The organism is Mesorhizobium caraganae (assembly GCF_016836705.1).
Taxonomy (GTDB): domain Bacteria; phylum Pseudomonadota; class Alphaproteobacteria; order Rhizobiales; family Rhizobiaceae; genus Mesorhizobium; species Mesorhizobium caraganae.
Genome location: NZ_JAFCGY010000018.1, coordinates 1 through 57,054 on the forward strand (window position 1 = coordinate 1; position 57,054 = coordinate 57,054).

General features: G+C 63.0%; 52 protein-coding genes and 1 pseudogene (1 of these 53 only partly in view). 35 read left to right on the forward strand and 18 right to left on the reverse strand.

The genetic code is table 11. The features are described 5' to 3' along the window. Positions 1-176 precede the first annotated feature (176 nt). Positions 177-1,220: a LacI family transcriptional regulator gene (locus JQK88_RS24255; RefSeq protein WP_203279667.1), complete on the reverse strand. Its 1,044-nt coding sequence runs from the start codon at positions 1,218-1,220 to the stop codon at positions 177-179. A gap of 394 nt (positions 1,221-1,614) precedes the next feature. Between JQK88_RS24255 and JQK88_RS24260 the strand changes: the two genes are divergently transcribed. The 7 genes from JQK88_RS24260 (at position 1,615) to mgrA (ending at position 8,939) form a co-directional block, all read left to right on the forward strand. Beyond that, complete coding sequence (locus JQK88_RS24260; RefSeq protein ID WP_203279668.1) at positions 1,615-2,853, forward strand: ABC transporter substrate-binding protein; 1,239 nt, start codon at positions 1,615-1,617, stop codon at positions 2,851-2,853. Between the two features lie 82 nt (positions 2,854-2,935). Continuing rightward, positions 2,936-3,829, forward strand: a complete 894-nt coding sequence (locus JQK88_RS24265) for a carbohydrate ABC transporter permease (protein WP_203279669.1) — start codon at positions 2,936-2,938, stop codon at positions 3,827-3,829. Next, positions 3,822-4,757 (forward strand): carbohydrate ABC transporter permease, encoded by a 936-nt coding sequence (locus JQK88_RS24270; protein WP_192259201.1) that lies wholly within the window; start codon positions 3,822-3,824, stop codon positions 4,755-4,757. Before JQK88_RS24265 ends, JQK88_RS24270 begins: the two co-directional genes overlap by 8 nt. 5 nt (positions 4,758-4,762) lie before the next feature. Next, positions 4,763-5,857 carry an ABC transporter ATP-binding protein gene (locus JQK88_RS24275; protein ID WP_203279670.1) on the forward strand — a complete coding sequence of 365 codons (1,095 nt, stop codon included), beginning with the start codon at positions 4,763-4,765 and terminating at the stop codon, positions 5,855-5,857. A 77-nt stretch (positions 5,858-5,934) separates the two neighbouring features. After that, entirely contained in the window at positions 5,935-6,681 is a 747-nt protein-coding gene (locus JQK88_RS24280) for a sugar phosphate isomerase/epimerase family protein (protein WP_192259199.1), read from the forward strand. 11 nt (positions 6,682-6,692) lie between these two features. Next, positions 6,693-7,835, forward strand: a complete 1,143-nt coding sequence (locus JQK88_RS24285; protein ID WP_203279671.1) for a Gfo/Idh/MocA family protein — start codon at positions 6,693-6,695, stop codon at positions 7,833-7,835. Positions 7,836-7,892: 57 nt separating this feature from the next. Beyond that, positions 7,893-8,939, forward strand: a complete 1,047-nt coding sequence (gene mgrA / locus JQK88_RS24290; protein ID WP_203279672.1) for an L-glyceraldehyde 3-phosphate reductase — start codon at positions 7,893-7,895, stop codon at positions 8,937-8,939. An 83-nt stretch (positions 8,940-9,022) separates the two neighbouring features. On the opposite strand, the gene JQK88_RS24295 is transcribed toward mgrA, so the two are convergent. After that, the gene (locus tag JQK88_RS24295) at positions 9,023-10,114 is read right to left on the reverse strand and encodes a S1 family serine peptidase (protein ID WP_203279673.1); all 1,092 of its coding nucleotides are present in this window, start codon (positions 10,112-10,114) and stop codon (positions 9,023-9,025) included. A gap of 401 nt (positions 10,115-10,515) precedes the next feature. On the opposite strand from JQK88_RS24295, the gene JQK88_RS24300 reads away from it, so the two are divergent. Beyond that, positions 10,516-11,595, forward strand: coding sequence for a trypsin-like serine peptidase (locus JQK88_RS24300; RefSeq protein ID WP_203279674.1), 1,080 nt, complete (start codon positions 10,516-10,518; stop codon positions 11,593-11,595). A gap of 475 nt (positions 11,596-12,070) precedes the next feature. On the opposite strand, the gene JQK88_RS24305 is transcribed toward JQK88_RS24300, so the two are convergent. From JQK88_RS24305 to JQK88_RS24315, 3 genes are all read right to left on the reverse strand, one after another. Continuing rightward, complete coding sequence (locus JQK88_RS24305; RefSeq protein WP_203279675.1) at positions 12,071-12,781, reverse strand: DUF4760 domain-containing protein; 711 nt, start codon at positions 12,779-12,781, stop codon at positions 12,071-12,073. After that, positions 12,778-13,170: a hypothetical protein gene (locus tag JQK88_RS24310; protein ID WP_192259193.1), complete on the reverse strand. Its 393-nt coding sequence runs from the start codon at positions 13,168-13,170 to the stop codon at positions 12,778-12,780. Before JQK88_RS24310 ends, JQK88_RS24305 begins: the two co-directional genes overlap by 4 nt. Positions 13,171-13,274: 104 nt before the next feature. Then, positions 13,275-15,494: a caspase family protein gene (locus JQK88_RS24315; protein ID WP_203279676.1), complete on the reverse strand. Its 2,220-nt coding sequence runs from the start codon at positions 15,492-15,494 to the stop codon at positions 13,275-13,277. A gap of 230 nt (positions 15,495-15,724) precedes the next feature. On the opposite strand from JQK88_RS24315, the gene JQK88_RS24320 reads away from it, so the two are divergent. Next, positions 15,725-16,129 (forward strand): Fur family transcriptional regulator, encoded by a 405-nt coding sequence (locus JQK88_RS24320; RefSeq protein WP_203279677.1) that lies wholly within the window; start codon positions 15,725-15,727, stop codon positions 16,127-16,129. 205 nt (positions 16,130-16,334) lie between these two features. Here the strand turns inward: JQK88_RS24320 and polA are convergent, their stop codons facing one another. Then, positions 16,335-19,283, reverse strand: coding sequence for a DNA polymerase I (gene polA, locus JQK88_RS24325; RefSeq protein WP_203279678.1), 2,949 nt, complete (start codon positions 19,281-19,283; stop codon positions 16,335-16,337). A 441-nt stretch (positions 19,284-19,724) separates the two neighbouring features. Here polA and JQK88_RS24330 point away from each other — a divergent pair, with 441 nt between their 5' ends. From JQK88_RS24330 to JQK88_RS24385, 12 genes are all read left to right on the forward strand, one after another. Beyond that, positions 19,725-21,110 (forward strand): M20/M25/M40 family metallo-hydrolase, encoded by a 1,386-nt coding sequence (locus JQK88_RS24330; protein ID WP_203279679.1) that lies wholly within the window; start codon positions 19,725-19,727, stop codon positions 21,108-21,110. Between the two features lie 80 nt (positions 21,111-21,190). Beyond that, positions 21,191-21,811 (forward strand): ribonuclease D, encoded by a 621-nt coding sequence (locus JQK88_RS24335; RefSeq protein WP_192259189.1) that lies wholly within the window; start codon positions 21,191-21,193, stop codon positions 21,809-21,811. Between the two features lie 90 nt (positions 21,812-21,901). Beyond that, positions 21,902-22,108 (forward strand): hypothetical protein, encoded by a 207-nt coding sequence (locus JQK88_RS24340; RefSeq protein WP_192259188.1) that lies wholly within the window; start codon positions 21,902-21,904, stop codon positions 22,106-22,108. A gap of 107 nt (positions 22,109-22,215) precedes the next feature. Then, positions 22,216-22,470, forward strand: coding sequence for a GlsB/YeaQ/YmgE family stress response membrane protein (locus tag JQK88_RS24345; RefSeq protein ID WP_112562748.1), 255 nt, complete (start codon positions 22,216-22,218; stop codon positions 22,468-22,470). Positions 22,471-22,549: 79 nt separating this feature from the next. Then, the gene (locus JQK88_RS24350) at positions 22,550-22,696 is read left to right on the forward strand and encodes a hypothetical protein (protein ID WP_023686592.1); all 147 of its coding nucleotides are present in this window, start codon (positions 22,550-22,552) and stop codon (positions 22,694-22,696) included. Positions 22,697-22,864: 168 nt separating this feature from the next. Beyond that, positions 22,865-23,245, forward strand: a complete 381-nt coding sequence (locus JQK88_RS24355) for a hypothetical protein (RefSeq protein WP_112562746.1) — start codon at positions 22,865-22,867, stop codon at positions 23,243-23,245. Between the two features lie 732 nt (positions 23,246-23,977). Next, on the forward strand, positions 23,978-24,943 hold the full coding sequence (locus tag JQK88_RS24360) for a porin PorA family protein (protein ID WP_192259187.1): 966 nt from the start codon (positions 23,978-23,980) through the stop codon (positions 24,941-24,943). Next, entirely contained in the window at positions 24,940-26,916 is a 1,977-nt protein-coding gene (locus tag JQK88_RS24365) for an ATP-binding protein (RefSeq protein ID WP_203279680.1), read from the forward strand. The genes JQK88_RS24360 and JQK88_RS24365 overlap by 4 nt, the downstream gene beginning before the upstream one ends. After that, positions 26,913-27,359 carry a response regulator gene (locus tag JQK88_RS24370; protein ID WP_192259185.1) on the forward strand — a complete coding sequence of 149 codons (447 nt, stop codon included), beginning with the start codon at positions 26,913-26,915 and terminating at the stop codon, positions 27,357-27,359. The genes JQK88_RS24365 and JQK88_RS24370 overlap by 4 nt, the downstream gene beginning before the upstream one ends. A 6-nt stretch (positions 27,360-27,365) precedes the next feature. Beyond that, on the forward strand, positions 27,366-28,271 hold the full coding sequence (locus JQK88_RS24375) for a GGDEF domain-containing response regulator (protein WP_203279681.1): 906 nt from the start codon (positions 27,366-27,368) through the stop codon (positions 28,269-28,271). Between the two features lie 408 nt (positions 28,272-28,679). Continuing rightward, positions 28,680-30,947, forward strand: a complete 2,268-nt coding sequence (locus tag JQK88_RS24380) for a transglycosylase domain-containing protein (RefSeq protein ID WP_192259183.1) — start codon at positions 28,680-28,682, stop codon at positions 30,945-30,947. 63 nt (positions 30,948-31,010) lie between these two features. Beyond that, the gene (locus tag JQK88_RS24385; RefSeq protein ID WP_192259182.1) at positions 31,011-31,763 is read left to right on the forward strand and encodes an SDR family NAD(P)-dependent oxidoreductase; all 753 of its coding nucleotides are present in this window, start codon (positions 31,011-31,013) and stop codon (positions 31,761-31,763) included. Between the two features lie 7 nt (positions 31,764-31,770). Here the strand turns inward: JQK88_RS24385 and JQK88_RS24390 are convergent, their stop codons facing one another. Then, a complete protein-coding gene (locus tag JQK88_RS24390; protein ID WP_203279682.1) occupies positions 31,771-32,691 on the reverse strand; it encodes a zinc-binding dehydrogenase in 921 nt (306 codons plus the stop codon). Positions 32,692-32,800: 109 nt separating this feature from the next. On the opposite strand from JQK88_RS24390, the gene JQK88_RS24395 reads away from it, so the two are divergent. Continuing rightward, complete coding sequence (locus tag JQK88_RS24395; RefSeq protein WP_192259180.1) at positions 32,801-33,610, forward strand: AraC family transcriptional regulator; 810 nt, start codon at positions 32,801-32,803, stop codon at positions 33,608-33,610. Positions 33,611-33,632: 22 nt separating this feature from the next. Here JQK88_RS24395 and JQK88_RS24400 read toward each other — a convergent pair whose 3' ends face one another. Both JQK88_RS24400 and JQK88_RS24405 read right to left on the reverse strand, forming a co-directional pair. After that, positions 33,633-35,423, reverse strand: a complete 1,791-nt coding sequence (locus JQK88_RS24400) for a cation:proton antiporter domain-containing protein (RefSeq protein WP_192259179.1) — start codon at positions 35,421-35,423, stop codon at positions 33,633-33,635. A gap of 205 nt (positions 35,424-35,628) precedes the next feature. After that, positions 35,629-36,078, reverse strand: coding sequence for a baeRF12 domain-containing protein (locus JQK88_RS24405; protein WP_203279683.1), 450 nt, complete (start codon positions 36,076-36,078; stop codon positions 35,629-35,631). Between the two features lie 420 nt (positions 36,079-36,498). Here JQK88_RS24405 and cysG point away from each other — a divergent pair, with 420 nt between their 5' ends. From cysG to JQK88_RS24440, 7 genes and pseudogenes are all read left to right on the forward strand, one after another. Continuing rightward, positions 36,499-37,950: a siroheme synthase CysG gene (cysG, locus tag JQK88_RS24410; protein ID WP_203279684.1), complete on the forward strand. Its 1,452-nt coding sequence runs from the start codon at positions 36,499-36,501 to the stop codon at positions 37,948-37,950. Beyond that, complete coding sequence (locus JQK88_RS24415) at positions 37,947-38,252, forward strand: DUF2849 domain-containing protein (protein ID WP_192259176.1); 306 nt, start codon at positions 37,947-37,949, stop codon at positions 38,250-38,252. The genes cysG and JQK88_RS24415 overlap by 4 nt, the downstream gene beginning before the upstream one ends. A gap of 43 nt (positions 38,253-38,295) precedes the next feature. Continuing rightward, positions 38,296-39,966 (forward strand): nitrite/sulfite reductase, encoded by a 1,671-nt coding sequence (locus JQK88_RS24420; protein WP_203279685.1) that lies wholly within the window; start codon positions 38,296-38,298, stop codon positions 39,964-39,966. Further along, entirely contained in the window at positions 39,941-40,705 is a 765-nt protein-coding gene (locus JQK88_RS24425; RefSeq protein ID WP_192259174.1) for a phosphoadenylyl-sulfate reductase, read from the forward strand. Before JQK88_RS24420 ends, JQK88_RS24425 begins: the two co-directional genes overlap by 26 nt. Before the next feature lie 119 nt (positions 40,706-40,824). Continuing rightward, positions 40,825-41,358 carry a DUF934 domain-containing protein gene (locus JQK88_RS24430; RefSeq protein WP_203279686.1) on the forward strand — a complete coding sequence of 178 codons (534 nt, stop codon included), beginning with the start codon at positions 40,825-40,827 and terminating at the stop codon, positions 41,356-41,358. 96 nt (positions 41,359-41,454) lie between these two features. Next, positions 41,455-43,062: a GMC family oxidoreductase gene (locus JQK88_RS24435; RefSeq protein WP_203279687.1), complete on the forward strand. Its 1,608-nt coding sequence runs from the start codon at positions 41,455-41,457 to the stop codon at positions 43,060-43,062. Positions 43,063-43,256: 194 nt separating this feature from the next. Beyond that, positions 43,257-43,876, forward strand: a pseudogene (locus JQK88_RS24440) (DJ-1/PfpI family protein). A 48-nt stretch (positions 43,877-43,924) separates the two neighbouring features. Here the strand turns inward: JQK88_RS24440 and JQK88_RS24445 are convergent. Next, a complete protein-coding gene (locus JQK88_RS24445) occupies positions 43,925-44,947 on the reverse strand; it encodes a fatty acid desaturase (RefSeq protein ID WP_192259171.1) in 1,023 nt (340 codons plus the stop codon). A gap of 83 nt (positions 44,948-45,030) precedes the next feature. Beyond that, entirely contained in the window at positions 45,031-45,231 is a 201-nt protein-coding gene (locus JQK88_RS24450) for a hypothetical protein (RefSeq protein ID WP_192259170.1), read from the reverse strand. A 238-nt stretch (positions 45,232-45,469) separates the two neighbouring features. Between JQK88_RS24450 and grpE the strand changes: the two genes are divergently transcribed. Next, entirely contained in the window at positions 45,470-46,099 is a 630-nt protein-coding gene (gene grpE, locus JQK88_RS24455) for a nucleotide exchange factor GrpE (RefSeq protein WP_192259169.1), read from the forward strand. A 133-nt stretch (positions 46,100-46,232) separates the two neighbouring features. Then, entirely contained in the window at positions 46,233-46,865 is a 633-nt protein-coding gene (locus tag JQK88_RS24460; protein ID WP_203279688.1) for a trimeric intracellular cation channel family protein, read from the forward strand. Between the two features lie 101 nt (positions 46,866-46,966). On the opposite strand, the gene olsB is transcribed toward JQK88_RS24460, so the two are convergent. The 6 genes from olsB to JQK88_RS24490 all read right to left on the reverse strand — a co-directional run bounded on the left by olsB (position 46,967) and on the right by JQK88_RS24490 (position 53,980). Next, positions 46,967-47,842, reverse strand: a complete 876-nt coding sequence (gene olsB / locus JQK88_RS24465) for a l-ornithine N(alpha)-acyltransferase (protein WP_210285015.1) — start codon at positions 47,840-47,842, stop codon at positions 46,967-46,969. A 176-nt stretch (positions 47,843-48,018) separates the two neighbouring features. Beyond that, positions 48,019-50,310 carry a response regulator gene (locus tag JQK88_RS24470; RefSeq protein ID WP_192259167.1) on the reverse strand — a complete coding sequence of 764 codons (2,292 nt, stop codon included), beginning with the start codon at positions 50,308-50,310 and terminating at the stop codon, positions 48,019-48,021. 144 nt (positions 50,311-50,454) lie between these two features. After that, positions 50,455-51,444: an acrylyl-CoA reductase (NADPH) gene (acuI, locus tag JQK88_RS24475; protein ID WP_203279689.1), complete on the reverse strand. Its 990-nt coding sequence runs from the start codon at positions 51,442-51,444 to the stop codon at positions 50,455-50,457. An 82-nt stretch (positions 51,445-51,526) separates the two neighbouring features. Further along, positions 51,527-52,015, reverse strand: coding sequence for a signal peptidase II (gene lspA, locus JQK88_RS24480; RefSeq protein WP_192259165.1), 489 nt, complete (start codon positions 52,013-52,015; stop codon positions 51,527-51,529). Next, positions 52,012-52,869 carry a TrmH family RNA methyltransferase gene (locus JQK88_RS24485; protein ID WP_203279690.1) on the reverse strand — a complete coding sequence of 286 codons (858 nt, stop codon included), beginning with the start codon at positions 52,867-52,869 and terminating at the stop codon, positions 52,012-52,014. The genes lspA and JQK88_RS24485 overlap by 4 nt, the downstream gene beginning before the upstream one ends. A gap of 34 nt (positions 52,870-52,903) precedes the next feature. Further along, positions 52,904-53,980, reverse strand: a complete 1,077-nt coding sequence (locus JQK88_RS24490; protein ID WP_203279691.1) for an RsmD family RNA methyltransferase — start codon at positions 53,978-53,980, stop codon at positions 52,904-52,906. A 127-nt stretch (positions 53,981-54,107) separates the two neighbouring features. On the opposite strand from JQK88_RS24490, the gene JQK88_RS24495 reads away from it, so the two are divergent. The 4 genes from JQK88_RS24495 to JQK88_RS24510 all read left to right on the forward strand — a co-directional run bounded on the left by JQK88_RS24495 (position 54,108) and on the right by JQK88_RS24510 (position 56,265). Next, a complete protein-coding gene (locus JQK88_RS24495; RefSeq protein WP_203279692.1) occupies positions 54,108-54,806 on the forward strand; it encodes a helix-turn-helix transcriptional regulator in 699 nt (232 codons plus the stop codon). Positions 54,807-54,897: 91 nt separating this feature from the next. After that, positions 54,898-55,278, forward strand: coding sequence for a VOC family protein (locus tag JQK88_RS24500; RefSeq protein WP_203279693.1), 381 nt, complete (start codon positions 54,898-54,900; stop codon positions 55,276-55,278). Further along, entirely contained in the window at positions 55,275-55,709 is a 435-nt protein-coding gene (locus tag JQK88_RS24505) for an EVE domain-containing protein (RefSeq protein ID WP_203279694.1), read from the forward strand. The genes JQK88_RS24500 and JQK88_RS24505 overlap by 4 nt, the downstream gene beginning before the upstream one ends. Positions 55,710-55,830: 121 nt before the next feature. After that, entirely contained in the window at positions 55,831-56,265 is a 435-nt protein-coding gene (locus tag JQK88_RS24510) for a VOC family protein (RefSeq protein ID WP_203279695.1), read from the forward strand. On the opposite strand, the gene lhpI is transcribed toward JQK88_RS24510, so the two are convergent. Further along, positions 56,255-57,054, reverse strand: partial view of a bifunctional Delta(1)-pyrroline-2-carboxylate/Delta(1)-piperideine-2-carboxylate reductase gene (lhpI, locus tag JQK88_RS24515; protein WP_192259158.1) — the 3' portion only. Its footprint extends 166 nt past the window's final position; the window shows 800 of its 966 coding nt (coding positions 167-966); its start codon lies off the right edge, out of view; it ends in the stop codon at positions 56,255-56,257. The genes JQK88_RS24510 and lhpI overlap by 11 nt on opposite strands.

The following is a 57,054-nucleotide window of genomic DNA, read 5'->3' on the forward strand; positions in this document are numbered from 1 at the left end:
GAATAAGTTTATCCACGGACGGTCTCCCTTGATGAGATCTGCAACGACCTCATTCTGGCACATCACGATGCCGTCGGGGGCCGTCCACCCCAACACGTACAAAAAGTACGCTCCGCTCCGGTTCTCGGTATCAGTCATTTTCGACTCGGCCTGACCTGCCTCTCAGGTAGCGCCAGTCAGCCTCGATAAGCGACCACGTCGCCCGGCTTGACCACGGTCTGCAAAGACCCGGGTGCCGCGCCGCCTATCCAGCCCAGCACGGCGCGGGCAAGCTCGGTGCCCGCCAGGCGGAAGTCTTCGTTGACGATCAGCAACTCCCGGCGGAACAAATGCAGCAGTTCCGAGGACTGTTTCGAAACCACATCGACGTCGCGGCCGAGTTTCAGGCCGGCATCCTCGATACCGGCGACGATGGCTAGCGTTGCCGCGGCGGCGCTGCTGACGAACCCATCTGGCCTGACCTCGCGGCGCATCAGCTGCGCGGTCCGCGTCCTGATCTGATCGATCGACTGGTCGATTGAAACGGTGTTGAACGGCACTTCGCTGGCGTCGACCTCGCCCAGCGCATCGACAAAGCCGTTCACCGTGTGGCCGTAATAGGTGAGCCCCACAGGCGGTGTCACCAGCGCCAGCCGGCGCCGGCCGATGCCGGCTAGATGGCGCACCGCCTCGGCGGCGAAGGCGTAGTTGTCGAAGTCATGATAGGGGTGGACGAGCCCCATATCGGTGCGGCCATGCGTGGCAAAGGGAATGCCGCGCTCCAGCATGTAGCGGGCGCGTGGGTCATTGGGCTGCGTGCGCGAAATGATGACGCCGTCGGCCGATCCCGTCTCGACCAGATACTTCACCGGATCCAGCGGATCCTGCGAGCGCGAATAGGGCGTGACGATCAGGTGATAGGGCGTGTCGGCAATGACCTCCGAGACACCGTAGATGATGTCCGAGACAAAGCTCATGATCTCGCGCTCGGTGTTGAGCACGAGGCTGATGACATTGGTCTTGCCGGTCCGCAGGCGCACGCCGGCACGGTTTGGCCGGTAGCCGATCTGCCTGGCGACGAGCTGGACGCGCCGCCTGGTCTCGGCGCCGATCTCGGGCGCATCCTTCAACGCACGCGAGACGGTGGTGACGCCGAGCCCGGTCATGAAGGCAAGCGTCTTCAACGTCGGGCGCTCATGCGCCGACGCGTCGTCGTCCTTGTCCGTCTGGTCCCTGTCCATTCGTCCCGCCCCGTCAGGCGCATAGCAGCCGCCGGCTCTGCCGACAATCGCCTCCATGACGATGTGGCACGGCAGTTCACCCGCTGAGCGTCAGTATACTGAAACGTTACAGATTGCCAATCTTGCCACCGCACGCCGCTTAATTCATGGTTCTGGCCGGGATTTCAGGCCCGGACCAAGTCGCGCGAGAAACGAGGCTCGAAGTGGATTTCTTGCACTGCAGCATGAATTCGCGGCGCAACAACCGCTTTTGCACGGAGTTTGCCGGCTTGCACGCAAGGAATTTGTTCGCGCCTCGAAAAATATTGAACCGCTTTTCTCCGAGGGGGTTGCGCGCACCGCACAATTGCCGTATCGAAAATCTGTAACGTTTCAGATTCTGGGAGGAACCGAAATGCGCTATAAACTTTTGACCGCTGCTTTTGCCGCGACGGCCGCTCTGCAGTTTGCCGGCCCGGCAGCCGCGACCGACCTGGAAGTCACCCATTGGTGGACGTCGGGCGGCGAAGCGGCAGCGGTTGCGGAATTCGCCAAGGCCTTCGATGCTACCGGCAATCACTGGGTCGACGGCGCCATCGCCGGGTCCGGTGGCACGGCCCGACCGATCATGATCAGTCGCATCACCGGCGGCGATCCGATGGGCGCCACCCAGTTCAATCACGGCCGGCAGGCGGAAGAGCTGGTGCAGGCCGGCCTGATGCGCGACCTCACCGATATCGCCACCAAGGGCAAGTGGACGGAAGTCGTGCGGCCGAAGAGCCTACTCGACAGCTGTACCATCGATGGAAAGATCTATTGCGTGCCGGTCAACATCCATTCCTGGCAGTGGCTATGGCTGTCGAACGAGGCCTTCGAGAAGGCCGGCGTGCCGCTGCCGAAGGACTGGAATGAATTCGTCGCCGCCGCACCGGCGCTGGAAAAAGCCGGCATCATCCCGCTCGCCGTCGGCGGACAGTCCTGGCAATCCTCCGGCGCGTTCGACGTGCTGCTGGCGGCCGTGGGCGGCACCGACGCATTCCTCAAGGTCTACAAGGACAAGGACGCCAAATTCGCCGCCGGCCCCGAGATCGCCAAGGTCTTCAAGGCCGCCGACGATGCCCGCAAGATGGCCAAGAACACCAATGTGCAGGACTGGAACCAGGCAACCAATCTGGTCATCACCGGCAAGGCCGGCGGCCAGATCATGGGCGACTGGGCGCAAGGCGAATTCCAGGTTGCCGGCAAGGTCGCCGGCAAGGACTACACCTGCCTGCCGGGCCTCGGCCTGAACGAAGTCATCGCCACCGGCGGCGACGCTTTCTACTTCCCGCTGCTCAAGGATGCCGACAAGTCCAAGGCGCAGGAAGTGCTGGCCGAAACACTGCTCGACCCCAAGACGCAGGTCGCCTTCAACCTTAAGAAGGGCTCGCTGCCGGTACGCGGCGATGTCGACTTGAACGCCGCCAACGACTGCATGAAGAAGGGCCTCGCCATCCTCGCCAAGGGCAACGTTATCCCGTGGACGGACCAGTTGATGTCGCAGGACACCCAGAGGCAGAAGGAGGACCTCTTCGCCGAATTCTTCGCTAAGCCGGACCTGACCGTCGAAGACGCGCAGAAGCGCTTCGCCGACCTCATCGCGGCGGCAGACTGACGTTGGAGACAATCCCCCTCGCTCCCGGCCTTGCCACAAGCAGGGCCGGGACCGCACCGCCCTTACCCAGCCGGCTGACGAGATGAGCAAGAGCGAACGCCCCAACCCGCTGTTCCGCAACCTCAATGCGAAGGTCGCCTCGATCCCGATGATCCTCACAGCGTCGGTGGTCTTCGTTGGCGGCACGTTGTGGACCGTGCTCTATTCCTTCACCAATTCGAAGCTGTTGCCGCGGCTGAATTTCGTTGGGCTCGATCAGTATTACCGGCTGTGGGCGACGCCGCGCTGGCTGATCTCGATCGAGAACCTTCTGATCTACGGCGCGATCTCGCTGGTGTTCTCGCTGGTCATCGGCTTCCTGCTTGCGGCACTGCTCGACCAGAAGATCCGCTTCGAGGACACGTTCCGCACCATCTTCCTCTATCCGTTCGCGCTTTCCTTCATCGTCACCGGCCTGGTCTGGCAGTGGCTGCTCAATCCGGATTTCGGCATCCAGCATGTGGTGCGGGATCTCGGCTGGACGAGCTTCAGCTTCGACCCGCTCTATAACTCCAGCATCGTCATCTACGGCATTTCGATCGCCGCGCTGTGGCAAGGCACTGGGCTCATCATGTGCCTGATGCTGGCCGGCCTGCGCGGCATTGACGAGGACATCTGGAAGGCGGCGCGAGTCGACGGGATCCCGATGTGGAAGACCTATCTGTTCATCGTCATTCCGATGATGCGGCCGGTCTTCATCACCACGCTGGTCATCATCGCTTCCGGCATCGTCAAGGTCTACGACCTCGTTGTCGCCCAGACCAGCGGCGGTCCGGGCATCGCCTCCGAAGTGCCGGCCAAATATGTCTATGACTACATGTTCTTCGCCCAGAATCTCGGTCAGGGCTTTGCCGCCTCGACCATGATGCTGCTCTCGGTGGTGATCGTCGTCGTGCCGTGGGCCTATCTCGAATTTGGAGGCCGGAAGCGTGGCTGACCAGGCCGTCTCCTTGCCCGCCGGCGCGGGTGCCGTCGGGCGCGAAGCCTTGGGGCCGAGCGGACCAAAGCCGAGGCATGTCTTCTCGCGCCGCAACATCTTCCTCTATGGCACGCTGATCGTGATGGCGGTCTACTATCTGCTGCCGCTCTACGTGATGGTTGTCACTTCGCTCAAGGGCATGCCCGAGATCCGGCTCGGCAACATCTTTGCGCCGCCGCTCGAAATCACCTTCGAGCCGTGGGTCAAGGCGTGGGCGACAGCCTGCACCGGCCTCAATTGCGACGGGCTTTCGCGCGGCTTCTGGAATTCGGTGCGCATCACCGTCCCGTCGGTGCTGCTGTCGATCGCGATTGCCTCGGTCAACGGCTACGCGCTCGCCAACTGGCGCTTCAAGGGCGCCGACACGTTCTTCGTCATCCTGATCGTCGGCGCCTTCATCCCCTATCAGGTGATGATCTATCCGATCGTCATCATCCTGCGCGAGATCGGCCTCTATGGCAGCCTGAGCGGGCTGGTGATCGTGCACTCGATCTTCGGCATGCCGATCCTGACGCTGTTGTTCCGCAATTATTTCGCCTCGATGCCGGAAGAGCTGTTCCGCGCGGCGCGCGTCGACGGCGCCGGCTTCTGGGGCATCTTCCTGCGCATCATGGCGCCGATGTCGCTGCCGATCTTCGTCGTCGCCATCATCCTGCAGGTCACCGGCATCTGGAACGACTTCCTGTTCGGCGTCGTCTACACCCGCCCCGACACCTATCCGATGACGGTGCAGCTCAACAACATCGTCAATTCGGTGCAAGGCGTGAAGGAGTACAACGTCAACATGGCCGCAACCATCCTGACCGGCCTTGTGCCACTCATCGTCTACTTCATTTCCGGCAAGCTTTTCGTGCGCGGCATCGCCGCCGGCGCGGTGAAAGGGTGATGGCGATGACGGCAGCCAACGGCACCAGCGTTTCGATCCAGGACCTGTCGCTGAATTTCGGCTCTGTGTCGGTGCTGCAGACGCTCAACCTCGATGTCGCCGAGGGCGAGTTCATCGTACTGCTCGGTCCCTCGGGCTGCGGCAAGTCGACATTGCTCAACTGCATCGCCGGCCTGCTCGACATCTCCGAAGGCCGCATCTTCATCAAGGGCAAAAACGTCACCTGGGAAGAGCCCAAGGACCGCGGCATCGGCATGGTGTTCCAGTCCTACGCGCTCTACCCGCAAATGACGGTGGAGAAGAACCTGTCCTTCGGCCTGCGCGTTGCCGGCGTGCCCAAAGACGAGATCGCCAAGCGCATCGCCCGCGCCGCAGAAATCCTGCAGATCGAGCCGCTGCTGCAGCGCAAGCCGGCGGCATTGTCCGGCGGCCAGCGCCAGCGCGTGGCGATCGGGCGGGCGCTGGTGCGCGACGTCGACGTCTTCCTGTTCGACGAGCCGCTGTCCAATCTAGACGCCAAGCTGCGCGCCGAGCTGCGGGTCGAGATCAAGCTTCTGCACCGCAATCTGCAGAACACCATGATCTACGTCACCCACGACCAGATCGAGGCAATGACGCTGGCCGACCGCATTGCGGTGATGAAAGGCGGCGTCATCCAGCAGCTCGACGCGCCGCAGACGATCTACAACCGGCCGGTCAACCGCTTTGTCGCCGGCTTTCTCGGCTCGCCGGCGATGAATTTCCTCGAAGGGGAACTGGAGGCCGGTCCGACGTTCAAGACGGACGGTGTTTCGGTGCCGCTTGAGCGCTATGCCTTTGACGGTACGGAGCGCCCCACCGGCGCTTGCGTGCTCGGCATCCGGCCCGAACACATCGCCTTCGGTGACGCGGCGAAGTCGATGCCGTTTTCCGCCAGCGGTTCCGTCGAGATCGTCGAGCCGATGGGTTCCGACACTCTGGTGTGGACCAAGCTCGGCGGCCGCAACCTTTCGTTCCGCGTCGAGGCGGAACGGACGCTGCGCAGCGGCGATCCGGTCCAATTCGGTTTCGATCCGGCGCGCGCCTCGCTGTTCGACGCGGCGACCGGCAATCGGCTGTAATTTCTAAAAATCATTCCAATCACATCCCCTCAAGAACGATCCCCCAAGACCCACCACCCAAGAAACGGATAAAGACGATGAACTGGTCATTCCAACTCTACAGCGCCCGCAATTTCCTGCCCTGGGACGGCATCCTCAAAATGCTGGGCAAGGTCGGTTACAAGGAAGTCGAAGGCTTTGGCGGGGTCTATGACGACCCCAAGGCGTTCCGCGCCGAACTCGACAAGAACGGGCTTGCGATGCCGACCGGGCATTTCTCGATCGATGCGCTGGAGAACGACTTCGACGGCGTGCGCAAAACGGCCGACGCGCTCGGCATCACGCTGGTCATCTGTCCTTATCTCGTGGCCGAACAGCGGCCGGCCGATGCTGCCGGCTGGCGCGGCTTTGGCGAGCGTCTGGCCAAGGTCGGCGAAACGGCAAAAAAGGCCGGCTACGGCTTTGCCTGGCACAACCACGATTTCGAGTTCAAGAAGCTCGCCGACGGCTCGGTGCCGCAGGACCATATCCTGTCGGCCGCGCCTGACATCGGCTGGGAGATGGACGTCGCCTGGGTGATCCGTGGTGGCGTCGATCCGTTGCCGTGGATCGAAAAGCACGGCAAGCGCATCAGCGCCGTTCATGTCAAGGACATGGCCAAAGCAGGCGAAGGGCTTGATGAGGATGGTTGGGCCGATGTCGGCCACGGCACCATTGACTGGGCCGGCCTGATCAAGACACTGCGCGCCAAGAGCGCGGCCAAATATTACGTCATGGAACAGGACAACCCCAACGATATCGAGCGCTTCGCCAGCCGCTCGCTCGCTTCCGTCAAGGCTTACTAGGAACAATCATTATGGCAAAGAAACTGGGTATCGGCGTCATCGGCTGCGGCAACATCTCGAAGGCGTATTTCTCGCTGGCGCCGCTGTTTCGCGGCATCGAGATGCGCGCTTGCGCCGACATCAACATGGACGCGGCGAAGGCACGGGCGAAAGAGTTCAAGCTGCGCGCCGAGACTGTCGACGAACTGCTCAAGGACGACGAGATCGACATCATCGTCAACCTGACCATCCCCGCCGTGCACTACGACGTGTCCAAGCAGATCCTCGACGCCGGCAAGCATGTCTATTCGGAAAAGCCGTTCGTGCTGTCGATCAAGGAAGGGCTCGATCTGAAGAGCCGCGCCGAGAAGAAGGGTCTGCGCATCGGCTCGGCCCCGGACACTTTCCTCGGCGGCGCGCACCAGCTGGTGCGCAACCTCATCGACAATGGCACGCTGGGCAGGATCACCAGCGGCACCTGCCACGTCATGGGTCACGGCATGGAGCACTGGCACCCCAATCCGGATTTCTTCTTCCAGCCGGGTGCGGGTCCGGTGCTCGACATCGGACCGTATTACATCACCAACCTGATCCAGTTGATCGGGCCGGTGAAGCAGGTGGCGGCCGTTGCGACGACCCCTGCCAAGGAACGCACCATCAGCTCAAAGCCGCGTGCGGGAGAAAGAATCCCGGTCAACACGCCGACGACCATCCATGGTCTGCTCGAGTTCGAGAATGGCGCGGTGATCACGCTCAACACCAGTTGGGACGTTTGGGCCCACGGTCATGCGCCGATGGAACTCTATGGCGAGGCCGGTACGGTGTATGTGCCGGATCCGAATTTCTTCGGCGGCGACGTGCGCATCACCGAGGCTGCCAAGCCGATGAAGAAACTGCCGAAATGGAAGCATCCGTTCGGCGTGCCGAACGAAATGCACGGGCAGGGCATGATGGCCAATTACCGCACCGCAGGCCTTGCCGACATGGCGCTGGCAATCGCCGAGGGCCGGCCGCACCGCTGCTCGATGGAACTGGCACTGCATGCGGTCGACGTCATGACCGGGCTGTTGCGGTCGGGCGAGACCGGCAAGTTCGTCGCCATGCAGACGACCTGCGAGCGGCCGGCTGCACTCGGCGTCAAGGACGCAAAAGGGCTGTTGGCGAAGAAGAAATGAGGTAGAAGGGTGTCGGCGCGCTCGCGCCGACACCCATTCAATCCAGGATATGTACCCATGCGCTGGCAGCCGGCTGAAAACCGCTATGAGAAAATGGTCTATAACAGGTGCGGGCGATCCGGCCTGAAGCTGCCGGCGATCTCGCTCGGCCTGTGGCACAATTTCGGCAACGACACGCCGCACAAGACCAAGCAGGCGATTGCGCGCAAGGCCTTCGATCTCGGCATCACCCATTTCGATCTCGCCAACAATTACGGCCCGCCGCCCGGCTCGGCCGAGATCGCCTTCGGCGACATATTGCGCACCGATTTCGCCGGCTATCGCGACGAGCTGATCATCTCGACCAAGGCCGGCTACGAGATGTGGGCCGGTCCTTACGGTGAATGGGGCAGCCGCAAATATGTGCTGGCCAGCCTCGACCAGAGCCTGAAGCGGATGGGGCTCGACTATGTCGACATCTTCTACTCGCACCGCTTCGATCCGGATACGCCGCTGGAAGAAACGATGGGCGCGCTCGACCATGCGGTGCGTTCGGGCAAGGCGCTCTATGCCGGCATCTCGTCCTACAATTCGCAGCGCACGCGCGAGGCGGCCGACATCTTGAAGCAGCTCGGCACGCCCTGCATCATCCATCAGCCGAGCTACTCAATGCTCAACCGATGGGTCGAAGAGGACGGGCTGCTCGATACGCTGGAAGGGCTCGGCGTCGGCTCGATCGTGTTCTCGCCGCTGGCGCAAGGCATGCTGACCGACAAATATCTCGGCGGCATCCCCGAGGGCAGCCGCGCTGCCCAAGGCAAGTCGCTGCGTCCCGCCTTCATCAACGACAAGACCATCGCCAACATCAAGGCGCTGAACGCGATCGCCGGCAAGCGTGGCCAGACGCTGGCGCAGATGGCGCTGGCCTGGGTGCTGCGCAAGGGCCGGGTGACCTCGGCTCTGATCGGCGCCAGCCGGCCGGAACAGGTCGAGGACTGCGTCGGTGCGCTCAAGGTGCTCGAGTTCAGCGACGGCGAGCTCGCCGAGATCGACACTTACGCGCGCGAGTCCGACATCAATCTGTGGGCGGCTTCGGCAGAGCGCAAAGGCCCGCCGAGGAAGTAAGCACAGCCGGCAAACGATACGAATGAAAACGGCGGGAGGATCCCGCCGTTTGCGTTTTCATGAAACGATGAACCGTTCTTGCCTCAGGGCTTCTTGGCGGTGCCGAGACCAGCCTTGGGCGCTGCCCCGGCGGCCGGAGCGGGGGTCTTCATCTTGGCTTCGATCCAGCCGGTGTAGTTGGCCAGCCGCGTGTAGATGCCGTAGGCGTTCTTGTGGCCGCAGGCGGCGGTTCCGTCGGACGGACCTTCGCCCCAGCTGACGACGCCGACCTGGACCGGACCGTCGGCGCCGGTCATGAACAGCGGCCCACCGCTGTCGCCGTTGCAGGCGTCGCGTTCGCCGCTGTCGGTGCCGGCGCAGATCATGTTGTTGGTCAGCGGATCCGACATGTCGGCGGCAATCGCATTGGCAGCGGCATCGATGCCCTTTTCCGAATAACGCATGCGGTGCGAGAGGTCGCTGAGCGCCGCCTTGAGGTCGCGTGCATAGATCGACTTGATGCCGCTGTTGCAGGCAGCGCTCGGCTCGAGATCGAGATCGGCGACCATCAGCGCGGTCGGGAAGGTGCCGTCCTGCATCTTGCCCCAGCCGATCACAGTGGTCTTGCCGCTGTCAGGCGTCGGCTCATTGGTGATCTTGATGACCGGTGCGTCAGCCGGCTCGGCCAGCCGGAGCAGGCCGAGATCATTGTCCAGTGTCTGTTCGCTGTAGTTCTCGTTGACGATGACCTCGACCACCTTGTAGCGCTTGCCTTCGGTGAGATAGGTGGCGCCGGTTAGCACGGTCACCGTCTCGGGCGAAATCGGCCGGCCCTTGTCGTTGAGGCAGTGCGCCGCCGTCAGCACCCATTGCGGCGCGATCAGGCTGCCGCCGCAGAATTGCGCATTCGGCTGTGAGGCCGGGCTGGGATCCAGCCGGGCGGTGGTCAGCAGCGCGACCTGGAATGGATAGGCGCCCTTGTCGGCTTCCTTGCCGCCATAGACGCGGTCGGCGCCGTCGGGGTTCTCGGCCTTGGCTTTGTCCCGGGCTTCGGCGACGCGTCGCATCGGCGAGACCGCCGCTTCCGGCCTGACGGCGGCGTCTGCCGCATGCAGCGCGTTGACGGCGGGAAAAGCAGCCGCGATGCCCAACAGCGATGCAGCGGCGAGCGGCCTGAACCGATGGAAAATGTTCACCTTGAAACCTCCTGAGATGAAAATTGGCGGGCGATGCCAAGCTAGCGCAAAATCAGCCTGGGCGAACCGGTACGCCGCTCCACCTTGCGCCATATCGAACGGCGCGCGAGCGGTCATAAAACCGAAACACCACTTTTGCTAATCGTGCCCCGCCGGGCAGAGCCCACCCAAACCCTATAGCCCCCCACGGGCTACGTGGAAGCGATTTGTCATTGCCAATGTTGGATTATTTTAGGCAGTATATCGACGCGGATGCGTTTGGCGGAGGACTTTAACGAGGCCGTTCGGAATGATGATCCGACACGGGCGGGTAACCAAACTGATTTTTTAATGCCACCACGATCTCGACAATATTTCTGTATTTTGATCCACTCCTTGCTGACTTTTGGGAGAGTCTCACCATGACAAAACTGACAAGCACTATCATTGCGTCCGCATTGCTATCCACCGCACTGTGGGCGATGCCCGCCTTCGCCGCCGATCCCGGCTCCGCGAATACCGGCAACGGCGAAAGCATGCGCGATGTCGGGACGGGCGACTACCAGCCTGGCCGGGCAAAACCGATCGCGCCGCCGAAGCTGACCGAAGACGAAGCCAGCCGGGCAGCGCCGCTGACCGACGAGGCAACGGCGGTCAAATCCTATGGCATCGTCGGCCGTTCCGCGGATGGCAAGGACATCAAGATCGATGCCGGCGAGGCGCTGAAGGACCTTGTCATCAAGGAACTGAATGCGCCGGCCAACGCACCGAATGCCGACAAGACGGGGCTGACGGGCGGCGACGAAGCCGGCCGCCAGGTGTTCGGGGCAGACGACCGCGAGCAGATCAAGAACACCAAGACCTACCCGTTCACCGCGATCGGCTATATCGAAGGCAAAGCCAAGAGCGGTTATGGCAGCTGCTCCGGGACCTTGATCGGTCCGCGCACGGTGCTCACTGCCGCGCATTGCCTCTACAGCAATGAAGACAAGGCCTGGCTCGACGACGTCATCTTCGTGCCGTCGCTCAACGGCAACACTGCAGACGATGCGCCGTTCGGCGCTTTCAGCTATGAGAGCGTCTATATCCTGCAGGGCTTCATCGACAATTATCAGGGCTACTACGGCTCGGTCATTCCGTGGGACCTCGGCATCATCACGCTGAAGCAGGATATCGGCACCAATCTCGGCTGGCTGGGTTATGCCAACTATGAGGATCTCGGCGATTTCACCGCCAACATCATCGGCTATCCCGGTGACAAGCCGATGGGCACGATGTGGAAGGCGACCTGCGAGGTGCACGCCGAAAACATCGGCGTGGAGTATTTCCAGTACGACTGCGACACCTATCCGGGGTCGAGCGGCAGCTCGGTCTACGCCTATGACAATGGCGCCAAGCAGCGCGTCGTCACCGGCGTAAACGTGGCTGAAAGCCCGAATGCCAACACCGCCGTGCGCCTGAACGCCGCCAACGTGCAGTGGATCAACAGCCTGTACAAATAAGGCCCGATCTTTCGCCGGCAAACAGCGGCGAGAACCGGCAATACCAAACCGGCGACGGGACCTTCCGTCGCCGGTTTTTTGTATCGAAATCGCTCCCTTGCACAGTTTTGCGGCGGCGCTTACGCCAGGCGATCCAAGGGGTTGGGAACGATGGCGCGGGCAGGAATGATCTTCGGGGTCAGGGCGATGGCGGCTGCATCCATGCTGGCCGCACTGACATGCTTTTCCGCTATGGCCGATCAAGGTGGGGCATTGCCGTTGCCGAGATAGCCGCGAATGGTGCGCAGCGTCACCCGCCTCTGCCAGTCCCAGATGCGGATGGTCTTGTCGTCCGACGACGAGACCAGCCGTCCGGCGTGAAGGCAAGGTCGGTCACCCTCGCACTGTGACCGCCGGTGTTGAGATCGAGATGGAAATCGAGGTCTTCGGCACGCGCGGTCGACGATAAGAGCTGCCCGGCACCTTCGTTGCGCCGCTATTTGGAGTCAGCGGGAGGCGAGCCGTGGCGCACATAGTTCTCGATCGCCTGGGCATAGTTCGCGGAACCGGTCTTGCGTTCCTTTTCTATGTAGCCGGCAAAGTAGCTCCAGAACGACACCGCATAGTCGCGGAAATAGGCGTCGGCAACATCGCGCGAGCAGAGCTTTCCCTCGACACAGATGGAGAGACGGTTGAGGAAATAGACGATGCGGTCGAAATTGTCGTTGAAATCGGCGATCGGCATGGTGCCGCCCCCGGCCGTCATTGCCTCGATGCCGATGCGTTGCCGGAACACCTGTTCCTCGGTCGGCGACGGCGTGGCGCTGATCAGATTGTCATATTTGGCGTTGAGCGCCGCCAGCCGCTCCTTGAGCGCGCGTTGTGCCTGCTGAAAATCCTTGCTTTCCCAGAGCTCGACCAGCGACATCGTCTGTTCGACACGCTTCTGTTCCTGGTTTGCCAGAAACTGGAAGACCGAGAAGGCGAGGGTGAAGATGATAGCCAGCCGCACGGCGAGGCCCGACCAGGCATAGGCCAGCATGCGCCAGTCGCGGTCGGTGAACGGGTTGGATTCCTTCTTGATCTCGTGGCTGCTCGGCCACGGAAAACCTTCGGTGGTTTCCGGCAAGGTCTCCGGCTTCTTGTTCGATGCCGGCACCGGCAGGGCCGGCCGTTTTTGTGTTGCAGTGCCCCCCGGCTTTTTCATCCGCAGCTGTCCAGTTGGATGGTGGCGGAGGGATCGAGCACGATGCCGGGCGCCTCCAGTTTCTTTTTCAGGCAATCGAGCTGCGTGCGCGAAATCATGAACTGCACGTCCGGTTCGACAGCCGCCTTGTTGGGTGACGGCAAGGGCTCGACCACGCCGCGCGAGGCGCAGCTGGAGAGATCGACGACGACGGCCGTGCCGCCGGTCTTGGCGATCTGGTCATACTGGTCGAGAAAGCAGGTGGCGAGCTCGGAATTGGTGACGACCTGCTTGACGCACAAGCCGCAGGTTTCGTCCGCCGAGGCACTGGCAACCAGCAACAAGCCGGCGGCAAGGCCGGTGATCGCTGCACGCCAGGAAAGCACGGGGATAGTCACTGATGTCCTCATCTGTTGCGTTCCGCTTCGGCACATCGAGGCGCTTCGAACCGGGAAATGTTCATATATCACGGCCTTGGCGCAAGAGCCGACAAAGGATGTCGGTCCGTTGCAGCTCAGGCGCGCGGCACCGTCTCCATCGGGAAGATCATCACCGCGCCCTTTGGTCCGCTCTTGTCGGCAAGCCGCATCACCGAGCGCGTCGCCGGCGCCATGCCGATGTCTGCGAGCATGTCTGAGAAGCCCGGCGTCCCCGAGGCAGCCCGCGTCACGGCACGGACGCCTTCCTGGGCAAGGAAACTCAGATCCTCTTTTTCGCTCTGCGGCGGCGCCTCGGTCAGCACGGCAATCATCCGCTCCATGCCGAAGCTGGTGTCGGTGAAGGCGAGCAGCCCTTCCTTGAGGCCCTGGTCTGCCTGCTGGTTGATCGGCGCCAGCCGCTCGGAGACGATGTGAGTGATCGAATAGTCGCTGCCGATATAGAGCACGTTGATGTCGACGAACTCGTCGGACTCGTTCCTGGCCGCAATGTGCACCTGGTCGCCCGGCGAAACGCGCGGCACGGTCGACGATTCGATCGGCTCCATCGCGCCGCTGTCCTGGCGCTTGATCAGGAACTGGACGCTGACTTCGTCCGGCCGGTAGTCGGAAGCAGCGGCGAGCCGCGACAGGCCGGTGGCGCGGAAGATCGTGGTCAGGTTCTTGGCGGTGTTTTCCGCGAGTTTGTCGCGCCCATCCTGATGGATGACGATGCGCGGCGGCTTGCTGCCGTCCTTCAGGCTGATGTCGCCGGACGCCGGCAGGAACCATAGCGCCGGCTCGTCGGTCGCATCTGCGGCGGCGCCGGCGATGGACTTTTCGCGCAGCACCGCCAGTCGCAGATCGGCACTCTTGCCGGGTTCGACCAGCGCGATGTGGAAGCCGGAATTCGGCTTCGCCGCCAGTTCATCGAGAACCGAATTGACCAGCTCGGTTTCCTTTTCGAGCCCTGCGGTCGGCGCCGGCTTTGCCACCAGCAGCTTGTAGTCGACGGCAAGTTCGGCAACGCGTGCATAGGCGCCGGCGGGTACCGCTGTTGCCGCGAGCGCCGGCTTGCCGTCGAACTCGACCGGCTTGAGGTTGCTTTCCAGGTTCCTCGCCGATTGCACTTCGAGGTAGCCGACCGCGTCGGAAAGCTTCGACAGCGCCGAAGGCAGGATGGCGAGCTTGCTGCCGGGGGTGAGACCCTGCAGCAGCCCTGCGCCGATCGCAACATCGCCGTCCTTGACGGCAATCGGCCATTGCATGACGGCGTCGGTCTTGTCGGTGCCGAACACGCGGGCGTCGAGTTCGCCCTCGAACAAGGGCGTCGGCCTTGTGCGGCCGTCGGCCGAATATTGCTGCAGCACGGCCTGGCCGAGCTGGCGATAGGTGACGTTGGGGTTCTCGGCCAGCTTCGACAGGATGGTGAAGGTGAACAGGCCAAAGCGCGGCGCGTCGGGCGTACCCTTGGGCAGCGGCATTTCCGGCGTCGTTTCGACCGTCTGCGCGGCATAGAAGGCAACCAGCTTGCCCCTGGCGATCGGCTCGGCGCCGGTCGGCGTCAGGTTGAAGGCCGGCTTGCGGGCGCCGTTCTCGTCGAAACCGCGCGATGCGCTGACCGAGATGTCGTCATAGGCCCTTACTGCCGCCGCTTTCGCCGCATCGTCGCCGCCGACCAGATCAGCGAATTCGACCTTGCGCTCCAGTTCGTCATCAACTTCCGCGGCACGCGTTGCAGTGCCGGAATGGCAGCAATCGAACACGACCCAGACAAAGGCGCCCTTGTCGCGGATGGCGTCGAGTGCCGCGCCGACCTCATTGTCGACCAGCGCGTTCGGCACGCCTTCCTCGCGGTTGATCCATTTGTCGATGTCGGAGGGCAGGAAAATCTCGTCGAGCCCGTCGGTCTCGTCACCGGCCCTGGCCTGCGGCTGCTGGGCGCCGTGGCCGGAAAGGTGCAGATAGACGAAGTCGTCGCGTTGCACCTTGCCGGCGAGATCGGCAAGGGCGGCCTTGATCGCCGCATGGGTCGGCGGACCGTTGGCGCCTTCGACATCCTTGGCGAGCAAGGTGACGTTCGCGGCCGAGAATTTCACCGGATCGGGCGTGTTCTTCAGGAGATAGTCGCGGACCAGCCCTGCATCGTTCTTGGGTCCGATCAGCCAGTTCTTCTGCGGCAGGTTGGGATAGTCGGTGCAGGCAACCAGCAGCGCATGATAGGTGCGCGAGGCGGCGAGGGTGCGGAACGAAACCGTACCGGCGGCCACAAGCGCCGACGTGCCGACGAGCAGCGTCCGTCGTGTCAATTTGATCATGATCGCTTCCCCAAGCCCGATCGAATTTCCAAGTGCGCTACCCCTCGTTGAGAATTTTGTCAGTATTTTGAATGTGGTTAGTGCCGTCAACCGGCGGTGGCGGTCCACGTGTCGATGGCGACAACGGAAACAGTGGCAAAAAGCCCGGTTCATCGCTATCTCAAGGGAATTGAGACCGCCGCATGACAGAAATGCCGTGCAGGCGGTGCGGAAAGATCGGAAACAGGATCATGGCGGCAAGGGATGTGCTGACGAAGAATCAACTGAGCGTGCTCGAGAAGCTCGAGGCCGCCAGCGGACCGCTCAGCGCCTATACGCTGCTCGACCAGTTGCGCGAGCGCGGTTTCCGCGCGCCGCTGCAGGTCTACCGCGCGCTCGACAGCCTGGTGAAGTCAGGCTTCGTGCACAGGCTCGAAAGCCTCAACTCCTTCGTCGCCTGCGCCGAGCCGCATGACCACAGCCACTCGATGACCGCTTTTGCCATCTGCGACACCTGCGGGCAGGTGACGGAGATGTCGGACCATGATGTCGACCACCAGCTGGATGAGTGGGTGCGCTCGACGGGGTTCGCCGCCAAGAAGGCGGTGATCGAATTTCGTGGGACGTGTGCGAAGTGTAGGGCTGAGGCTGCTTAAGACCTTCGCTTCGTAATCCTAGGGCGGAGTGAACGCGAAGCGGAACGGAGACCCTAGGATCCATTCCGTTACATTTCCGACGATTGCAGCGGTGCAGAACAAATCTCCACAGCCTCGACGCTCAGGCGTCACGGCATGGATCCTAGGGTCTGCGCCGCGTCGCTTCGCTCCTTGCTTCGCCCTAGGATGACGAAGCGGCCGAACGTCAATGCGCCTCGTCCCAGTTGTTCGCCGCCCGAGCATCAACGTGCAGCGGCACCGACATCGAGATTGCCGGCATCGGCGCGTTTTCCATCACGCGGCGCACCACGGGGATCGTCGCTTCGACTTCCGCTTCCACCGTCTCGAAGATCAGTTCGTCATGCACCTGTAAGAGCATGCGGGCGGAGAGGCCGGCCTTCTCCAGCGCTTCGTCCATATGCACCATAGCACGGCGGATGATGTCGGCCGCGGTGCCTTGCAGCCTGGCGTTGATCGAGGCGCGCTCGTTGAAGGCGCGGATCGACGGGTTTGACGATCTGATCTCCGGATAGTGGATGCGGCGGCCGAAGATGGTTTCGACGAAACCATGTTCGCGCGCATAGGCCTTGGTCGCCTCGATATAGTCGCGGATGCCCGGGAAGCGCTCGAAATACTTCTTGATGTAGGCGCCGGCTTCCTCACGCGGGATCGACAGCTGGTTGGCCAGCCCAAAGGCCGAAATGCCGTAGATGATGCCGAAATTGATCGCCTTGGCGCGGCGGCGCACTTCTGAAGGCATGCCTTCGACCGGAACGGAAAACATTTCCGAGGCGGTGACGGCGTGGATGTCGACGCCGTCGGCGAAGGCTTGCGTCAGCTGCGGGATCTCGGCGACATGGGCGAGCACGCGCAATTCAATCTGGCTGTAGTCGGCCGAGACCAGTTTCTGGCCCTTGTCGGCGATGAAGGCGGTCCGGATCTTGCGTCCTTCGGCGGTGCGCACCGGGATGTTCTGCAGATTGGGATCGGACGAAGACAGCCGGCCCGTCGTCGTCGCCGCCAGCGCATAGGAGGTGTGGACGCGTCTGGTGTCGGGATGGATGAAGCCGGGCAGCGCGTCGGTGTAGGTCGATTTCAGCTTGGTCAGCTGGCGCCAGTCGACGATCTTGCGCGGCAGTTCGTGGCCTTCGGCGGCAAGGTCTTCCAGAAGCTGCGCGGAGGTCGACCATTGTCCGGTCTTGGTCTTGGAGCCGCCGGGCAGGCCCATGCGGCCGAACAGGATGTCGCCGAGCTGCTTTGGCGAACCGATGTTGATGCGTTCGCCGATAAGTCCGTAGATTTCCTCTTCCAGCCGCGCCGCGCCTTGCGCCAGCTCGCCGGAGAGCCGCGACAGGATCTGGCGGTCGACCGAGATGCCGCGCTGCTCCATCCGGGCCAGAACCGGCACCAGCGGCCGCTCCAGCCGCTCATAGACCGAGACCAGGCCCTTGGCGGCCAGCCGCGGCTTCAACACCTGCCACAGCCGCAACGCCACGTCGGCATGGCCTGCGGCGTAGGCGGTCGCCCTGTCGATATCGACCTGCTCGAAACCGACGGAGCTTCTGCCGGAACCGGCGAGATCCTTGAGCGGGGTCGTCGCATGGCCAAGCCACTTGTCGGCAAGCGACGACAAAGTGTGGTGGCCGGTGCCGGCGTCGAGCACATAGGAGATCAGCATGGTGTCGTCGAAGGGCGCGATGTCGATGCCGTGACGGCTCATCACGACGATGTCGTATTTGGCGTCCTGGGCTATCTTGAGCACCGATTTGTCCTCAAGCAGCGGCTTCAGCAGCGCCAGCGCCTCGTGGACCGGAATCTGGTTCTCCAGCGCGCCGCCGCCGAGCAGGTCGCCTGCGCCGGTTCTGTGGGCGAGCGGCACATAGGCGGCGCGGCCGGGGCCAACCGCCAGCGAGAAACCGATGAGATCGGCCAGCATCGGGTCCGACGACGTGGTCTCGGTGTCGAAAGCGACGATGCCGGTCTCCTTGGCCTGGGCCAGCCATGTCTTGAGCATTGCCGTGTCGCGGATCGCGACATAGGCGGCCGGGTCGATCCTGGCGGCGGATGCCGCTTCGAGACGAAGTGCTGAAAGCAAGGAAGGGGTATCGCCAGCCTTGGCGGTATCGGCCTTGGCTTCAGCTTGTGCTGCTTCGTTGGCTCCGCCGCCCCGAGCAACTGCTGGTGCGCCGGACCCGACATCGGGGCCATGCGCGGTGTCGGCGCGTTCGACGGTTACAGCGACGGCCTGGACATCGCCGGCTTCGGTGCTGGTCGCTTCGGCCACGCGGCGGGTCAGCGAGGTGAATTCCATAGTCTTGAGGAAGCCGATCAGCTTCGGCCCATCCGGCGCATGCAGCACGAAATCGTCGAGCCCGTCGGTCACCGGCACGTCGTTCTTCAGCGTCACCAGCTGACGCGAAATGCGCGCCTTGTCGGCATTGGCGATGATGGATTCCCGCCTTTTGTCCTGCTTGATCTCGCTGGCACGGGCGAGCAGCCCGTCGAGGTCGCCGAACTGCTCCAGAAGGTGCGCCGCCGTCTTCGGCCCGATACCGGGCACGCCTGGCACGTTGTCGACGGAGTCGCCGGTGAGCGCCTGCAGGTCGATCATCTTTTCCGGCGGCACGCCCCATTTCTCGATGACTTCGGGGATGCCGATCTGGCGGTCCTTCATCGGGTCGTACATGCCTACCGTGGGGCCGACCAGCTGCATCAAATCCTTGTCCGAGGAGATGATGGTGGTGTCGCCGCCGGCCTCGCAGGCAAGCTTGCAATAGGTGGCGATTAGGTCGTCGGCCTCGAACCCTTCCATCTCGATGCAGGGCAGGTTGAAGGCGATGGTAGCCTGGCGGATCAGGCCGAATTGCGGGATCAGGTCTTCAGGCGGCGCGTTGCGGTTGGCCTTGTACTCCGGGTAGAGCTCGTTGCGGAAGGTTTTCGACGAATAATCGAAAATGACCGCGAAATGCGTCGGCACAATGCCTACATCGGTGTTGCGGGCGTCCTGCATCAGCTTCCACAACATGTTGCAGAAGCCGGAAACGGCGCCGACCGGCAGGCCGTCGGATTTGCGGGTCAGCGGTGGCAGTGCGTGATAGGCACGAAAAATGTAGCCGGAGCCGTCGATAAGGAAGAGATGATCGCCTTTTTTCATGCCGGCAGGGATAGCGCGGCAGGGCGGCGCGGTCCATGGCAAAGGCACGCTTCCAACAGGCGTTGCGGCGCCATCCTGACAGAGGCTGCCTGTGAATGCCTCGTTATGGACCTCGGCCGCTCACAACCATGTTACAAAAGTGTAATTTTCGTGCCCTTGAAACGCCACGTTCGAAGACACAAATACATGTCATCGGCAGTTTTCGCCGAGTCCGGAGCAAGGCCCGTCCCCCGCCTATCCCGGACAACTGCGGCAGCCTATCCCCCCTCTCCGGGCTGCCGCAACGTTTCGAGTAAAGGCCGCCGTGGTTCCCCCTCCACCACGGCGGCTCTTTTTTGCCTTTCAACAAGCAAATTCCAGCCTGTGGTCTAATGATCGCGGGCTTTTCGTTTTGATGCGCTGCCTTTACGGTCCCGGCACCGAAAAGAAAGGCCCGCAATAATGTCCACCATTTCCCCCGTCCTCGACCGTATCGATAAAAATCTCGACCAGAGCCTGGAGCGCCTGTTCGGCCTGCTCCGCATCAAGTCGATCTCCACCGATTCCGACTATGCCGCCGACTGCCGCAAGGCCGCCGAATGGCTGGTGTCGGAGCTCAAGCTGATCGGCTTCGACGCTTCGGTGCGCGACACGCCAGGACATCCGATGGTGGTTGCGCATCATGAGGGGCCGGCGGGTTCGCCGCATGTGTTGTTTTACGGCCATTACGACGTGCAGCCGGTCGACCCGATCGAGCTTTGGGAGAACGATCCGTTCGCGCCGACGGTAAAGGAGATCGAGCCCGGCCACAAGGTGATCACCGGGCGTGGTTCGGCAGACGACAAGGGGCAGTTGATGACCTTCGTCGAGGCATGCCGGGCGTGGAAGCAGGTGCATGGCAATCTGCCGTGCCGCGTCACCATCCTGTTCGAAGGCGAGGAGGAGTCAGGCTCGCCGTCACTGAAACCGTTCCTGGAGGCGAACGCCGACGAGCTGAAGGCGGATTTCGCGCTGGTCTGCGATACCGGCATGTGGGACCGCGAGACGCCGTCGATCTGCGTGTCGCTGCGCGGCATGGTCGGCGAGGAGGTCACCGTCAAGGCGGCCAACCGCGACCTGCATTCGGGCGCCTATGGCGGTTCTGCCGCCAATCCGATCCGCATCCTGGCGAAAATCCTCGCCGACATCCATGACGAGAATGGCCACATCACCATTCCCGGCTTCTATGACGGAGTCGAGGAGACGCCGTCGCAGATCCTGAAATCGTGGGAGACGCTGGGCGAAACCGCCGAGACCTTCCTCGGGCCTATCGGCCTGTCGATCCCGTCAGGCGAAAAAGGCCGCTCGGTGCTGGAGCTGACCTGGGCGCGGCCGACCGCCGAATTCAACGGCATTATCGGCGGCTATACGGGCAAAGGGTTCAAGACGGTGATCGCGGCGGAGGCGTCGGCGAAAATCTCCTTCCGCCTCGTCCACAAGCAGAATCCCGAGAAGATCCGCGCGGCGTTCCAGAAATTCGTCAGGGAGCGGATTCCTGGGGACTGCTCGGTCGAGTTCCATCCCCATGGCGGTTCGCCGGCGATCCAGCTCTCCTATGACTCGCCATTCCTGGCCAAGGCCAAGAACGCGCTGTCGGATGAATGGCCGAAGCCGGCGGTAACCACGGGCGCCGGCGGCTCCATTCCTGTGGTCGGTGATTTCCAGACCTATCTCGGCATGGAATCGCTGCTTGTCGGGTTCGGCCTCGACGACGACCGCATCCACTCGCCCAACGAGAAATACGAGCTGACCTCCTTCCACAAGGGCCAGCGCTCCTGGGCGCGCATTCTCGATGCGCTGACGCGCTGAAGCAGTGGGAAACCAGTTTCTGGTTGATTTTTCAGCGGATCGCGGCGAGGACGACCGTAAGCCGCGATCCGGAGAAGACAATGAGCGACATCCGCTTCCACAAGAACGATCTGCCCGACCTGTCCCACTACAATGTCGACGCAGTGGCCATCGACACCGAGACGCTGGGGCTGAACCCGCACCGCGACCGGCTCTGCGTGGTGCAGATCTCGCCGGGCGATGGCTCCGCCGACGTGATCCAGATCGCGCCCGGCCAGAAGAAGGCGCCGAACCTTGTCAGCCTGCTCAGGAACCGCGGCATCACCAAACTGTTCCACTACGGCCGTTTCGACCTCGCCGTGCTCTACAATGCCTTCGGCGTCATGCCGGAGCCGGTGTTCTGCACCAAGATCGCCTCGCGGCTGACCCGCACCTATACCGACCGGCACGGCCTGAAGGACATCTGCTTCGAACTGCTCGGCGTTGGCCTGTCGAAGGTGCAGCAATCGTCGGATTGGGCGGCTGAGACCTTGTCGCCCGAACAGCTCGAATATGCCGCGTCCGACGTGCTCTATCTGCACCGTCTGCGCGATGTGCTGGCCGGACGGCTGGCGCGGGACGGGCGCGCCAAGGAAGCCGACGCCTGCTTCCGCTTCCTGCCGACGCGTGCCAAGCTTGATCTGATGGGCTGGGGCGAAGAGGATATTTTTGCGCACAGCTGATGGTTCGGGCCCTTCGTTCCGCTGGAACCGGATGGGGGTGGCGGCGTTGTTCTGCGCATTCCGGATGGAAGTGCGACGAGAGGGGATGACATGGCAGACCGAAAGCCGATAGCAACCGCCCCGACGGACGGGTCCAAGGTCACTGTCCTGTGGAAGGACGGCGCCGGTGTCGTCAGCGAATCCGTCGGGCAGTACCGCGACGGCGCCTGGTGGGTCTACACCGACAGCGACACCCAGAAAAAGGTCGAGCCGACCAGCTGGCGGCCTGCCTCCAGTGACGATGACGACGACCCGTGAGCCCGCTGGCGGGTTGACGTGCTTTCGCATAGCGTGAAGCCGTTGAAAATGAGGCCGATTCGGGGCCGTCCGCTCCGCAGCTGCCTCTCATCCTGGAGGGACTCGCCATGGGCATCGAAAGCCTTCTCATCTTCCTGATCATCGGCGCCATTGCCGGCTGGCTCGCTGGCCTCATCGTCTCGGGCTTCGGCTTCGGCCTGATCGGCAACATCGTCGTCGGCATTATCGGCGCCTTGATCGCCGGCTGGCTTTTCCCAAGGCTCGGCTTTGCCATCGGCGGCGGCATTCTCGCTGCCATCATCAACGCCACGATCGGCGCCGTTATCCTGCTGGTGCTGGTCAAGGTCCTGAAGCGAGCATGAGGCTCGGATTTTTATCTAACGCAATTCCATGGAAAAGCGCTGCGCGCTTTCCCATGGAATTTTTCCAAAGGAGCGCGCCGTGAAGCAGAATACACTCTACCTTCTCGTCGGCGCGCTCGTTGTCGTGGTCATCGCGCTCGGTGCGTATGTTTATCACGAACAGACCAAGCCAAAAGGCGTCGAGCTCAAGATCGACGACAAGGGCATTTCGATCCAGCAGAACTGAGCCTGCCGTCGACGGCGGCGGGGCGCCGGCTGGCTGCATGTAAAAAGGCATTGGCGAGGTCTCCCGCGATTGCCCCGACATGGAATTCGAATGACGGATCGACGCTTCGGCGCTATGATGTCGATATAGGGCGTTTGGGGTCAACCAACCTATTACTAGGAGGTTGCCATGAAACACCAAACACTGGACCAACTGCATGCAGTGGCCGAGGTCAACACACAGCCGGTAATGAGTCGAACCCAACGTCTCGTACGTTGGGCCGAGCTTCTTGAACGTGAGCCCAGCCGGCTCCTGACCGCGCTCGCCGGGACTGAATACCGTGCCCCGCCGGAGCGCGATGTCATGCGAGGCGATGGCTCGCCGATAGCGGTTGCCTTCACGGACCCCATATTGCACGACGAAGGTCTGAAAGACGACAGCTATGGCGAAGCCAAGCGCTTCTTCGAGTTGACCGACCACCAACTGCACGAGATCGTCTGCTACTGCCATGTCGGCGAGGTTATGCAATCGTCCAGGGCAGCGCTCTCGGTTCGTGCGGCGATCGGCTGACGCATGTCCACCAGGTGATTACCTGGTGACGGGTGATTTTGGGGCGCGGTCGAACGCGAAGCTGCGACCATTTGCGATCGCGCCCCAACGCGGAACATGTCCGCGACTGCCTGGTCACGGCTGAGAATGGCTCGGGCCTTGCCGCCCGGACAAAATGCCACGCGAGGGCGATTGTCTTCGTTGGAAGTCGTTACCGCCGAGCCACCATGGACAATGCTCAATCGTCGCCGAGGCCATCCATCACGACACCGAAATCATTGCGCCCCGTGCGGTACTCAGCCGCTGGCCAAATGCTCCAACGACACCCTCTACCGAGTCAGGTATGCAAACGCGCCTTTATTCGTAGATGTTCGTGACGGCTTAGCCGTCTAAGACATGGCTGAAGCCCAAATTTTCAAGAAAGCCGATTTCGAATTGCTAGGTGTGTGATCGCGCTCAAACGCTGCACGCCCCTGAGGGTCGGGGCAATACAGCTTTCATCAGGTATCCCGATCGTGTGCCGACGCCGATCGTGCCAATGTCCCCAGCTTGCAAAAGCCATTTGCATCGGACCATTTTATGCTGGAGGGTGAAATCGTAAGCAAAAGGTTATCTATGTCGCGATAAGATGAGGGAATCCACAAGGAGCAATAGATCCTTGATCTTGAACACTCAGTGGGAAGCAGATATCGTGGAGCAGCTCGCAGATAGACTAACGCACGCACGGAATATTGGTCGGCATAGGAGCGATTTGTGCCGAAACTCGATTGCCGTTGGCGAAGCGAGGGAGCAACGATGGGAGCTGATGCGCCGCATGCATCGGCAGTGGTGAATGCTCTGCAGAGGCGGCGCTCGATACCTGTCCTGTGGGTCCTAGCGCCACCGGCGTTTTTGATCGTCACCGCAGCGATTGTTCGATTGAGCCTTGGACCAGCCTTGGAGAGGCTGTCAGCTGACTATACCAGCAGCGTCATTCTCGAATCGGATAGCCGCTTTCGGCAGACGCCGGATGCGGCCTTCGCCGCGTTCCACCAGCAGGGCCGTCGTGTCGACCAAGTGCTGAGCGCCACCGGCGACGTTGCCGTCGTCCAGAGCCATATCGATTGGACGACTGACACCGGACAGGTGAACTATCAAACCACCGGCCTTTATGGCGTTGATCGCAAGACCCGCCAGAATGTCGCGGGTTACGGCGACCTTAGCCGCAGCGGGCAATTCATGTTCCCGCCGCAGCTGAAGGGCGTTACTGATAAGATCTGGGACCCCTATTATGGTGGTCCACGGCACCTGGCTTTCGATCGCAATGAGGTGGTCGACGGTCTGACCCTCGCAGTCTACCGCTTCACGATCGCGAACCTCGACGAAACAAAGACCTATGATTATCTTCCAGACGTGCCCGAGCGCTTCGGGGTCGGGACAGACGGCGAAGGCTTTCTATGGGTGGAGCCCGTCTCAGGTATCCTCGTCGACATGACGGACAATGGCCACAGCTTTTTCGTTGATCCGGCCACGGGGAAGTCGATAGGAGACTTTAGTGTCTGGCAAGCTAGGTATTCCGCGCAGTCTAAAGCTGAGCTGTTCGACGTGGCGGCTTCGATCCGCCAGCGCATATCAGCGGCGAAAATCTGGCTGCCCGCTGCCCTAATAGTGCTGAGTCTCGCTTGGGTGGGGACCGGTTTGCTTTGGCTTCGCCGCGGCACGCGGCCGAGTGCGGAATGACCAGGCGATCGCATGTTGATCCGCAACAGGCCTTGCCGCTCTTGCGGCCTGGGATTTCACAAAAGCTTACTCTGCTTTTTGCGCTCTTCGCTGCGATTCTTCTCGGCGCGACCGGATGGCTGGCCTTCAACCAGGGCAGGTCGGCGCTGGAGAGCAGCGTTGTTGCCGAGGTCCAATCTCGAGCACTGGAAAAACAGGCCGCGATCGGGTCCTGGCTCGACGGCCAGCTGAGCGAGCTGCGCGGGCTCAGCGAATCGCCCCACATCGTCGACGACTTCACCAAGCTTGCCGATCTTCCTGCGCATGCGACACCTGACAATTGGGTTGACTTCCGCGACGATCTTGCGGCGCGCACCGGGGAGGGCCAGGACTTTGTCGCCCTTTTTGTGATGGACCCGAAATCGGGCCGAGTCCTGACGGCGACGGATCCCACCGATGGTGGCCGGCAGGGCGCGGGCGAGCCTTATTTCACCAATGGTAAAATCCGCGCTGGCCTCTACTTGGTGCCGGACCGTTCAAGGAACCTCCCCCTGTTGTCGCCGATCTTGTCCACACCGCTTCGTGCCCGGAACGGTGCACTTGTTGCTGTTCTGGTCGCCCGTCTCGGAACAGAGAGTTTGGCTAGCACCGTCGATCGACGAGCGGGTCTTCGCGCGACTGACGAAGCATACTTGATCGACACGCATAGGCAGTTTGTCAGCAGGCCGCGGCTGTTGACCGAAGCCGAAGCGGGCACCCTTACCTCGGACCAAAGCGTGGCGGCCCGGCTCTGTCTTGAACACAATGATGGGCTGGATCTCTCGAATGACTACCGTGGCGTTCCGGCGATCACCGTTTATCGGTGGATGCCGAAGTTTGGCTTGTGTCTCATCACAAAGCTCGACAAGTCCGAAGCCTTTGCCCCTGTTTATCAGCTCGGCCGGAGCCTTGCGATCGCTGGCGGCCTGCTTTTGCTCGTTGCATCGGTAGCGTCCGGCTTGGTGTCGCGAACCATTACCAACCCCATTCGGCGCATCGAAGCGGGCACCAGGCGAGTCGAGGCGGGCGAGCGGGATGTGGTGCTGCCAGAGTCCTCGAGCGACGAGCTCGGTCGTTTGGCGCGTGCCTTCAATCGAATGACAACCGCGCTGAAGAGCCGGGAATCCGAGCTACGCGCGTATGCTGCCACCCTGGAGCAGCGTGTCGCCGAAAAGACGCGCGAGCTTGATGTGAGGGCAAGCGAGTTGGCTCGGTCAAACATCGAGCTGGAGCGCTTTGCCTATGTCGCCTCGCATGACTTGCAGGAGCCGCTGAGAATGGTGGCAAGCTATACTCAACTGCTTGGCAGACGTTACAAGGGGCGGTTGGGTGCCGACGCTGACGAGTTCATCCATTTCGCGGTCGATGGCGCTGCGCGGATGCAGCAATTGATCAATGACCTGCTGGTCTACTCACGTGTCACCACGCAGGGCAGCGCGTTCGAGGCGATCGATTGCACCCTTGTGGTCGAGCGCGCCTTGACGAACCTCAAAGCGGCGCTAATTGAAAGCGGCGCAATCATCCGAAAGTCCGAGCTACCGAAAATCGATGGCGATCGATTCCAGTTGGTTCAACTGTTCCAAAACCTGATCGGCAACGCCATCAAGTTCCGTGGCGAGCGCGTCCCGGAGATTGAGATCGCCGCGCAGCGAGACGGCAGGGAATGGCTGTTCTCGATCGCGGACAATGGCATCGGGATTGATGCCAGATATATTGAGCAGCTTTTCACCGTTTTCAAGCGCTTGCATACACGGGCCGAATATCCGGGGACTGGCATCGGTCTTGCCATTTGCAAGAAAGTTGTCGAACGCCACGGTGGTCGGATTTGGATCGAGTCCGAGGTCGGCCATGGCTCGACCTTCTTCTTCACGCTTCCGTGCCAGGATATAGAGGACACCAGCCAAGCACTGAAGTTTGCTCCAACGTCTTCGGCACCTCAAATGGATACGGTATGAACATCAGCTCGACTGGACGCGCCATCAACATCCTCCTCGTCGAAGACAATCCCGGCGACGCTCGGCTCACGATCGAGGCGTTGCGAGACGCAAAGGTGCGCAATGAACTCAACGTCGTGCAGGACGGAGTCGAGGCCATGTCGTTGCTACGGCGAGAAGGGCGCTACGCCGACGCGCCACGTCCTGACCTGATCCTGCTGGATCTCAATCTGCCCCGAATGGACGGCCGTCAGGTTCTCGCCGAAATCAAGGCGGACGAAAACTTGCGACGTATCCCGGTTGCGGTGTTGACCACCTCGCAGGCGGAGAAAGATATCCTGACCAGCTACAACCTGCACGCCAACTGTTACATTACCAAGCCCGTCGACCTGGATGAATTCGTACGCGTAGTGCGGGGGATCGAGAACTTCTGGCTCTCGATTGTAAAACTGCCACCGGAGTAGCGCCAGTTGACCGAAAGTCCGCTAAACATCCTCCTTATCGAAGACAATCCCAGTGATGCCAGGCTGATCCGGGAACTGCTTACGGACGGCACCACCACGGCTTTCATGATCTGGACAGCGGATCGGTTGGCCCATGGCCTCGAGCAAATCGCCGATCAGAGCTTCGACCTCGTGTTGCTCGATTTGTTTCTCCCCGACAGTACGGGTTTGGATACCCTTCGCCAGTTTCAAGCGACCGCCTCCGACGTCCCGGTCATTGTGCTGACAGGCCTCAACGACGAAGGGTCGGCGATTCAAGCGGTTCGCGACGGTGCACAAGACTACCTCGTCAAAGGGGAAATGAACGGGCCTCAAATTGTTCGCGCCATTCGCTATGCCTGGGAGCGCCATAGGATGGTGTTGGAGATGCGGGATCAATCGCTCGTCGACGAGCTCACAGGTCTTCACAACCGTCGTGGCTTCGCAGTGCTCGCCAGAGAGGTGGTGAAGCGCGCCGCCAGGAGCGGAACGGGCTTTGTCGTGACCTTCGTCGATCTCGATGGCATGAAGCACATTAATGATCATTTTGGCCATGAGGTCGGTGACCGGGCGTTGATCAGGACCGCTGGGGTTTTGCGTTCCGTTTTCCGGGCGTCCGATGTGATCGCCAGATTCGGCGGCGACGAGTTCATCGCGATGACAGATGGCGTCGACAGAGCAGCTGTCGAAGTCCTGCGTCGCCGACTCACGAGCGCCGTGGAGGATCACAATCTGAAATCGGCGGGAGAGCCGGCGCTGGCCCTCAGCTTGGGCTTCGCCCACCACGATCCGGCAAAGGAAACGTTGAAATCCATCGTCGATTTGATAGCAGAAGCGGACGAGGCGATGTACGTGGATAAAGCTAACCGCCGGCCCAAGCAAGCCCAACGATAACCTCTCCTTTTTCGTCGATAAGTCCTTAATTGGATCGCCTCTGATAGCCGGGAAGGATGGCGTCCCGATGCGATGCGTGACCAGACCGACACTCATTTACAGGAAGCGTAGAGGGTACGCGGTCGGCAAAAGCAGCACTGATGGTCAGCGTCGGGCCTGACGGCTGTTTGAGTCAATCGCAGTTAACCTTGGGTAACCAAATTTTGTTCACGCCCCGTTCTGCTCTCTGGGATGCCATGGGAGAGGGCCGGAACAGAGCGGTAACGACAGCGGCAGCGGGCGGTAGCGGATTCAGAAAATCCTAAGGAATTCAAAACCCTGCATAAACCCTGCTTTAACCCGCCCTTAAATCGCCGCATCTACTCTGCAACCGGAGCGCCATAGGCACCGGGGACAGCAAGCGCAGGCATGGCGAACCGCAGAGACAGCCGCATCGAGCCCAGTTTCGAGGGACCGCCGCAGGCGCGATCCCAGCCGGGTCTTTCGGTGAGCGAGGAGGACCGCGTCGTGCCGAGTAACCGCAAAGCCTCCGCCAAACGCAAATCGTCGAAGGCGAAGTCGTCGCGCGGCAGGCGCGGCAAACCCCGGCGCGGCCTGTTCGGCGTTATGGCCCGGATGCTCTACTGGTGCTTCGTGCTCTGCATCTGGGGCGGCATCGCGGTGGCCGGCATTGTCGTCTATTACGGCGCCAAGATGCCGGCGGCCACCACCTGGTCGATCCCCGACCGCGCCCCCAACATCAAGATCGTCTCGGTCGACGGCCAGCTGCTTGCCAACAGAGGTATGAGCGGCGGCGAGGCGGTCGGCCTGCACGAAATGTCGCCCTACATTCCCGAGGCCGTCATCGCCATCGAGGACCGCCGCTTCTATTCGCATTTCGGCATCGATCCGATCGGCCTGTCGCGCGCCATGGTGACCAATGTGCTCGGCGGCCATTTCTCGCAAGGCGGCTCGACGCTGACCCAGCAGCTGGCCAAGAACCTGTTCCTGAAGCCCGACCGCACGCTGGAGCGCAAGGTGCAAGAGGTGCTGCTTTCGCTGTGGCTGGAGCACAAGCATACCAAGGACCAGATCCTCGAAATGTACCTCAACCGGGTCTATTTCGGCTCCGGCGCCTATGGCGTCGAGGCGGCCTCACGACGCTATTTCGGCAAGAGTGCGCGCGATGTCACGCTTTCGGAGGCGGCCCTTCTCGCTGGCCTGTTGAAGGCGCCGTCGCGGCTGTCGCCGGCACGCGATCCCAAGGCGGCGGAACAGCGCTCGCAGCTGGTGCTCGCCGCCATGCGCGACGAAGGCAAGATCAGCGCCAAGGAACTGACCTCGGCGATGAGCGCGCCGGCAACGCGCGCGCCGTCTTACTGGACCGGCTCGGAAAACTATGTCGCCGACACCATCATGGAAGAACTGCCCGATCTGATCGGTGACGTGCGCAGCGATATCGTCGTCGACACCACCGTCGACCTCAACCTGCAGAAGCTCGCCGAACAGTCGATCCGCCGGCTGATCGACGACAGCGGCAAGAAACTCAATGTCAGCCAGGGCGCGCTGGTGTCGATCGACAATTCCGGCGCGGTGCGCGCCATGGTCGGCGGCTACGACTATTCGACCAGCCAGTTCGACCGCGCCTCGGAAGCGCGCCGCCAGCCGGGCTCGGCATTCAAGCCGTTCGTCTATATGGCCGCGCTCGAGGCCGGCCGAACGCCCGACAGCGTGCGCAACGACGCGCCGATCAAGATCGGCAAGTGGACGCCGGACAATTACGGCGGCAAGTATTTCGGCAAGGTGACGCTGGCGACCGCTTTGGCGAAGTCGCTGAATTCGGTCGCGGCACAGCTGACCATGGAAGTCGGCCCCGACGCGGTGGTCGAGGCGGCGCACCGCATGGGCATCCAGTCGGAACTGACGGCCAACACTTCGATCGCGCTCGGCACTTCGGAAGTGACGCCGCTCGAGCTGACATCGGCCTATGTTCCGTTCGCCAATGGCGGCTACAAGCCTGATATCCATTTCATCCGCCGCATCACCACGACCGAAGGCAAGGTGCTCTATGACGACAGTGGTGGCGGTGCGCCGCGCGTCGTCAAGCAGGACATTGTCGGCATGATGAACTCGATGATGACCGGCACGGTCGAGATCGGCACGGCCAAGAAAGCGGCCTTCGCCTGGCCGTCGGCCGGCAAGACCGGAACCAGCCAGAATTCGCGCGACGCTTGGTTCGTCGGCTACACCGCCAACCTCACCACCGGCGTGTGGTTCGGCAATGATGACGGCACGCCGATGAAGAAGGTCACTGGCGGGGCGCTGCCGGCGCAGGCCTGGCACGAGTTCATGGTTGCCGCGCATGAAGGCGTGCCGGTCAGGCCGCTGCCCGGCACCTGGAAATCGACGCCGCCCGACACCATCGTCCCCGACGACATTCCTTCAGCTGACAACAACCAGGCAGCGCCGCAGCCTGCCGTGGCCGTTGGCCGTTCGGAGCCTGCCCCGGCGCCAGCTGCTGCCCCGGCACAGGCGCCGGTCCGCCGTCCGGCCGAGACCGTCGATGCCGACGGCTTCGACATGCCCGGCGACGGCGGCACCACCGCCTCGATCAAGCATCCGGTGCCACCCGGCAGCGTCGGCGGCCCGACCAAGAAGCGGAAGACGTCGATCCTCGACATTCTCGGCGGCGGCTGAGCGTCAACTCGCCACTCGCCACGCTAACCGCGTTCCGCTACATGTCCGGCTGGAGACAGCGACATGGCCGAGACCGACACCAGAAAAACCATCGTGCTGACCGGCGCTAGCCGCGGCATCGGCCATGCCACGGTCAAGCGCTTTTCGCGCGAGGGCTGGCGGGTCATCACCTGTTCGCGTCAGGCCTTTGCCGAGGACTGCCCGTGGCCGGCCGGTCCGGAAGACCACATCAAGGTCGATCTCGCCGATCAGGAGGATGTCGGCATCGCCGTCTCCGAGATCCGTCACCGGCTGGAAGCGCATGGGGGGCAGTTGCACGCGTTGGTCAACAATGCCGGTATTTCGCCCAAGCTGAAGGACGGCAACAGCCGGATGAACTCGATCGATACGCCGATGCATGTCTGGCGCGATGTGTTCCAGGTCAATTTCTTTGCGCCGATCATGCTCGCGCGTGGTCTCTTCAAGGAGTTAGCTGCGGCCAAGGGCTCGATCGTCAACGTTACCTCGATCGCCGGCACCCGCGTGCATCCTTTCGCCGGCACCGCCTATGCGACGTCGAAGGCAGCGCTCGGCTCGCTGACGCGCGAGATGGCGCATGATTTCGGGCCGCACGGCATCCGCGTCAATGCGATTGCTCCCGGCGAGATCGACACCGCGATCCTGTCGCCGGGCACCGACAAGATCGTCGAGACCATCCCGCTCAGGCGCCTCGGCGCCACGGCGGAAGTCGCCGACATCATCTACTTCCTGTGCTCGCAGCAGGCCTCCTATGTGACCGGCTCGGAAATCCACATCAATGGCGGTCAGCACGTCTGAGCGTTGCTCATTCGGCGATGGTGAGCACAGCCTTGCCGCTGAAACTGCGCTGTCGCAGGGCGTCCAGGGCGTGGGCGATATCCGTCCACGGCAGGGTCAGGGACACGCGGGTCTCCAGCCGCCCAGCCGCGACCAGGGCTAGCAGCGAGGCGATATCGGCGCCAATGGCTGGACCTGATGTGTAGTATGCGAAGGTCTGAAGCCTCGCCCCCTCGTGGCCGGGAACGAACTGCCTGAAGCCAATTGGCGTCAGTTCGCCGCTGCTCGAACCGAACATGACGATGGTGCCGCCGGGTGCGACGCGTTCGATGGCGTGGGCGAGGCTTTCACCGCCGACCGATTCGGTGATCAGCGAGAACGGCCCACTGGCCAGTTCGATCGACTCCACGATCTGCTCAGCGCCTAGTCCACGGAGATCCTCGGCATGTCGGGCGGCGGCGATGGCGGTCACCACGGCGCCTTGCTCGCGGGCGATCTGGATCTGGAAACGCCCGACCGCACCACTGGCGCCGGTGATCAATACCTGCTGGCTGCCGAGGTCACGGCCATGGCGCAAGACCCTCAGCGCCGTCGTACCGGCGACCGGAAGCGTGGCCGCAGAAGCGACGCTGACCTCATCCGGTACGACTGCAAGACGGTCTGTCGGAACGGCGACACGTTCGGCCCAGCCGGCTTCGTCGACCAAAGCCACAACCCGGGCGCCGACGGCTGGCCCGGAGCCATCGGCAGCTGCCTGTTCGACAATTCCAACCACGTCCTGACCAGGTATCCAGCCATCCGGGCGTATGGTGAGCAGGCGTAATTCGCCGCGGTTCAACGAGGTCGCGTGGACGCAGACAAGCGCTTCGTTGGCGTGAGGCCGAGGGTTCTCGACCTCGGTGAGCCTGAGCCCGGTGGTGCCGTCGGGAGACATAACGAGGGCGCGCATGGGAACCTTCCTGCTGGTTTGTGGACGCCAGCCACAAATCGGAACCTATCGATTTCCTCGGCCAAAGAATTTAGCTATCATGGCGAATAGTCGCTAAAAGCCGTCAATCATGAGACAGCCTCTACGCTACCCCTGGGTCAATTTCGATGTGGATGACGCCGTCGCGCCGGCAATTGCGGTGCGCGTCGACGTCACCGAAACCAAAGCGGAAGCGGCTGCCCATTGGCACCGCAAGGGCCAGCTCGTCTTCGCACTCGGCGGTGGCGTCACCTGCCGCGTCCCCAGTGGCCTGTGGATGGTGCCGCCGCATTGCGGGGTCTGGATTCCCGGCAGAATGGAACACAGCAATATCGCGACGGCCAATGCGCGGATTTTCTTCGTCTACATCGAGCCGGGCGCTGCCGATCTGCCGGATCGCTGTTGCACGCTGTCGATCTCGCCGCTGCTGCGCGAATTGATCATCGAGCTGGCCGACCGCGTTGAGGAGGATGAGACGAGGGACGGGCTCCTGACCACGATCCTGCTCTCCGAACTTCCGCGCATGCCGGTTCAGCAGCTGCATCTGCCGATCTCCGCCGAGCCGCGTTTGCGGCGGATCGCCGAAGCGTTGGCGCAGGACCCTGCCGACCGCAGCACGCTGGCGGAATGGGCCAGCCGCGTTGCGCTCTCAGAAAGCAGCCTCGCCCGTCTCGTGGTAAAGGAGACCGGCCTGAGCTTCGGCCGCTGGCGCCAGCAATTGCACCTGATCGTGGCCATACGCGAGCTGGCCGCCGGCGCCAGCGTGCAGCAGGTTGCGGGCGATCTCGGCTATGGCTCCGTCACCGCCTTCATCACCATGTTCAAGAAGGCCCTTGGCAAGCCCCCGGCAAAGTACCTCAGCAGCGTCGCGCAAAATGGCGGCTCTGCATTCGTGGCGTAATCAACGCGCCTATGGGCAAACCTCAGGCCGGGGAGGGTTCAATGGCTTCGGGGCGCGGCATCGGCTTTTGCCCCAGCACTTCTTCCACGATGCCGCGGGCGATTTCGCGTTCGCCCATGATGACGGTGTCGGCGCCGAGCCCCTTGAGATGCTCGACCTCGGCGTCGGAATGGGCTCGTGCGATGACGTTGATGCCGGGATTGGCGGCGCGTGCCCTGAGCACAACCTGGCCTGCTTCGAAGGCATTGGGGATGGCAAGGATCAATCTTTTGGCACCCTGCGGATTGGCGGCCGCAAACACGCCTGCATTGGCCGCATTGCCGGAGACGGTTTCGACGCCGTCGTCTCTCAGCCTGGCCAGCGTCTTGTCGGCGTCCTCGATGACCAGGAAGGGCAGCGACGCCTGTTTCAGCGCGGCGCCCACCAGGCTGCCGACGCGGCCGTAGCCGATCAGGATGGTGTGGCCGGAAAGCGCGGTATGCGGCGGCGGGCCATCCTCTTTTGGTGTGGCGGCCACCGACGCCACCTGTCCCGGTTGCGTCGCCGGACCGACCGGCTTGGTTTCCTCTGGTGGCGCCGCCTTGGCGCTACGCGCGTCCAGCCACGGCTTCATCCAGTCAAGCGCAAGGAACATCAGCGGATTGACGAGGATCGACAGGATGGCGCCGGCCAGGATCAGGTCGCGTCCCTGTTCGGGCAACAGCTTCAGTCCGACGCCAAGCTCGGCCAGGATGAAGGAGAATTCGCCGATCTGGGCAAGACTGGCCGAGATCATCAACGCGGTTCCCAGCGGATAGCGGAAGGCGATGACGATGACGAAAGCGGCCAGCGACTTGCCGATGACGATGATGGCCAGCGTCGCCAGGATCGGCAAGCCATTGCTCATCAGGCTGAACGGGTCGAACAGCATGCCGACCGAGACGAAGAACAGCACCGAGAAGGCGTCGCGCAGCGGTAGCGATTCTTCCGCCGCGCGGTGGCTGAGCTCGGATTCGCTCATGATCATGCCGGCGAAGAAGGCGCCGAGCGCCAGCGAAACACCGAACAGTTTAGCCGCGCCGAAAGCGACGCCAAGCGCGATCGCCAGCACCGCCAGCCGGAACAGTTCGCGCGAGCCGGTATGGGCGACATAGTGCAGGATCCACGGAATGACCCGCCGGCCGACAACCAGCATGACGACGACGAAGGCGACGACCTTGGCCAGGGTAAGGCCGACGACGCCCCAGATGCCGTAGCTGGCCGGCAGCGACAAAAGGCTCGCATGGTCGTCGACCTGCGGCTGGCCGCCGAGCACGCCGGCAAGGGCGGGCAACAGCACCAGCGCCAGGACCATGGCGAGATCCTCGACGATCAGCCAGCCGACGGCGATGCGGCCACGTTCGGTCTCGATCAGCCGCCGCTTCTGAAGCGCGCGCAACAGCACCACGGTGGACGCGACGGAGAGCGCCAGGCCGAAGACCAGGCCGGCGCCCATCGACCAGCCGAGCATCCAGGCAAGGCCGGCTCCGAGCGCTGTGGCAAAGCCGATCTGGACGATGGCGCCGGGCACCGCGATGGCGCGGACGGAGAGAAGATCCTTCAGCGAGAAATGCAGGCCGACGCCGAACATGAGCAGGATGACGCCGATTTCGGCCAGCTCATTGGCAAGGCCGGCATCGGCGACGAAGCCGGGCGTGTTCGGCCCGACCAGCACGCCGGCGACGAGATAGCCGACCAGCGGCGGGATGCGAAAACGGTTGGCGAGCGCCCCGAAGATGAATGCCAGCCCCAGACCGGCGACGATGGTGGCGATAAGGGGCGTGTCATGCGGCATTGTCTATGGAGGGCCTTTCAAGAACGGTGATGTCGGGGTGCGCCGCCCGAAGCCGCCGCCTTTGCAATATGGTGGACAGGGTGTTGGCGATGCAACCTGCAAGGCGGAAATTGGTGGCGCGAGGAACTGAAAAACCAAAGGCGCGCGCAGCAGAACCGCTGCGCGCGCCTGATAGCGGATGTCGGATGGGCAACCCAGTTGGTCGTCACGCTGCCTGCAGCATGGCCTCGATGTCGGTCACAGGGCGGTTGGTCAGTGTCTTTGGGATTTCGGCCTGTACCTTGTCGGTGACTTCCTTGTGCAGTTTCTTGCGCATCGTGCCGAGCATGAGCGGCGGCGCGATCAGAACGATGTCGTCGAAGATGCCGTGATGGGCGAGCTTGTAAAGCCGGTCGGCGATCTCTTCGGCGAAACGTTCCTTGCCCTGGCGGTGCCAGTCGGTGTCCTCGACCGCGCTGCGGTGAACGGAGGGGCCGTCATTGTAGCGGCCGGGGCTGTCGCTGCCCTGCTCGCGCGTCGCCGGGTTGTCCTGTTTCATCTCCTGGAAGAGCTGCAGGTTCGGATGGAGATTGTTGCCCTCGTTCTTCAGAAACAGCACCTTCTCGCCATCGGCCACCATGACCAGAATGCCATGTTTCAGGTTGATCTTGTTCATCGTGCGCTCCTGCTCGAGGGTTTCAAATCCGACCGACTATCGTCAGCATCGGCAAGGTCAGAACGCGTGGCGGAGCGTGAACGTTCCACTGTTCGGGCAAGGACAGTGGCAACCTCTGTTGGTGACGATTCAACGGCCTCGGCAGATGGCTTCGAGGTCGACGGCTTTAATCTACTGAATTGGTAGAATTTAGAAAAAACAGTTTTGCGACTTGGCTGGCTGGCGGTTAAAAGAGCCGCAGAACAAGGCCTGCGGCAGCAGCCTGAATCCGCTGGATACGCGGATGTGGAATATTTTTCTCTTCGCCTTTATGCTTGCGGAAAACCGATTGCCTCCCGTCAGGGGATGCGCGAGTGGGTTCCTTCAGCTTTTTCACGTCCGCGCGTAAAACTGCCGAACTGTTCCGGAATCTTGTTTGTCATGCCGCAGGCCAATCCCAAGCTCAACGCGTTCCCGGTGTTTATGCGGGTCGAGGGCGAAGCCGTGGCCATCGTCGGCGGCGGTGGCGAGGCGCTGGCCAAGGCGCGGCTGCTCGATCAGTCGAGCGCTGTATTGCGCATCATCGCTGAAACTGCCGACACCGAATTGCTGAGCTTCATCGCCGCAACCGGCGCCACCCACATCGCCGCCCCTTACGATGCCGCGCATCTCGGAGGCGCGGTCATGGTGTTTGCCGCCAGCGGCGATGAGGCGCTCGATCGCCGCGTCGCCGAAGATGCGCGCCGGCTTGGCATTCCGGTCAATGCCGTCGACCGGCCGGAGCTCTGCGATTTCTTCACCCCGGCGCTGGTCAACCGTGCACCGGTCGCCATCGCCATCGGCACCGAAGGGGCAGGTCCCGTGCTGGCGCAGATGCTGCGCAACCGCATCGACCGCATGCTGTCGCCGTCGTTGGGGCCGCTGGCAACGCTCGCCGCCTCGTTCCGCGGTGCAGCCGAAAAGCTGCTGCCGAAAGGCAATGCCCGCCGTCAGTTTTGGGGCAGTTTTTTCCAGGGCGCGCCGGCCCGTGCCGTCGAAGCCGGCGAGCTTTCGCAGGCGCATGACGCCGCCGTCGATCTGTTGCTGTCGAAGGCTCCGGTCGCGGGCCATATCGCGCTGGTTGGCGCTGGCCCCGGCGCCGAGGATCTTTTGACGCTGCGTGCGCATCGCTTACTGATGGAAGCCGACGTCATCGTCTATGACGCGCTGGTGCCGGAGGCGATCGTCGCCATGGGCCGTCGCGACGCCGAGCGGCTGCCTGTAGGAAAACGCAAGGGATGCCATACCAAGAGCCAGGCCGAAATCAACGCGCTGCTGGTGGAGCTCGGCAAGCAGGGCAAGCGCGTCGTGCGGCTGAAGTCGGGCGACCCGCTGGTGTTCGGCCGCGCCGGTGAGGAGATGGCAGCACTCCGCGATGCCGGGATCGCCTATGACGTGGTCCCCGGCGTCACGGCTGCTTTCGCCGCCGCCGCTGATTTCGAACTGCCGCTGACGCTGCGCGGTGTGTCTTCCTCGATGGTGTTCACCACCGGGCACGATCTCAAAGGCAATTCGCTGCCGGATTGGGCCAAGCTCGCCATCTCCGGCGCCACGGTTGCCGTCTATATGGGCCGGTCGGTCGCGGCCGAGGTTGCGGGGCGGCTGATCGAGGCCGGCCTGCCGCCGGATACGGCGGTCGCCGTGGTCGAGAATGCCAGCCTGCAAAACCGCCGCCGTTTCCACGGCACGCTGGCCGACCTGCCGTCGCTGGAGGCGCGCGCCGATCTGACCGGCCCGGTGATGACCATTATTGGTGACGCGGTTGCCGGCGCCAATTTTGAACGTTCCGAGCCGCTGGCGGCACATAATCATGAGAGCGCCGCCAACGCGGCCGCCGCAGAGGTCGAACCATGAAGATATTGACCGCAAACCGCCTCACCGACGGCATCGCTGTCTGGTACGCCGATGGCGGCTGGGCCGAGACGGTGGATCACGCCGATCTCGCCCATGACAAGGCGGCCGAAGATCGGCTTGAGGCGATCGGCGCCAAGGCCTATGCCGACAATGAAGTGGTCGACGTCAACCTGATCGACGCTGAGGTCGTCAATGGCGTCGTCGAGCCGGTGCGGCTGCGCGAAAAAATCCGCGCCGCGGGGCCAACCATCCACCCCGATCTCGGCAAGCAAGCGAGCCGGCAAGCGGAACGAGCCGCTTAAATCCAAGGAAGGCAACGGGCGGACGCGCCCTGAAAGACGAAGCATGTACCGTTACGATGAGTTCGACCACGATTTTGTCCGGGCCCGCGTCGCCGAGTTCAGCGACCAGGTCGAACGCCGGCTGTCCGGCGAGATCACCGAGGACCAGTTCCGGCCGCTGCGGCTGATGAACGGCGTCTATCTGCAGCTGCACGCCTACATGCTACGCATCGCGGTGCCCTATGGCACGCTGAACGGCAAGCAGTTGCGCATGCTCGGTCACATCGCGCGCAAATACGACAAGGGTTACGGCCACTTCACCACGCGCCAGAACATCCAGTTCAACTGGCCGGCGCTGTCGGACATTCCGGCGATCCTGGCCGATCTCGCTAGCGTCGAGATGCACGCCATCCAGACCAGCGGCAATTGCATCCGCAATGTCACCGCCGATCATTTTGCCGGCGCCGCCGCCGACGAAGTCGCCGATCCACGCCCCTATGCCGAGATCCTGCGGCAATGGTCGTCGGTGCATCCGGAATTCTCGTTCCTGCCCAGAAAATTCAAGATCGCGGTGACCGGGGCGGAGCGCGACCGCGCCGCCATCCAGACGCATGACATCGGCCTGCACCTGAAGAAGAACGCCGCCGGCGAGCTTGGCTTTGCGGTCTATGTCGGCGGTGGCCAGGGCCGCACGCCGATGGTGGCGAAGAAGATCCGCGACTTCCTGCCAGAAGCCGATCTTCTGTCCTACTGCACGGCGATCCTGCGCGTTTACAACCTCTATGGCCGCCGCGACAACAAGTACAAGGCGCGCATCAAGATTCTGGTGCACGAGACCGGCGTCGAGGAAATCAGCCGCCAGGTCGAGGCCGAATGGCAGGAATTGAAGGACGCCGAGCTGAAACTGCCGGAGGCCGACATCCGCGCCATCGACGCCTATTTCGCGCCGCCTCAGCTGGTGGATCGGCCGGAAGGCGACGCGGCGGTCAAGCTTGCACGGTTGGATTCAAAGAGCTTCTCGGACTGGCTCGACCAGAATGTCGTGACGCATCGCCATCCCGACTATGCGGCGGTGACGATTTCGCTGAAGGGCATTGGCGAGGTGCCGGGTGACGCCACCGACAGCCAGATGGAAGCTGTTGCCGACATCGCCGAGAAATACGCCTTCGACGAACTGCGCGTCAGCCATGAGCAGAACCTCATCCTGCCGCACGTGGCGCGCGCCGATCTGAAGGCGGTCTATGACGCGCTTGTCGATATCGGTCTGGCGACAGCCAATTCCAATCTGATCAGCGACATCATTTCCTGCCCCGGCCTCGACTATTGCGCGCTGGCGACGGCGCGCTCGATCCCGATCGCGCAGGAGATTTCGCTTCGCTTCGCCTCGCTCGAGCGGCAGCGCGAGATCGGCGAATTGAAGCTCAAGATCTCCGGCTGCATCAATGCCTGCGGCCACCACCATGTCGGCCATATCGGCATTCTCGGCGTCGAGAAGAAGGGCTCCGAGCTCTACCAGGTAACACTTGGCGGCTCGGCCGACGAGAACACCTCGGTCGGCGAGATCATCGGCCGCGGCTTTTCCTCGGAAGAGATCACCGACGCCATCGAGCAGATCGTCGACACCTATCTCGGTCTTCGGCTCAGTCCCAGTGAAAGATTCATCGACGCCTACCGCCGTGTCGGTCCCGCGCCGTTCAAGGAGGCGCTCTATGCTGGCGAAACCAAGGCCGCTTGACCGTATCGTCGACGTCGATGACAGCATCGCCGCCAAGGCGGCGGGCTTCGATGCGCTGTACGGACATCTGAAGCCGCTTGAGATCATCGAACGCGCGACCCGCGAGCTGTTTCATGACGAAATCGCCGCCGTCTCGTCCTTCGGCGCGGATTCGGCGGTGCTGTTGCACATGATCGCCAAGGTCGATCGCACGTTGCCGGTCATCTTCCTCGACACCGGCAAGCATTTCGAGGAAACGCTCGGCTATCGCGACGCACTCGCCGCCGATTTCGGGCTGACCAACATCAGGGTGATCAAGCCGGAAGAGGCAGCGCTCGAACGGATCGATCCGACCGGCAATCTGCACCAGAGCAACACCGATGCCTGCTGCGACGTGCGCAAGGTCGAGCCGCTGGCGCGGGGCGTGGCGCCCTTCCGTGCCTGGTTCACCGGCCGCAAGCGCTTCCAGGCCTCGACGCGGGCGGCATTGCCGGTGTTCGAGGCGGTCGGCCCACGCGTGCGCATCAACCCGCTGGCGCATTGGACGACATCCGACCAGGCCGACTATATGCGCGCGCATGCGCTGCGCGAAAATCCGCTGGTCGCTTATGGTTATCTGTCGATCGGTTGCTTCCCGTGCACGCAGCCGGTGCAGCCGGGCGAGGATGCGCGTAGCGGCCGCTGGGCCGGTCATGCCAAGACCGAGTGCGGCATTCACCTCTCCGGGTTGGAGAAGTCGCTGACCGACGCTTCCCTTTAGGCTATGTAGATATTCAGGTGAGGCTGGCCTGCAAACGGCGGCTTCCACTCGGAGGCCGCCGGTTTCGTTTGGACTGGCATTCAGCGAACTTTCGATTTTTGGGGCTTTAGGAATTTCTGATGACTGAACAGACGACACCGGAGACCCGGCTCTGGACCCCGACGGGTTTTCGCGAGGACGAGTGGGCGCATGCCGAAAGCGCCGATGCGCTGGCGGGCAACGGCCGCTTTATCCTGCCACTGCAGGCGTTTCTCGGCCTTGATGCGGAGGTGCGGCGCTCGGCAAAGGAGCGGCTTGGCGTGGTGCTGCAGCCAGGCGACCAGCTGGAGAAGATCGCCGATCTGCTCGACCAGCTGTCGCTGGTGGCCCTGGCCTTCCCGGCCTTCAACGACGGCCGCTCCTTCTCCAAGGGTGAGCTGCTGCGCAGCCGTTACCAGTTCGAGGGCGCCGTCCGCGCCACCGGGCAGGTCCTTGTCGACCAGCTGCCGCATATGCTGCGGCTCGGCTTCGACGAGTTCGAAATATCGAACCCAGTGCTGTTGAAACGGCTTGAAGAAGGCCGTATCGGCGGGCTGGGGTTGTATTATCAGCCGACCGAAGCGACTGAGCCGAAGGGGCCAAAATACTCCTGGCGGCGGCTGCGGGACAACTGACGTAGCGGTACTTCCGCGTGCCTTTACATCAGTCTTGATAGGGCTTTCTCTTGGCTGTCCAGACGGAAACATCCGCGGGACGCCAGGGAGGAAGCCATGGATTTCGACTATGTCATTGCCGGCGGTGGCTCCGCCGGCTGCACGCTTGCCGCACGGTTGTCGGAAGATCCATCCGTTACCGTCTGCCTGATCGAAGCGGGCGGCGAGGGCAGGAACCTGCTCATCCGGGCGCCGGCAGGCATCATCGCACTGCTGCCCGGCCGGCCGAAGATCAACAATTGGGGATTGCAGACGGTGCCGCAGCAGGGGCTCGGCGGTCGCAAGGGTTACCAGCCGCGCGGCAAGGCGCTTGGCGGCTCCAGCGCCATCAATGCCATGCTCTACACGCGCGGCCACCATGGCGACTATGACGAATGGGCCGGCCTCGGTTGCCAGGGCTGGTCGTGGAACGAGGTGCTGCCCTATTTCAAGCGCGCCGAAGGCAATCAACGCGGCGTCGACGCGCTGCATGGCGGCGACGGGCCGCTCAGGGTCGGCGAACAGCAGGAGCCGCGCCCGATCGCGCGCGCCTTTGTCGAGGCTTGTGGCGAAAACCAGATCCGCCGCAATGACGATTTCAACGGGCCGGAACAGGAAGGGGCGGGGCTTTATCAGGTCACGCAATTCTGGGGTGGGGACCGAAATGGCGAACGCTGCTCGGCAGCCGCCGCCTATCTGCATCCGGCAATGAGCCGGCCGAACCTCACCGTGATCACCGGCGCGCATGCCACCGGCATTGTGCTCGACGGCAGGCGCGCCACCGGGGTTCGGTACCGCAAGGGCAACAGCGAGGCCGTGGCCAAGGCCAGGCGCGAGGTCATCGTCTGCGGCGGCGCCTTCGGCTCGCCGCAGCTCCTGCTGTTGTCCGGCATCGGTCCGGCCGACGAGCTGGCCGCGCACGGCATTGTCGTTGCCCATGAGCTGCCCGGTGTTGGCAAGAACCTGCAGGACCATCTCGATTTCATCCTGGCGTGGACATCGAAGGATGCCGACATGATGGGCATCGGCGTGCGCGGTCTGCCTGGCCTCGTTAGGCACATGCTGCGCTGGCGCAGAAACGGCACCGGCATGATTGCCACGCCCTATGCGGAAGGCGGCGCCTTCCTCAAATCCGATCCGGCGATCGACAGGCCCGATCTGCAGGTGCATTTCTGCATCGCCATCGTCGACGATCATGGCCGCAAGCTGCATCTGGGCTACGGTTTTTCCTGCCATGTCTGCGTGCTTCGGCCGCATGCGCGCGGCGAGGTCGGGCTGTCGAGCCCGGACCCGCTGGCGCCGCCGCGCATCGATCCGCGCTTTCTATCCGACGAAAGGGACGGTGACCTGCTGCTCAAGGGTGCCAGAATGATGCGCGCCATATTGGAGGCGCCGGCGTTGGCAAAGTACCGTGACAAGGAGATCTATACCGCCGGCGTTTCCAGCGATGCCGAGCTGATGGCCCATATCCGCGCTCGCGCCGATACGATCTATCACCCCGTCGGCACCTGCAAGATGGGTGTCGATGCGATGGCCGTCGTCGATCCGCAGCTTAAGGTGCGCGGGCTACAGGGGCTGCGTGTCGTCGACGCCTCGGTGATGCCGACACTGATCGGCGGCAATACCAATGCGCCGACCATCATGATCGCCGAAAAGGCGGCTGATATGATCAGGGCCGCTGCCTGATTTCTCGCCTCGTGGTCGGACCAACTTTGCTGTTTCTCGCTGGATGCGCTGATGAGCCGACCAACTCACGTCTAGCAAACCCAATCTGGTCAGACCAATTGTGCGATTTGGGCTTTTCCTTTCGCGAGCCTGCCCTTAGGATAGGGCCATTATTTCGTGATCCGAAATAATGGCCAGCAAGGGAGGAGACCGGCATGGCAGGCAAGAAGATATTGATGCTCGTTGGCGAGTTCAGCGAGGAGTATGAGATTTTCGTCTTTGAACAGGCCATGCATGCGGTTGGCCACACCGTCCACGTCGTCTGTCCCGACAAGAAGGCCGGCGACATATTGAAAACCTCGCTGCATGATTTCGAGGGCCACCAGACCTACACCGAAAAGCTCGGCCACGATTACATCTTGAACAAGACGTTTTCCGAGGTCGATCCGGCGCAATATGATGCCGTCTATGCCGCCGGCGGGCGTGGTCCCGAATATATCCGCATCGACAAAAGGGTGCAGGCGTTGGTCAGGCATTTCCACGAGACCGGCAAGCCGATCTTCACCATCTGCCATGGTGTGCAGATCCTGATCGCGGTCACGGCGTGGTGCGCGGCCGGGAAGTCGCGGCGCTGCAATATTGCGAGCCGGAGGTGACGCTGGCCGGCGGCATCTACATCGATGTCGCGCCGACCGGCGCCCATGTCGACGGCAATCTGGTGTCGGCCAAGGGTTGGCCCGGCCTTGCCGCCTTCATGCGTGAATGCCTGAAGGTGCTTGGCACCGAGATCCGCGATGGCAAGGCGCTGATGCGCGACGAGCGCAAGGCCGCCTGAGCTGCTCTTGGATAAAATCCCGCCGCGCCTCTGGCGCGGTGGATTACTTCAGGCCATAGCCCGCGCTTCGCGAAACGAGATCAGCTTGCGGCGCTGTTCGTCCCACAGCGCCAGCTTGACGCAGCGCAGGCTGTCGAGCAGCGTGACGCGGCCGATGCCGCGCAGTTCCGGATAATCGCGCAGCACTTCCTGCAGCCGGTAGCCCGGCACCTTGGCCGAGAGATGGTGGACGTGGTGGACGCCGATATTGCCGGTGAACCAGTTCAGCACCGCCGGCAGGTCGTAATAGGACGAGCCGTGCAACGCGGCATGCTGGAACTCCCACTCTTCGTCCTTTGCCCATTCCGTCTCCTCGAACTGGTGCTGGACGTAGAATAGCCAGATGCCGGCGGAACCGGCGAGGACAACGATGGGCAGATGGACGACCAGGAAAGCGCCGGGGCCGATCCACCAGATGAGGAGGGCTGCGGCAATCGCAATGGCTAGGTTTGTCGTCATCGACGACACCCAGGGCGTCAACCCGCCGCGCATCATGCCAATCGGCAGCCTTTGTTCGAAAATGAACAGCCAGATCGGCCCGAGGCCGAACATCACCAGCGGATGGCGGTAAAGACGATAGGCAAGGCGCCCGCGCCATGACAGGCGCCGGTATTCGGCCAAGGTCAGCGTGCGGATGTCGCCCATGCCGCGTTCATCAAGATTGCCGGCGCTGGCATGGTGCACCGCGTGGGCGCGCCGCCAGCAATCATAAGGCGTCAGCGTCAGCACGCCGAGCGCGCGGCCGATCCAGTCGTCGGCGGTGCGGTTGGCGAAGAAGGAGCCGTGGCCGCAATCGTGCTGGATCATGAAGATCCGCACCAGAAAGCCGGCGGCGGGAAGGATGAGGATCAGGCCCCACCAATGGCCGTAGGAATAGGCGGCCGAAGAGAGCGCCCACAGCGTGGCGAAAGGGATGAGGGTGATGGCCAGTTCTAGGCTGCTGCGCCGCCGGTCAGGCTTCTTGTAGCGCGCCAGAATCTTCAACCAGGCGCGCTTGCTGTTGGCGGCCGTCTCGGGGGAAATCATGTTCATCAGGAAGCATAGGCGGGGCTTGCCGCTGCCGCAAGGCAAGCTCACGCAAAATTACTGCGCGTAATTGTCGCGCGATTGCGTCGCTATTGCCGGCGTTGACCGCCTGCCACGCTGGCTTCTATGCCGTCCAGACGGTTGAGCAGATCCCGAAAATGCTCCGGAATGTCGGCCTCGGTTCGGAATGCCGGCAAGCTACGCAGGAAGCGCTTCGTTGCCTCGGTGCCGAACTGGCGCTTGATATCGGCGGCGAGCTCTTCGCTCCTGTCGCCCTTGTTGCCTGTCATTGTCCCAAAATCCTGTGTTGGCTTCGAAACTCCTCCAGCCACGGATGGTTCCCCCATAGCGGGGTATTGGCAAGCAAAGCCCGCAATCGCGGTAAAATTTGAATTAATTTCGAAAGACCTTCGCGATCCGTGCCAAGGTCCTCCGAACGGCCCCAAGCATCGCTTGCCCCTTGATTTTTGACCGCCAAACCTCGATATCGGGCGCAAATCCAAACCATTCGAATGACGGGAAACGGCGATGAGCGACCAGGCAAAAGACGAACGCGCGCCCGAGGATATCGAAACGGCCGAGGCCGAGCGCACGCAAGGCGGCATCGACGGCGACTATGAAGCGCTGGTGCGGCTGCTGAAGGAAAACGAGGAACTGAAGGACCGCGCGCTGCGCGTCGCGGCCGAGATGGAGAATCTGCGCCGCCGCACCGCCCGCGACGTGCATGACGCGCGCGCCTATGCGGTGGCCAATTTTGCCCGCGATATGCTGTCGGTGTCGGACAATCTGCGCCGCGCACTCGATGCCATCCCGGCCGAGGCCAAGGCAGCCGGAGATGCCGGCTTCAGGGCGCTGATCGACGGCGTCGAGATCACCGAGCGCGCCATGCTGTCGGCGCTTGAGCGGCACGGGGTGAAGAAGCTTGAGCCGGAAGGCGAGAAGTTCGACCCGAATTTCCACCAGGCGATGTTCGAGGTGCCCAATCCCGATGTGCCGGCCAACACCGTGGTCCAGGTCGTGCAGCCGGGCTATTCGATCGGCGAGCGCGTGCTGCGGCCCGCCATGGTCGGTGTCGCCAAGGGCGGCCCCAAGATCGCGGCAGCCGAGGCGCCTGTCGAACCAGGCCCGGTGAACGAGCAGGCCGAGAAGGATGCGTAAATAAGGCATTAGGGGAGTAAGGCAGTAGGGCAGTAGGGAAGTAGGGCAGCAGGGAAGTAGGGAAGGGAGCCGTACCAGTGGTGCGGCTTCGTGCTAAACATACTGCCCTACTGCCTTACTCCCCTGGTCTGCCATGAATCCCATCGACCTCCTCGACTATGCTGGCGTCGCCGTCTTTGCGGCGACCGGGGCGCTGGCGGCTTCGCGCAAGCAGCTCGACATTATCGGCTTCCTGTTCCTGGCCAGCGTCACCGGCATCGGCGGCGGCACACTGCGCGACGTCATCCTCAACCTGCCCGTCTTTTGGGTCGGCAACTCGGGCTATGTGCTGATCTGCGCGGCGGTTGCGGTGCTGGTCTTCTTCATTGCCCACCGCGTCGAATCCCGCTGGAAATGGCTGCTCTGGCTCGATGCCATCGGATTGGCGGCCTTTTCGGTGATGGGCGCGGCCAAGGGGCTGGCGATCACCGGTTCCCCGGTCGTCTCCGTCATTATGGGCGTGCTGACCGCCACATTCGGCGGCATCCTGCGCGATCTGCTGGCCGGCGAGCCGTCGGTGCTGCTGAGGCCCGAAATCTACGTCAGCGCGGCGCTGGCGGGCGCCGGCCTCTACACGCTTGGCGATCTTATCGAATTGCCGCCGGTCGCCTCGGACCTTGCCGGCTTTGTCGCGGCTTTCCTGGTGCGTGGCGGCGCGCTCAAATTCGGCTGGACGTTTCCGTCCTACAAGAGCCGGCCGGGACGGCGGCCGGAGGATATTCCGTAAGAGGGAAGTGAGTAGGGATTAGTGAGTAGGGAATAGTCAGTAGTCACGAACCCCGGCAGCCTTCACTACTGCCTACTGCCTACTGCCTACTGCCTACTGCCTCACGCCGCAAAGCGCTGCGCTTCGCCGCCATAATAGTTGACGTAGCGGGCGCCGATTTCCTTGACCGGCATCACCACGAACACATCGACGGTGGAGAATTCGCGGTCGATGACGCAGCCGTCGCCGATGCGGGCGCCGACGCGCAGATAGCCCTTGACCAGCGGCGGCATGGCCGCGATCGCCGCCTTGGCGTTTACCGCCTCGATCGGCATCAGGTCCATCGAGCAATAGCGCCCGGACACAGCCCGCACATCCCAGGCTGAGTTGGTGCGGCAGTGATGGGCAAGATAGGTAAGCGCCTCGGCATGCGCCGCCGGCACCGTGCCGTGGAACGAGGCACAGCCGGTCATCACACCGATCTCATAGTGCTTGATATAGGCCCAGATGCCTTGCCACAGCGCCTCGATGGTGCGCTTGGAGCGGTATTCCTTAAGAACGCAGGAGCGGCCGAGTTCAAGGAAGCGCTGTCCGGGATGACGGGCAATCAGCTTTGTCAGCTCGAACTCGCCTTCGGAATAGAAGCCGCCGGCGGTCGCTGCGATTTCTTGCCGCAGCAGCCGATAAGTGCCGACGATGCGGCGATGCTCGGGTCCGGAAATCGAGGTGTCCAGCACCAGCAGATGGTCGCAGAGCGGGTCGAAACGGTCGGCGTCGCGCCGATCCTGTGCCTGGAACAGGTCCTTCCTGGCGCCAAGCTCGTCATAAAATACCCGGTAGCGCACTTCCTGCGCGGCAGCGATCTCGGCTTCGTTGCGGGCAAGCCGCACTTCGAGATTACCGATCCGGCCCAGCGGTGCGCCTGTTGCGACGGCATCGGCGTTACGCGCGGCGAGCAAAGCACCGCCTGCGTTGGGCCGAGTGTCACATTCCGGCATAACTGTATGCACGAGTGATTCTCCTTCGAGCCATCCCTCTTGGCACGGGGATACGGTGTAGGTGCAACAGGATTGTGACAGTACCGTGATACGGCGCAGCGGGCAATACTTCGTCGGCTGGCGAAAACCCTCAACCGGCTACCTTACGTGACGGCAGAGAGCACGTTGGGGCGGCCTCAGGCGGCCACCTGGCCTTCGACGGCATGGACCAGCGCGTCGGGGTCCAGCGGCTTGGTGACGAAGCCGCTGGCGCCATGGGCAAGCACTGTGTGGCGGGTCTTTTCCTGGCTGTCGGCCGAAAGCACCATGATCGGAACCGGCGGCACGGCCATTTCTTCCTCGTGGCGGCGGATGGCCGCGATTGCGTCCAGCCCGTCCATAACCGGCATGTGCAGATCCATCAGCACCACGTCGAAACGGTGTTTCAGCCCGGCTTCGGTGATTGCCTCGACCGCGGCCTTGCCGTTGCCGACGACTTTGACCCGATGCCCTGCCTTCAAAAGCGTGGCGCGGGCCAGCATGGCGTTGATGTCGTTGTCTTCGGCGATCAGCACCGACAGGCCTTGATGGCGCGTGCCAGCGGCGCGAAGCGACGACGCGCCGCTTTTTTCCGGCTTCTTGGGCAGGGGTAAAGCAGGAGCATGGCTGGTCAACAGCACGCGCAGCAGCGTTTCGCCGCGCACCGGCCTTGCCAGGAAGGTGGCGTAGCCGCTGGCGCGAAATTCGCCAAGCATGCCGCGGTCGGTCGGCGCGATCAGCGTGATCGCCTCACAATCGGCAAAGCCGCTCTGGCGCAGGCGTTTGAGCAGCCTGCCGTCGCTGTCTTCCATGGCGGCGTCGATCAACAGCGCGTCGCAATGTTCGGCGAAAGGCGTCGCCTGGGAAGCGGTCGCGGCCACATCGACGGCGCCGCCATGGGCGCGGATGGCACGAGCGATAGCATCGGCCTCTACAGCGTTCTTCGACACGATAACGGCGCGCCGGCCAACGAGGATATTCTGCCGGTTCTGCGGCGCTTCGGTGGCCCCTGTGGCCGGGATTTCGAAGACGAATTCAGATCCCTCGCCAAGCCGGCTCGACACCGAAATGGCGCCGCCCATGGCCGTCACCAGTCGTCTCGATATGGCAAGGCCGAGGCCGGCGCCGCCATGGGTGCGGGTCGAGGTGCCGTCGGACTGTTCGAATTCCTCGAAGATGCGCTCCATATCCTCTTCGCGCAGGCCAGGGCCGGTGTCGGCCACGGTGAAGCAGATGCGGTCGCTGGTCTCGGTGCGGGCCCGCGCGACCGAGACCAGCACGCCGCCGGTGTCGGTGAACTTGATCGCGTTGCCGATGAGGTTGAGCAGCACCTGCCTCACTCTTCCCGGATCGGCCATGATCATCTGTGGCACGTCGGGCTCGACATGACAGCCGAGGCCGATGTTCTTGGCGAAGGCTTTCGCCGCCATCAGTTCGATGATGTTGTCGGCAATCTCGCGCAAAGATGTCGGCTGCGGCTCCGGGTCGAAGCGACCGGCTTCGATCTTGGAATAGTCGAGCAGGTCCTCGATGAGCGCCAAGAGGGCGCTGGCCGAGGTCGAGACGGCGGCGACATAGGTGCGCTGCTCCGGCGACAGATTGGTGTCGGCCAGTAGCTTGGCCATGCCCATGATGCCGTTCATCGGCGTGCGGATCTCATGGCTGACGGTGGCGAGGAAGCGCGACTTGGCTTGGCTGGCATATTCGGCGCGCTCCCGCGCGGTGATGAGCGAGGATTCGGCACGTTTGCGGGCGGTGATGTCGCGCGCAATCGCCCGGTGCGAAACGGCGCCGCTGTCCTTGTCGCGCACCGACAGCTCGATCCACGAAAACCAGCGCGGACCGTTCGGCGTGCGGATGGAGACGTCGGTGGAACTCAGGCATTCGTGATCCGAAAAGGCGGCGTCGGGAACGACCCCGACATCGATGCCGAGGTCTGCCAGCGTCCTGCCTGCAAGATCGCGCTGATCGGTTCCGACGAGGCTGGCGAAAACCTTGTTGGCATAGACGATGTGGCCGTCGCGGTCGCGGTGGACGACGAGGTCGCCGAGCGCATCGATCAGCCCGCGAAAGCGCTCCTCGCTCTCCTGCATCTCCCACATGCGGTCGGCCAGCGTCTCGATCTCGGCGCGGCTGCGGGCTGCGGTTTCGTCGAGCAGGGCGGTCGCGCGGTGGACGGTGTGGCGGTTGCGCAGGTGCATGGCGACGCCGCCAAGGCCGGTCGCCAGCAGGCCGAGCGTGATGAAGATCGGCGCGCCGGTGAGGTGGGACAGGCCCGCAAGCACGACACTGGCGACCACGGTCAAGAACAGCAGGCCCTCGTGCGTGGCGCGCGGAAAATCCGGCGCCAGCGGCGGTGGGACAACATGCTGCCGCTTCGGCGTCGCCGGGCTCGGCCCGTCGATGCTTTCGGCACGGTTCTTCTCTTTCCTGGCGGACTCCGCGATCATGCGGAAATCCTTGCCAGATAGAGATTATGGAAAAGCGCGGCGGATCGTTCGAATTTTAGCGGTCATGCATTTTTGGCGGTTTTCCGCATCTCATGGTCTTTTCCGAAAACCGGATTCCAATTTTCGGGATCATGCTTCGGGAGCTCACATATCCACCACCACGCGGCCCCTGATCTTGCCGTCGACGATGTCGTGGGCGGCGGCGATGATGCCGTCGAAGCCGATTGTCGTCGACAGGCCGGCGAGCTTTTCCAGGTCGAGATCGGTGCCGATCCGGCGCCAGGCTTCCAGGCGCACCGCCTTGGGCGCCATCACCGAATCGATGCCAAGCAACGAGACGCCACGCAGGATGAAGGGTGCGACGCTCGACGGCAGATCCATGCCGCCGGCCAGGCCGCAAGCGGCGACCGCGCCGCCATAGGCGGTCATCGACAGCACATTGGCCAGCGTGTGGCTGCCGACGGCATCGATGCCGCCGGCCCAGCGCTCCTTGGCCAGCGGCTTGGCCGGCTGGGACAGTTCGTCGCGCGAAATCACTTCGGCGGCACCGAGGTCGATCAGATAGGGGCTTTCGGCGTTGCGGCCCGTCGAAGCGATGACATGGTAGCCGAGGCTGGACAGGATCGAGACCGCGACCGAGCCGACGCCGCCGGCCGCGCCTGTCACCACCACCGGTCCGCGGTCGGGCAGGATGCCGTGCCGCTCCAGCGCCATGACGCACAGCATCGCCGTATAGCCGGCGGTGCCGACCGCCATCGCGTCGTGGGCGCTGATGCCGTCGGGCAACGGCACCAGCCAGTCGCCCTTGACACGGGCGCGCCCGGCATAGGCGCCGAAATGCGTTTCGCCGACACCCCAGCCGTTGAGGATGACCTTGTCGCCCTTGCGCCAGTCGGCATGCGAGGAGGAGATCACGGTGCCGGCGAAGTCGATGCCCGGCACCAGCGGCCAGCGGCGGATCACCGGCGCCTTGCCCGTGATCGCCAGCCCATCCTTGTAATTGACCGTCGTCGCCTCGAGCGCGACGGTGACATCGCCTTCCATCAGATCGGTTTCGCTGAGATCGACGATTTCGACCGACTGCTTCTTGTCGGCATCGCGCGAAACGAGGATGGCTTTGAAGGTCTCGGACATTTTTTCTCCTCGGTCAGGCAAAGGCTGGCCGGAGTGTGCGGCGACCGTCCGGCTAGGTCAATTGGTCAAAAGAGGCGGGCGTTCAAGCGTCGGGGCTCTGCGGATTGGCCTCGCGCCGCCAGCCGATGAACTCGTCGAAGACGATCAGCACGGCGCCGACCGAAATGCAGGCGTCGGCGAGGTTGAAGACGGCGAAGGACCATACCGGCGTGTGGAACAGTATGTAATCGATGACGTGGCCGTAGACGGCGCGGTCGATCAGATTGCCGAGCGCCCCACCGATGATCAGCGCAAAGCCGATGCGGGCCAGCACATGGCCGGCCGGGGTGCGCGTCGCCAGATAAAGCACGAAGGCGACGACGAGAACGGCAATGACGACCAGGCCGGTGTCGCCGAAGGACGAGAACATCGAAAAGGCAATGCCGGTGTTGTAGGTGCGGTAGAGCGCCAGGAACGGCACCAGATCGAGCTTTTCCTGGAAAGCGAGGCCGGTTTCGACCAGATGCTTTATCCATTGGTCGAGCGCGATTGCCGCTACCACCAGCAGCGCGTAGGGGGACCATGATTTCACGATTTAGCGTCCTCGGGAGCAAGCTTCAGGGCGCCGCGCCGGATCTCGAACAGCATGACGCCGGTGGCGACCGCGAGGTTGAGTGAATCGGCGCGGCCGGACTGCGGAATCCGGAGCAGCCGGTCGCAGCTTTCGGCCAGATTGTCGGGCAGGCCCTGCTGTTCATTGCCCATCATCAGCAGCACCGGACCCCTGGAGAAATCGACCGAGCGGTAATCGACCGCGCCTTTCAGATGGGTGCCGACGACGAGGCCTGAGAAGCTGTTTCGCCAGGCCAGGAACGCTTCGGACGTGGCCCTGGTTACCGGCACAGCGAAGATCGAGCCCATGGTGGCGCGTACGGTTTCGACGGAGAAAGGATCGGTGGTCTCGCCGACCAGGATGACTCCTTTGGCGCCGACAGCATCGACGGTGCGGATGACGGTGCCGAGATTGCCGGGGTCGCGCACCCGGTCGAGCGCCACCCAGACATCGCCGTCGTGGGCGCGGATGTCCTTCAACGGCAGAAGTTTCTGCTGGAAGACGCCGACCACCATTTGCGGATTGTCGCGGCGGGTGATGGCGACCAGCACCTTTTCCGACACTTCGAGCACGGTGCCGCCGGCGGCAACCGTGCGCGCCGCTACCTTTTCGACCGCCGCATTGCCACGACCGGCCTTGGCGAAGACCAGCGTCTTGATCGACCAGCCGAGGTCGAGCGCGTCGATGACCAGCTTCAACCCTTCGGCCATGAAGGCATTCTGCTGGTCGCGGAATTTCTTCTGGGCGAGCGCCTTGATGTCCTTGATCAACGGGTTGGCGAGGCTGGTGACTTCCTTCACCTGCCCCGGCGCGCCGGCGTGCCGCTCATTCATCCATGACTCCCGGGCATTCAGCTCCCCCGGGCATTCAGGCCACCCAGCGCGAAAACAGCGATGTCGACAGCGCCCGGCCGGCGGATTGCTCGCGGATGATCAGTTCACCTGATTCCACCGTGCCGCCCATGCCGGCAAATGTATCGCGCATCAGGGCGTGGATGGCGAAGAAGGAGGCGCGGATCGAATAGGCGGTCAGCACCACCGCCAGCGGCTTCGGCGTCAGGATCGCGCGGCAAAGGTCGGTCAGGCCAGGCAGGTCCTCGAACAATTGCCAGACCTCGCCCTTGGGGCCGCGACCATAGGCGGGCGGGTCGAACAGGATGATGTCGTAGCGGCTGCCGCGGCGCTCCTCGCGCTCGGCGAATTTCACCGCGTCGTCGACGATCCAGCGGATCGGCTTGCTGCCGAGGCCGGCCATTTCCTGGTTTTCGCGGGCCCAGCCGATCGCCTTCTTCGAGGCATCGACATGGGTGACTTCGGCGCCGGCTCGGGCTGCTACGAGAGAAGCGAGCCCGGTGTAGCCGAACAGGTTCAGCACCTTGACCGGGCGCTTCGCCGCCACGATCTGGCTGGCCATATGGTCCCAGTGCGAGGCCTGCTCGGGGAAGACGCCGACGTGGCGAAACGAGGTGAAGCGGCCGAGATAATCGATGCCGTCATGCTTCATCGGCCAGGTCTCGCCAAGCGGCGTTTTTGGAAAACGCCAGCGGCCGATGCCCTCCTCGTCGGTGTCGCCGGTGAAGATGGCGTCGGCGCGGTCCCAGTCCCTTGCCGGCAAGGCCTTTTGCCAGATCGCCTGGCCTTCGGGCCGCACGATGCGGTAGGGGCCGTATTGTTCGAGTTTTTCGCCGGCGCCACTGTCGAGCAGCGCATAATCCTGATTGGGCGCTACTTCGAGGATCACCGGCAGGCGTTCGGCGGGCAGGGCGCCGTCGCGACGCGCAAGCACGCGCGGCGCCGGCTTCGGATCAAACCGGTCGTCCGGTTTCGTTTCGTGGCGCTTGGCTTCCGGTCGGACTGGCGCAGCGGCTGGCTGCGGCCGCACGTGTTCGGCCCTGCCCTTTGCGGGCGGACGGTTGTCGCGGCGTTTGTCGCGAAAAGACTTCAAGCAGGAACGTCTCCGGAGGCGGCAGGCCGCTTTTGACATAGGGTCACCGGCTGCGCAAACAAAATGGTCCAACATACGAATGTCCGAGGTAGTGGACCTCGCCTGAGGAAACAGGCAAATCTGGGCGATGTCCCGTTCCGAACGCCTGCTTGACCTGATCCAGATCCTGCGCCGGCATCGCCGGCCGGTCAGCGGCCGCACGCTTGCCGGCGAGATGAATGTGTCGATCCGCACGCTCTATCGCGACATCGCCACGCTGCAGGGGCAAGGCGCGCCGATCGAGGGCGAGGCTGGGCTGGGCTATGTGCTGAAGCCCGGCTTCATGCTGCCGCCGCTGATGTTCACCGACGAGGAGATCGAGGCCATTGTGCTCGGATCGCGTTGGGTTGCCAGACAACCGGACAAGCGTCTCTCGGCCGCGGCCGCCGACGCGCTGGCCAAGATCGCCGCGGTGCTGCCGGACGATCTGCGCGAGGACCTCGATGCAAACACACTGCTGGTCGGGCCGCGCGGCGATGCCGTCGAAGGTATCGATCTTGGACTTGTTCGCCAGGCGATCCGCAATGAGCGAAAACTCGGCTTTATCTATCGCGACGCCGGTGGCGCCGCTTCGCAGCGCATGGTCTGGCCGTTTGCGATCGGCTTCTTCGACAAGGTGCGGGTGATGGTCGCCTGGTGCGAGACGCGCCAGGATTTCCGCCACTTTCGAGCTGATCGCATGTCCGCTCTCAACGCCACCGACACCCGCTATCCGCGCCGCCGGCAGGCGCTGCTGAAGGAATGGCGCGTGACGTTGGATGCGCCAAAGCGCCAAACTGACGCGTGATGCTTCTTTTTACGAGTTGGCGAATCACTGCTGCCAGAATCTGACAGTGGGGCCGCCTATGCTCCTCCAATCGAAACCCTGGAGAGCAGGCATGACTATCCCTAATTTCGTCATCCTCTATGTCGACAGCCCGGAGCGGAGCGGTGCCTTTTACAGCGCGCTGTTGGGCCGCCAGCCGGTGGAGGCAGCGCCAACCTTTGTGCTGTTCGTGCTCGACAATGGCTTCAAGCTCGGCCTGTGGTCGCGTCACACCGTGGAGCCGTCGGCCGCCGCAGCGGGTGGTGGTGCGGAACTCGTCTTCGCGTCGGACCGGGCTGATGCGGTGGACGTCGCCCATAAGGACTGGGCAGGGCGCGGCCTGGCCATCCTGCAAACACCGACCGACATGGATTTCGGCCGCACCTTCGTTGCGCTCGATCCCGACAACCACCGGCTGCGCGTCTATTGGCTGAACGACGGAGAACAGGGATGAGTGCCCATTGGATTGCGGTGGCTTCCGCCGAGCATGTGCGGCGCGGCCGCGAGGCCGGCTTCATGCAGGTCAATCACGGCAAGGCGGCACCGCTGCGTCGCATCAAGCCCGGTGACGGCATCGTCTACTACTCGCCGACCACAATTCTGCGCGAGAAGGACCACCTGCAGGCCTTCACGGCGATCGGCACCGTGCGCGAAGGCGAACCTTACCAGGGCGACATGGGCGCCGGTTTCACACCGTTTCGTAGGGATGTCGAATGGGCCAAGGCGGACGAAGCGCCGATCAAGCCGCTGCTCGAACAGCTCGACTTCACCAAGGGCAGGTCGAACTGGGGCTACCAGCTGCGCTTCGGCCTGTTCGAAATCACCGCGCATGATTTCTCGCTGATCGCCGAGGCGATGGGCGCCGAAACCACGAAGGCAGCCTAGGTCTTCAGCTCCCCGGATTGGCACGACCATGGTGACAAGGCTGCTGACGCCAAGCTGTCAGCGGTCTTGTGCGACAAGCGCATCGTCACCTGATCCGCCGCGCCTCCCCAAGGAGAATAGTATGGACTTCGTCTCGATCCGCATCATCACCGGCCAGATCAAACCTCTGGTGGCATTCTACGAGACGATCACCGGGCTTAGCGTAACCTGGTTCACCGACGATTTCGCCGAGCTGGCAACGCCCTCCTGCACGCTGGCGATCGGCAGCACACGCACTCTGGCCCTGTTCGGAACGGATGTGGCGCAGCCGGCCGCCAATCGATCAGCGATCATCGAGTTTCGCGTCAGCGACGTCGATGCGGAGTACAGCAGGCTGGCGAAAATCATCGGCGGCTTCGTACAGACCCCGACGACAATGCCATGGGGTAACAGATCGCTGCTGCTGCGCGATCCCGATGGCAATCTGGTGAACTTCTTCACTCCGGTCAGCGCGGAAGCAATCCGGAAATTCGATCGCAAGGCTGGCGCCGTAGCGCCGGCCGACGCTACGGCTTGAGGGCGTTGTAGACGGCAATGCCGGCGGCGAGATCCTCGAGCGCCGCGCCGACAGACTTGAACAGCGTGATCTCACCGGGGCTCTGCCGGCCCTGTTTTTCGCCGCGCGCCAGTTCATGCAGATCGGCGACGATGGCTTCCGGTTTCAACACGCCGGAGGCGAGCGGCTGGACGATGTCACCGGCTTCCTTGGTGGCGCCGGCGCGGGTGTCGACATAGATGCGGGCGCGCGTGATCGCATCGTCATCGCTTTCGCGCATGGTCGGCGTGAAGCCGCCGACCAGATCGACATGCGCGCCCGGTTTCAAGAGCGCGCCCTTGACGAGCGGCGTCGTCGTGATGGTCGCCGATGAGACGATGTCGGCCTGAGCAAGCTCGGCGTCGAGATCGCTAGCGGCTTCAGCGTTGAAACCTTCCTCGCGCAAATCGGCCGCAACCTTTTCGGCATTGGCCGGCGTGCGGTTCCAGATGCGGATGGTCTTGATCGGCCGAACCGCCGAATGCGCCTTGGCCAGGAATGGCGACAGCGCGCCGGCGCCGACCACCAGGAGCCGTGAGGCGTCCTTGCGGGCGAGATAGGAGGCGGCGAGCGCCGAGGCGCAAGCGGTGCGCCACTGCGTCAGCCGCTGGCCGTCGATCAGCGCCTCGGGCTCGCCGGTGGCGCCGTTGAGCAAGAGGTAGAGCCCCATGACAGCCGGCTTGCCGATGGCGTTGTTGTCGGGCGATACGGTTACGATCTTGACGCCGATATGACCGCCCGCCGAGGTACCGGCGGCATGGAAGTCGGTCC

Coding starts and splice junctions, on each gene's coding strand:
- JQK88_RS24255 (WP_203279667.1), bottom strand. CDS start 1,220: ATGGACAGGGACCAGACGGACAAGGACGACGACGCGTCGGCGCATGAG.
- JQK88_RS24260 (WP_203279668.1), top strand. CDS start 1,615: ATGCGCTATAAACTTTTGACCGCTGCTTTTGCCGCGACGGCCGCTCTG.
- JQK88_RS24265 (WP_203279669.1), top strand. CDS start 2,936: ATGAGCAAGAGCGAACGCCCCAACCCGCTGTTCCGCAACCTCAATGCG.
- JQK88_RS24275 (WP_203279670.1), top strand. CDS start 4,763: ATGACGGCAGCCAACGGCACCAGCGTTTCGATCCAGGACCTGTCGCTG.
- JQK88_RS24280 (WP_192259199.1), top strand. CDS start 5,935: ATGAACTGGTCATTCCAACTCTACAGCGCCCGCAATTTCCTGCCCTGG.
- JQK88_RS24285 (WP_203279671.1), top strand. CDS start 6,693: ATGGCAAAGAAACTGGGTATCGGCGTCATCGGCTGCGGCAACATCTCG.
- mgrA (WP_203279672.1), top strand. CDS start 7,893: ATGCGCTGGCAGCCGGCTGAAAACCGCTATGAGAAAATGGTCTATAAC.
- JQK88_RS24300 (WP_203279674.1), top strand. CDS start 10,516: ATGACAAAACTGACAAGCACTATCATTGCGTCCGCATTGCTATCCACC.
- JQK88_RS24305 (WP_203279675.1), bottom strand. CDS start 12,781: ATGAAAAAGCCGGGGGGCACTGCAACACAAAAACGGCCGGCCCTGCCG.
- JQK88_RS24310 (WP_192259193.1), bottom strand. CDS start 13,170: ATGAGGACATCAGTGACTATCCCCGTGCTTTCCTGGCGTGCAGCGATC.
- JQK88_RS24315 (WP_203279676.1), bottom strand. CDS start 15,494: ATGATCAAATTGACACGACGGACGCTGCTCGTCGGCACGTCGGCGCTT.
- JQK88_RS24320 (WP_203279677.1), top strand. CDS start 15,725: ATGGCGGCAAGGGATGTGCTGACGAAGAATCAACTGAGCGTGCTCGAG.
- polA (WP_203279678.1), bottom strand. CDS start 19,283: ATGAAAAAAGGCGATCATCTCTTCCTTATCGACGGCTCCGGCTACATT.
- JQK88_RS24330 (WP_203279679.1), top strand. CDS start 19,725: ATGTCCACCATTTCCCCCGTCCTCGACCGTATCGATAAAAATCTCGAC.
- JQK88_RS24335 (WP_192259189.1), top strand. CDS start 21,191: ATGAGCGACATCCGCTTCCACAAGAACGATCTGCCCGACCTGTCCCAC.
- JQK88_RS24340 (WP_192259188.1), top strand. CDS start 21,902: ATGGCAGACCGAAAGCCGATAGCAACCGCCCCGACGGACGGGTCCAAG.
- JQK88_RS24345 (WP_112562748.1), top strand. CDS start 22,216: ATGGGCATCGAAAGCCTTCTCATCTTCCTGATCATCGGCGCCATTGCC.
- JQK88_RS24355 (WP_112562746.1), top strand. CDS start 22,865: ATGAAACACCAAACACTGGACCAACTGCATGCAGTGGCCGAGGTCAAC.
- JQK88_RS24365 (WP_203279680.1), top strand. CDS start 24,940: ATGACCAGGCGATCGCATGTTGATCCGCAACAGGCCTTGCCGCTCTTG.
- JQK88_RS24370 (WP_192259185.1), top strand. CDS start 26,913: ATGAACATCAGCTCGACTGGACGCGCCATCAACATCCTCCTCGTCGAA.
- JQK88_RS24380 (WP_192259183.1), top strand. CDS start 28,680: ATGGCGAACCGCAGAGACAGCCGCATCGAGCCCAGTTTCGAGGGACCG.
- JQK88_RS24385 (WP_192259182.1), top strand. CDS start 31,011: ATGGCCGAGACCGACACCAGAAAAACCATCGTGCTGACCGGCGCTAGC.
- JQK88_RS24390 (WP_203279682.1), bottom strand. CDS start 32,691: ATGCGCGCCCTCGTTATGTCTCCCGACGGCACCACCGGGCTCAGGCTC.
- JQK88_RS24395 (WP_192259180.1), top strand. CDS start 32,801: ATGAGACAGCCTCTACGCTACCCCTGGGTCAATTTCGATGTGGATGAC.
- JQK88_RS24400 (WP_192259179.1), bottom strand. CDS start 35,423: ATGCCGCATGACACGCCCCTTATCGCCACCATCGTCGCCGGTCTGGGG.
- JQK88_RS24405 (WP_203279683.1), bottom strand. CDS start 36,078: ATGAACAAGATCAACCTGAAACATGGCATTCTGGTCATGGTGGCCGAT.
- cysG (WP_203279684.1), top strand. CDS start 36,499: ATGCCGCAGGCCAATCCCAAGCTCAACGCGTTCCCGGTGTTTATGCGG.
- JQK88_RS24415 (WP_192259176.1), top strand. CDS start 37,947: ATGAAGATATTGACCGCAAACCGCCTCACCGACGGCATCGCTGTCTGG.
- JQK88_RS24420 (WP_203279685.1), top strand. CDS start 38,296: ATGTACCGTTACGATGAGTTCGACCACGATTTTGTCCGGGCCCGCGTC.
- JQK88_RS24425 (WP_192259174.1), top strand. CDS start 39,941: ATGCTGGCGAAACCAAGGCCGCTTGACCGTATCGTCGACGTCGATGAC.
- JQK88_RS24430 (WP_203279686.1), top strand. CDS start 40,825: ATGACTGAACAGACGACACCGGAGACCCGGCTCTGGACCCCGACGGGT.
- JQK88_RS24435 (WP_203279687.1), top strand. CDS start 41,455: ATGGATTTCGACTATGTCATTGCCGGCGGTGGCTCCGCCGGCTGCACG.
- JQK88_RS24445 (WP_192259171.1), bottom strand. CDS start 44,947: ATGAACATGATTTCCCCCGAGACGGCCGCCAACAGCAAGCGCGCCTGG.
- JQK88_RS24450 (WP_192259170.1), bottom strand. CDS start 45,231: ATGACAGGCAACAAGGGCGACAGGAGCGAAGAGCTCGCCGCCGATATC.
- grpE (WP_192259169.1), top strand. CDS start 45,470: ATGAGCGACCAGGCAAAAGACGAACGCGCGCCCGAGGATATCGAAACG.
- JQK88_RS24460 (WP_203279688.1), top strand. CDS start 46,233: ATGAATCCCATCGACCTCCTCGACTATGCTGGCGTCGCCGTCTTTGCG.
- olsB (WP_210285015.1), bottom strand. CDS start 47,842: ATGCCGGAATGTGACACTCGGCCCAACGCAGGCGGTGCTTTGCTCGCC.
- JQK88_RS24470 (WP_192259167.1), bottom strand. CDS start 50,310: ATGATCGCGGAGTCCGCCAGGAAAGAGAAGAACCGTGCCGAAAGCATC.
- acuI (WP_203279689.1), bottom strand. CDS start 51,444: ATGTCCGAGACCTTCAAAGCCATCCTCGTTTCGCGCGATGCCGACAAG.
- JQK88_RS24485 (WP_203279690.1), bottom strand. CDS start 52,869: ATGAATGAGCGGCACGCCGGCGCGCCGGGGCAGGTGAAGGAAGTCACC.
- JQK88_RS24495 (WP_203279692.1), top strand. CDS start 54,108: ATGTCCCGTTCCGAACGCCTGCTTGACCTGATCCAGATCCTGCGCCGG.
- JQK88_RS24500 (WP_203279693.1), top strand. CDS start 54,898: ATGACTATCCCTAATTTCGTCATCCTCTATGTCGACAGCCCGGAGCGG.
- JQK88_RS24505 (WP_203279694.1), top strand. CDS start 55,275: ATGAGTGCCCATTGGATTGCGGTGGCTTCCGCCGAGCATGTGCGGCGC.
- JQK88_RS24510 (WP_203279695.1), top strand. CDS start 55,831: ATGGACTTCGTCTCGATCCGCATCATCACCGGCCAGATCAAACCTCTG.